52 protein-coding genes and 3 tRNA genes are annotated in these 52,947 nt (G+C 71.4%); 21 read left to right on the top strand and 34 right to left on the bottom strand.

Annotated elements, in window-relative coordinates; translation table 11 throughout:
* Positions 1-372: 372 nt before the first annotated feature.
* Both VGD70_RS14925 and VGD70_RS14920 read right to left on the bottom strand, forming a co-directional pair.
* A complete protein-coding gene (locus tag VGD70_RS14925; RefSeq protein WP_331082038.1) occupies positions 373-1,287 on the bottom strand; it encodes an AraC family transcriptional regulator in 915 nt (304 codons plus the stop codon).
* A 128-nt stretch (positions 1,288-1,415) separates the two neighbouring features.
* Entirely contained in the window at positions 1,416-2,630 is a 1,215-nt protein-coding gene (locus VGD70_RS14920; RefSeq protein ID WP_331082037.1) for a L,D-transpeptidase, read from the bottom strand.
* A 348-nt stretch (positions 2,631-2,978) separates the two neighbouring features.
* On the opposite strand from VGD70_RS14920, the gene VGD70_RS14915 reads away from it, so the two are divergent.
* A complete protein-coding gene (locus VGD70_RS14915) occupies positions 2,979-3,182 on the top strand; it encodes a cold-shock protein (protein ID WP_075127229.1) in 204 nt (67 codons plus the stop codon).
* 80 nt (positions 3,183-3,262) lie between these two features.
* Here VGD70_RS14915 and VGD70_RS14910 read toward each other — a convergent pair whose 3' ends face one another.
* Together VGD70_RS14910 and VGD70_RS14905 are read right to left on the bottom strand one after the other, a co-directional pair.
* Positions 3,263-3,601 (bottom strand): hypothetical protein, encoded by a 339-nt coding sequence (locus VGD70_RS14910; protein WP_331082036.1) that lies wholly within the window; start codon positions 3,599-3,601, stop codon positions 3,263-3,265.
* A gap of 631 nt (positions 3,602-4,232) precedes the next feature.
* Positions 4,233-4,445 (bottom strand): heavy-metal-associated domain-containing protein, encoded by a 213-nt coding sequence (locus tag VGD70_RS14905; protein WP_331082044.1) that lies wholly within the window; start codon positions 4,443-4,445, stop codon positions 4,233-4,235.
* Positions 4,446-4,838: 393 nt separating this feature from the next.
* Between VGD70_RS14905 and VGD70_RS14900 the strand changes: the two genes are divergently transcribed.
* Together VGD70_RS14900 and VGD70_RS14895 are read left to right on the top strand one after the other, a co-directional pair.
* Positions 4,839-5,087: a hypothetical protein gene (locus VGD70_RS14900; protein ID WP_331082035.1), complete on the top strand. Its 249-nt coding sequence runs from the start codon at positions 4,839-4,841 to the stop codon at positions 5,085-5,087.
* A gap of 108 nt (positions 5,088-5,195) precedes the next feature.
* Positions 5,196-5,271 (top strand) — tRNA-Glu (locus tag VGD70_RS14895).
* Positions 5,272-5,508: 237 nt separating this feature from the next.
* On the opposite strand, the gene VGD70_RS14890 is transcribed toward VGD70_RS14895, so the two are convergent.
* From VGD70_RS14890 to VGD70_RS14875, 4 genes are read right to left on the bottom strand one after another with little or no spacing between them, the layout of a single operon-like run.
* Positions 5,509-6,000, bottom strand: a complete 492-nt coding sequence (locus VGD70_RS14890; protein ID WP_331082034.1) for a hypothetical protein — start codon at positions 5,998-6,000, stop codon at positions 5,509-5,511.
* Between the two features lie 32 nt (positions 6,001-6,032).
* Positions 6,033-6,581, bottom strand: coding sequence for a DUF3558 family protein (locus tag VGD70_RS14885; protein WP_331082033.1), 549 nt, complete (start codon positions 6,579-6,581; stop codon positions 6,033-6,035).
* Between the two features lie 5 nt (positions 6,582-6,586).
* Complete coding sequence (locus VGD70_RS14880) at positions 6,587-6,970, bottom strand: hypothetical protein (protein WP_331082032.1); 384 nt, start codon at positions 6,968-6,970, stop codon at positions 6,587-6,589.
* Positions 6,971-6,981: 11 nt separating this feature from the next.
* Positions 6,982-8,109 (bottom strand): type VII secretion target, encoded by a 1,128-nt coding sequence (locus VGD70_RS14875; RefSeq protein ID WP_331082031.1) that lies wholly within the window; start codon positions 8,107-8,109, stop codon positions 6,982-6,984.
* 216 nt (positions 8,110-8,325) lie between these two features.
* Here VGD70_RS14875 and VGD70_RS14870 point away from each other — a divergent pair.
* The 13 genes from VGD70_RS14870 (at position 8,326) to VGD70_RS14810 (ending at position 20,874) form a co-directional block, all read left to right on the top strand.
* Positions 8,326-8,399: transfer RNA gene (locus VGD70_RS14870), tRNA-Asp, on the top strand.
* A gap of 231 nt (positions 8,400-8,630) precedes the next feature.
* A tRNA-Phe gene (locus VGD70_RS14865) sits at positions 8,631-8,704 on the top strand.
* Positions 8,705-9,164: 460 nt separating this feature from the next.
* On the top strand, positions 9,165-10,667 hold the full coding sequence (locus VGD70_RS14860) for a sugar transferase (RefSeq protein WP_331082030.1): 1,503 nt from the start codon (positions 9,165-9,167) through the stop codon (positions 10,665-10,667).
* The gene (locus VGD70_RS14855; protein WP_331082043.1) at positions 10,664-11,899 is read left to right on the top strand and encodes a class I SAM-dependent methyltransferase; all 1,236 of its coding nucleotides are present in this window, start codon (positions 10,664-10,666) and stop codon (positions 11,897-11,899) included. Before VGD70_RS14860 ends, VGD70_RS14855 begins: the two co-directional genes overlap by 4 nt.
* Positions 11,896-12,708: a glucose-1-phosphate cytidylyltransferase gene (locus tag VGD70_RS14850; RefSeq protein ID WP_331082029.1), complete on the top strand. Its 813-nt coding sequence runs from the start codon at positions 11,896-11,898 to the stop codon at positions 12,706-12,708. The genes VGD70_RS14855 and VGD70_RS14850 overlap by 4 nt, the downstream gene beginning before the upstream one ends.
* On the top strand, positions 12,705-13,352 hold the full coding sequence (locus VGD70_RS14845; protein WP_331082028.1) for a PIG-L deacetylase family protein: 648 nt from the start codon (positions 12,705-12,707) through the stop codon (positions 13,350-13,352). The genes VGD70_RS14850 and VGD70_RS14845 overlap by 4 nt, the downstream gene beginning before the upstream one ends.
* Positions 13,353-13,355: 3 nt before the next feature.
* Positions 13,356-14,378: an SDR family oxidoreductase gene (locus tag VGD70_RS14840; RefSeq protein ID WP_331082027.1), complete on the top strand. Its 1,023-nt coding sequence runs from the start codon at positions 13,356-13,358 to the stop codon at positions 14,376-14,378.
* The gene (locus VGD70_RS14835; RefSeq protein ID WP_331082026.1) at positions 14,378-15,637 is read left to right on the top strand and encodes a DUF4910 domain-containing protein; all 1,260 of its coding nucleotides are present in this window, start codon (positions 14,378-14,380) and stop codon (positions 15,635-15,637) included. Before VGD70_RS14840 ends, VGD70_RS14835 begins: the two co-directional genes overlap by 1 nt.
* A gap of 20 nt (positions 15,638-15,657) precedes the next feature.
* A complete protein-coding gene (locus VGD70_RS14830; protein WP_331082042.1) occupies positions 15,658-16,923 on the top strand; it encodes a hypothetical protein in 1,266 nt (421 codons plus the stop codon).
* Entirely contained in the window at positions 16,920-17,786 is an 867-nt protein-coding gene (locus VGD70_RS14825; RefSeq protein WP_331082025.1) for a glycosyltransferase family A protein, read from the top strand. Before VGD70_RS14830 ends, VGD70_RS14825 begins: the two co-directional genes overlap by 4 nt.
* Complete coding sequence (locus VGD70_RS14820) at positions 17,783-19,018, top strand: polysaccharide pyruvyl transferase family protein (RefSeq protein WP_331082024.1); 1,236 nt, start codon at positions 17,783-17,785, stop codon at positions 19,016-19,018. Before VGD70_RS14825 ends, VGD70_RS14820 begins: the two co-directional genes overlap by 4 nt.
* Position 19,019: 1 nt before the next feature.
* Positions 19,020-19,565: a dTDP-4-dehydrorhamnose 3,5-epimerase gene (locus tag VGD70_RS14815; protein WP_331082023.1), complete on the top strand. Its 546-nt coding sequence runs from the start codon at positions 19,020-19,022 to the stop codon at positions 19,563-19,565.
* Positions 19,566-19,569: 4 nt separating this feature from the next.
* Positions 19,570-20,874 carry a glutamate-1-semialdehyde 2,1-aminomutase gene (locus VGD70_RS14810; RefSeq protein WP_331082022.1) on the top strand — a complete coding sequence of 435 codons (1,305 nt, stop codon included), beginning with the start codon at positions 19,570-19,572 and terminating at the stop codon, positions 20,872-20,874.
* 3 nt (positions 20,875-20,877) lie between these two features.
* Here VGD70_RS14810 and VGD70_RS14805 read toward each other — a convergent pair whose 3' ends face one another.
* The 22 genes from VGD70_RS14805 to VGD70_RS14700 form a co-directional block, all read right to left on the bottom strand.
* Positions 20,878-21,174 carry a hypothetical protein gene (locus VGD70_RS14805; protein WP_331082021.1) on the bottom strand — a complete coding sequence of 99 codons (297 nt, stop codon included), beginning with the start codon at positions 21,172-21,174 and terminating at the stop codon, positions 20,878-20,880.
* Positions 21,175-21,205: 31 nt separating this feature from the next.
* A complete protein-coding gene (locus VGD70_RS14800; RefSeq protein ID WP_331082020.1) occupies positions 21,206-21,511 on the bottom strand; it encodes a hypothetical protein in 306 nt (101 codons plus the stop codon).
* Between the two features lie 39 nt (positions 21,512-21,550).
* On the bottom strand, positions 21,551-22,078 hold the full coding sequence (locus tag VGD70_RS14795) for a DUF6879 family protein (protein ID WP_331082019.1): 528 nt from the start codon (positions 22,076-22,078) through the stop codon (positions 21,551-21,553).
* Positions 22,079-22,096: 18 nt separating this feature from the next.
* Positions 22,097-22,960: a helix-turn-helix transcriptional regulator gene (locus tag VGD70_RS14790; RefSeq protein WP_331082018.1), complete on the bottom strand. Its 864-nt coding sequence runs from the start codon at positions 22,958-22,960 to the stop codon at positions 22,097-22,099.
* Entirely contained in the window at positions 22,938-23,453 is a 516-nt protein-coding gene (locus VGD70_RS14785; protein ID WP_331082017.1) for a DUF6879 family protein, read from the bottom strand. Before VGD70_RS14785 ends, VGD70_RS14790 begins: the two co-directional genes overlap by 23 nt.
* Positions 23,444-23,686 carry a hypothetical protein gene (locus tag VGD70_RS14780; protein ID WP_331082016.1) on the bottom strand — a complete coding sequence of 81 codons (243 nt, stop codon included), beginning with the start codon at positions 23,684-23,686 and terminating at the stop codon, positions 23,444-23,446. Before VGD70_RS14780 ends, VGD70_RS14785 begins: the two co-directional genes overlap by 10 nt.
* Positions 23,687-23,758: 72 nt before the next feature.
* Positions 23,759-24,415 carry a phosphatase PAP2 family protein gene (locus VGD70_RS14775; protein ID WP_331082015.1) on the bottom strand — a complete coding sequence of 219 codons (657 nt, stop codon included), beginning with the start codon at positions 24,413-24,415 and terminating at the stop codon, positions 23,759-23,761.
* Complete coding sequence (locus VGD70_RS14770) at positions 24,416-25,405, bottom strand: GHMP kinase (protein ID WP_331082014.1); 990 nt, start codon at positions 25,403-25,405, stop codon at positions 24,416-24,418.
* A complete protein-coding gene (locus VGD70_RS14765; protein WP_331082013.1) occupies positions 25,402-26,106 on the bottom strand; it encodes a nucleotidyltransferase family protein in 705 nt (234 codons plus the stop codon). Before VGD70_RS14765 ends, VGD70_RS14770 begins: the two co-directional genes overlap by 4 nt.
* The gene (locus tag VGD70_RS14760; protein WP_331082012.1) at positions 26,103-27,215 is read right to left on the bottom strand and encodes an NAD-dependent epimerase/dehydratase family protein; all 1,113 of its coding nucleotides are present in this window, start codon (positions 27,213-27,215) and stop codon (positions 26,103-26,105) included. Before VGD70_RS14760 ends, VGD70_RS14765 begins: the two co-directional genes overlap by 4 nt.
* Positions 27,212-28,369 (bottom strand): glycosyltransferase family 1 protein, encoded by a 1,158-nt coding sequence (locus VGD70_RS14755; protein ID WP_331082011.1) that lies wholly within the window; start codon positions 28,367-28,369, stop codon positions 27,212-27,214. The genes VGD70_RS14760 and VGD70_RS14755 overlap by 4 nt, the downstream gene beginning before the upstream one ends.
* A gap of 4 nt (positions 28,370-28,373) precedes the next feature.
* On the bottom strand, positions 28,374-29,579 hold the full coding sequence (locus VGD70_RS14750; protein ID WP_331082010.1) for an HAD-IIIA family hydrolase: 1,206 nt from the start codon (positions 29,577-29,579) through the stop codon (positions 28,374-28,376).
* Between the two features lie 76 nt (positions 29,580-29,655).
* A complete protein-coding gene (locus VGD70_RS14745; protein WP_414637968.1) occupies positions 29,656-30,903 on the bottom strand; it encodes an O-antigen ligase family protein in 1,248 nt (415 codons plus the stop codon).
* A complete protein-coding gene (locus VGD70_RS14740; RefSeq protein ID WP_331082009.1) occupies positions 30,897-31,760 on the bottom strand; it encodes a class I SAM-dependent methyltransferase in 864 nt (287 codons plus the stop codon). Before VGD70_RS14740 ends, VGD70_RS14745 begins: the two co-directional genes overlap by 7 nt.
* A 21-nt stretch (positions 31,761-31,781) precedes the next feature.
* The gene (locus tag VGD70_RS14735) at positions 31,782-33,320 is read right to left on the bottom strand and encodes a right-handed parallel beta-helix repeat-containing protein (RefSeq protein WP_331082008.1); all 1,539 of its coding nucleotides are present in this window, start codon (positions 33,318-33,320) and stop codon (positions 31,782-31,784) included.
* A gap of 20 nt (positions 33,321-33,340) precedes the next feature.
* Positions 33,341-35,263, bottom strand: coding sequence for an alginate lyase family protein (locus tag VGD70_RS14730; RefSeq protein WP_331082040.1), 1,923 nt, complete (start codon positions 35,261-35,263; stop codon positions 33,341-33,343).
* On the bottom strand, positions 35,263-37,494 hold the full coding sequence (locus VGD70_RS14725) for a bi-domain-containing oxidoreductase (protein ID WP_331082007.1): 2,232 nt from the start codon (positions 37,492-37,494) through the stop codon (positions 35,263-35,265). Before VGD70_RS14725 ends, VGD70_RS14730 begins: the two co-directional genes overlap by 1 nt.
* 81 nt (positions 37,495-37,575) lie before the next feature.
* On the bottom strand, positions 37,576-39,525 hold the full coding sequence (gene asnB / locus VGD70_RS14720; RefSeq protein WP_331082006.1) for an asparagine synthase (glutamine-hydrolyzing): 1,950 nt from the start codon (positions 39,523-39,525) through the stop codon (positions 37,576-37,578).
* A gap of 19 nt (positions 39,526-39,544) precedes the next feature.
* Positions 39,545-41,521: a Wzz/FepE/Etk N-terminal domain-containing protein gene (locus tag VGD70_RS14715; protein WP_331082005.1), complete on the bottom strand. Its 1,977-nt coding sequence runs from the start codon at positions 41,519-41,521 to the stop codon at positions 39,545-39,547.
* Positions 41,518-43,002, bottom strand: a complete 1,485-nt coding sequence (locus VGD70_RS14710) for an exopolysaccharide biosynthesis protein (protein ID WP_331082004.1) — start codon at positions 43,000-43,002, stop codon at positions 41,518-41,520. Before VGD70_RS14710 ends, VGD70_RS14715 begins: the two co-directional genes overlap by 4 nt.
* Positions 43,003-43,139: 137 nt before the next feature.
* On the bottom strand, positions 43,140-44,339 hold the full coding sequence (locus VGD70_RS14705; RefSeq protein ID WP_331082003.1) for a glycosyltransferase family 4 protein: 1,200 nt from the start codon (positions 44,337-44,339) through the stop codon (positions 43,140-43,142).
* Positions 44,329-45,645 (bottom strand): nucleotide sugar dehydrogenase, encoded by a 1,317-nt coding sequence (locus VGD70_RS14700; RefSeq protein WP_331082002.1) that lies wholly within the window; start codon positions 45,643-45,645, stop codon positions 44,329-44,331. Before VGD70_RS14700 ends, VGD70_RS14705 begins: the two co-directional genes overlap by 11 nt.
* A 318-nt stretch (positions 45,646-45,963) precedes the next feature.
* On the opposite strand from VGD70_RS14700, the gene VGD70_RS14695 reads away from it, so the two are divergent.
* Complete coding sequence (locus tag VGD70_RS14695) at positions 45,964-47,268, top strand: UDP-glucose/GDP-mannose dehydrogenase family protein (protein ID WP_331082001.1); 1,305 nt, start codon at positions 45,964-45,966, stop codon at positions 47,266-47,268.
* A 12-nt stretch (positions 47,269-47,280) separates the two neighbouring features.
* On the top strand, positions 47,281-47,562 hold the full coding sequence (locus VGD70_RS14690; RefSeq protein WP_331082000.1) for a hypothetical protein: 282 nt from the start codon (positions 47,281-47,283) through the stop codon (positions 47,560-47,562).
* Between the two features lie 144 nt (positions 47,563-47,706).
* Here the strand turns inward: VGD70_RS14690 and VGD70_RS14685 are convergent, their stop codons facing one another.
* Positions 47,707-48,534 (bottom strand): hypothetical protein, encoded by an 828-nt coding sequence (locus VGD70_RS14685; protein WP_331081999.1) that lies wholly within the window; start codon positions 48,532-48,534, stop codon positions 47,707-47,709.
* A 98-nt stretch (positions 48,535-48,632) separates the two neighbouring features.
* Here VGD70_RS14685 and VGD70_RS14680 point away from each other — a divergent pair, with 98 nt between their 5' ends.
* Positions 48,633-48,842: a helix-turn-helix domain-containing protein gene (locus tag VGD70_RS14680; protein WP_331081998.1), complete on the top strand. Its 210-nt coding sequence runs from the start codon at positions 48,633-48,635 to the stop codon at positions 48,840-48,842.
* 1 nt (position 48,843) lies between these two features.
* Positions 48,844-49,371 (top strand): Clp protease N-terminal domain-containing protein, encoded by a 528-nt coding sequence (locus VGD70_RS14675; RefSeq protein WP_331081997.1) that lies wholly within the window; start codon positions 48,844-48,846, stop codon positions 49,369-49,371.
* On the opposite strand, the gene VGD70_RS14670 is transcribed toward VGD70_RS14675, so the two are convergent.
* Together VGD70_RS14670 and VGD70_RS14665 are read right to left on the bottom strand one after the other, a co-directional pair.
* Positions 49,372-49,788 (bottom strand): DUF5655 domain-containing protein, encoded by a 417-nt coding sequence (locus VGD70_RS14670; protein ID WP_331081996.1) that lies wholly within the window; start codon positions 49,786-49,788, stop codon positions 49,372-49,374.
* Positions 49,785-50,414: a YczE/YyaS/YitT family protein gene (locus tag VGD70_RS14665; protein ID WP_414637967.1), complete on the bottom strand. Its 630-nt coding sequence runs from the start codon at positions 50,412-50,414 to the stop codon at positions 49,785-49,787. Before VGD70_RS14665 ends, VGD70_RS14670 begins: the two co-directional genes overlap by 4 nt.
* 61 nt (positions 50,415-50,475) lie before the next feature.
* On the opposite strand from VGD70_RS14665, the gene VGD70_RS14660 reads away from it, so the two are divergent.
* Positions 50,476-51,933, top strand: a complete 1,458-nt coding sequence (locus tag VGD70_RS14660) for a PLP-dependent aminotransferase family protein (RefSeq protein WP_331081995.1) — start codon at positions 50,476-50,478, stop codon at positions 51,931-51,933.
* Positions 51,934-52,304: 371 nt separating this feature from the next.
* Here VGD70_RS14660 and VGD70_RS14655 read toward each other — a convergent pair.
* Positions 52,305-52,947, bottom strand: a 643-nt coding sequence (locus VGD70_RS14655) for a hypothetical protein (RefSeq protein WP_414637966.1), incomplete at its 5' end; no start/stop codon positions are given.

The raw sequence follows: 52,947 nt of genomic DNA, 5'->3' as shown, positions 1-52,947 counted from the left end.
GGGCAAGCGGATGGCGGTGTTCACCCTCCACTCGACCACCGGCCGCGGCTGGCTGGAGCTGGCTACCGTCCTGGGCCAGCTCGTGTCCTCAGTGGACTTCGAGGTGGCGCCGAACGACCCCCGCATGCGGGTGGCCACCGGCTAGTGCTTCGTCAGCCGGGTGGGATCCCGCCCGGACAGGGCCAATGCACGGTCCATTGTGGACGCGGTGGCCTGACCCGGACCCGAGGGCCGCGCCGACCGCGGACATCGTCCGAGCTGGGCTACGCCGACCAGGCCCACTTCGTGCGCGACGTCAAGGAGATGTCGGCGAGTCGCCCACCTGGTACGCCTCGCGTTACTGACCGTGCGCGGGGGCGGCGGAGCGGACCATCAAACACCGGACAGGACCCGGTCCCGGTAGTCGCGCGGCGTCTCGCCGACCACCTTGCGGAACGTGCGCGAGAAGTGCGCCGCGTTCGCGAAACCGCACTGCCGGGAGATCTCGCCGATGCCCTTCACCGCGTGCGCAGGGTCGCCCAGCAGCTCCCTGGCGAGGTCGATGCGCAGCTGCCGGATCCGGCCGGACACCCCGTCGCCGTCGTCGAAGAGCTGGTAGAGCCGGCGGCGGGAGATGAACATCGCGTCGGCGATCCGGTCCGCGGACAGGGCCGGGTCGGCCAGGTTCTCCTTGATGTACTCCACCGCGTCGCGCCGCCGGGTCGCGATCGCGTCCGCCCGGTTGAGCTCGGTGCGCAACGCGCTGCGCAGCACCAGTTCGGCGAGCCCCGTGAGGTACGGCTTGATCCCGTGCTGGTCCAGCGACTCGGCCACCACCAGCAGGTGCGCGACGGCCGCCGCGAACAGCGTCTGCAGCGGCCGCTCCACCGGCACCGGGCGGAACAGCAGCGGCCGCAGCTCACCGAAGCTGATCGACAGCTTGCTCGTGGCCACGGTCAGCAGCACGGTCCCGTGCCGCCCCGCCGGCTGGGCCCGCAGCGAGCACTCCGGGAAGCTCAGGCTCACCCCGCCGGCCGGCAGGTAGCGCGGCAGCGAGGCCCGCATGACGAGCTGGATCTGGTCCGGCTCCGCCCTGGCCTTGGCGAGCGAGGGCTGGCGGATCGCGTCGATGGCGATCCGGGCCGCGCTGGCCCCGGACGCCCGGACGACGAGGTAGCCGGCCGCCACGTCGTCGTCGGGCTGGTCCTCGGCGCTGCCGGTCGCCTGCGCGCCGAGCACCGCGGACAGCGCGGCGAACCGGCGTTCCAGGTTGGCCGGGACCCGCCGGGGTTGCGCCCCACCGTGCATCGCCACTCCCGCCCTCGACGTCGCGGGGGATTATGCCCGCGACGGCCGGGCCGGGTAAGGCGGTTGGGTCAGGCGACCGTGTTGGGTTGTTCGCTTCGCCGCTACGCTCCGGCACTCCCGCTCACCGGTCAGGCGGCGGCGGACATCGCGATCCACTGGTCCCACGGGAGGGCCCAGTCGTAGTAGTCGCCGTCGGCCGCGTCGAGCTGCTTGTTGCTGCCGGAGACCTCGACCGGGTCGCCGACGAGCGCGCTGTCGAAGTAGGTCCTGGCGTTGGCCGGGGAGAGGTTGACGCAGCCGTGCGAGACGTTCTGCTTGCCCTGCGCCCACACCGACGGCCCGTACCCGTGGACGAACTCGCCGTTGTTGGAGATGCGCACCGCCCACGGGACGACGACGTCGAAGTAGTCGTACTTGGGGTTGGACATCGAGTACGACTCGTGCTTGGACATCACGACGTGGGTGCCGCTGTTGGTGACCCGGCCCGGGTCGGACTCGAGGCCCATGCTGGCGGGGAAGTCCTGGATGAGCTTGCCGTCGCGGAACACCTGCAGCCGGTGGGTCTGCGTGTTGGCCCTGACGACCTGGTTGCGGCCGATGGTGAAGTGCGAGGTCAGGTCGTCGTTGCCGTAGCTGCCCTCGCCGTAGGGCACGCCGTAGAGCTTGAGGTTGACGGTGACCTGGGTGCCGGCCGGCCAGTAGGCCTTGGGCCGCCAGTGCGCCCGGCGGTCGTCGAGCCAGGCCCAGGCACCCTCGACCGGCACGGACGTCTGCACGGTCATCGCGCGCTGGGCGGCGGCCTTGTCGGTGACGGGCCCGTCGAAGGTGACCGCGATCGGCATCGCGACGCCGTAGGTCTTGCCGTCGCCGGTGTTGATCGAGGTGCCGATCAGCGAGCCGGGGGTGACCGTGGTGAACGCGCCGGCGATCTGCGTCTGCTCGCCGTCCGCGCCGAGCGCGGTGCCGGCCCAGGTGTAGGTCTTGGCGTAGCCGAGCGGCTCGGCGACCGTCCAGGAGGTCTTGTCCGCCGCCAGGGTGCCCTTGACCTGCTTGCCGGTGGGGTTGGTGAGGGTGAGCGCCTCGATGGTGCCGTCGGCGACGGTGACCGCGACGGGCGCCACCGGGCTGACGTTCTGCGCGCCCGCGGCCGGCTGGAGCGCGATCTTGGCCGCCGGCTTGGGGGCCGCCTGGACCTTCGGGCTGCCGGCCGAGCCGCTGTCCGACCGCCCGTCACGGCCGGCGGAGCTGCACGCCGTGAGCCCCAGCGTCGCGACCACCCCGGCGGCGAGCAGCGCCAACCCGAGCGACCGTCTGCGACCTACTCCACCCCAACGAGCACCCATGCCATCCCCCTGTCGATACCCCAACGTCCGCACACCTCTTTCGACGCCTTTGGCCGGTGTGACGTTGGCTCGTTGGGATGTGACACAGATCACAAATGATCACCCCTGCTCAGCCTGCGTAGATCGTGTGTGGGGCGTAATCCTCCGTGTGCTGGTGGTAGTGCTCCGGCTCCTCTCCGCGATACGCTTTCTCGCGCAGGCCGTAGTTTCTGTGTTCGTGCTTTCCACGCTCGCGGAACGAAAACGCGGGCGTGCGGCTCTTTCGCTGAGGTTGGCGGAGGCAACGCCCGGGGGCTGCCGGGGTTGCACGGTGTAACCCCATGCTGATCCTGCGATGGAGGCAGGTAGATGGCACAGGGCACTGTGAAGTGGTTCAACTCCGAGAAGGGCTTCGGCTTCATCGCTGTCGATGACGGCGGTGCCGATGTCTTCGTGCACTACTCGGAGATCCAGGGCAAGGGCTTCCGCACCCTGGAGGAGAACCAGCGTGTCGAGTTCGAGGTCGGCCAAGGCACCAAGGGCCCCCAGGCCACGAACGTTCGTGCGCTCTAGTTCTCTCGGCGTGTGACTAAGGGCCCCGGTCGGTTGCGACCGGGGCCCTGCTGGTTGTCGTTGTCGGGGTTGCCTGGGGTCTAGCGGCGGTGGAGGTGCTGGGACTCCCATTCGAGGCGCTGGAGGACCCACTCCTGGGCGAGCGCCATCGGGGAGGTCTGGTGGTGGGCGGCGAGCTCGCGGAGCTGCTCGTTGGCCATCAGGGGGAGGCGCAGCTGGTAGACCTGCGCGCCGCCGAACCGGCGGCCGGACCCTGTGGACTCGGGGTCGCCCTCTGGGGAGAGCGCGGCGAGGTAGGACTCCAGCTCCTCGTCGGGCCGGTCGTCCTGCTGCTCCTGGCCCTCGGTGCGATGGCGCCCGGCGTTGGCGGCGTCGTTTGCCGCCTTGACAGTCGGTCGGCTACGTCCTGTGAAAAGCACATCGCGAGGGTAACGAACTGATTGCGGTCTACCAAGCGAGACAACCGGTTTTCACCGGTAAAGGTATAGGCACGCTCAGTAGTGGCGAGGAAAGCCCACCTCAGGTGGGCTGTGCCGCCCCAAGTGAGCGACCCCGAAGGCAAAAAAGAGCGAACAACGAACAGATCACACCCACCCAAATGTGGCTCCCGAAGACCCCCTGCGCCCCAAAGGGAAGCCGAGCGAGGACCAAGGAGCCCCGAAGGCGAAGCCGAGCGAGAGGTCGGCCGGGTACGAGCGCGGCGGCCGAGGGCCGATGTGCCCGAAGGCGAAGCCGAGGAGGGGCCGAGGGCGACGGCGAGCCGAGAAGCGCAGCGAAGGCGCAAGGCGACGAGCAGAGATGGAGAGGCCCCCGCGCCAGGGGGAGGAACGCGGGGGCCGGAGGGGATCTCCACAGGCGCTGACCGGGGGTGTGTCAGCGAAACGATTGTTGCACGCGCACGCGCATCAGGGGAGTAGGTAAGGGCGAAAAATTGAGAGAACTATTCACCTACTGTTGACCGTGGAGCGGAACTCTCCCACGGAATCCCGCGGCGGCGCGGCCGTGGGATCCGGAGCGGCCGGGAGCCGCGGAGGGAGCCTTCTGGAGCCGTCAGTCGGCCAGGGTGTGGCCGGCGTGGGCGAGGGCCGCCTCGACCCGGGGCCGGCTCAGCTCGCCGGCGCTCGCGACCGTCACGGCGCCGGTGGAGAGGTTCACGGCGACGTCCGTGACGTGGTCCAGTTCCGACAGTTCCTCGGTGACCGAGGCGGCGCAGTGGTCGCAGGTCATCCCGGTGACGTCGTACACGTTGTAGATCGTGTGCATGGGCACTACAGGTTTCCTCCTCTTCCTCTTCGCGAACTCCCCATCCCTTCGAGATCTTCGGAGTGCGACACGCCGCGCTTGAGGCATGCCGTGTCCCCCACATGGGTCTGCTTGTCCGATATGCCGTTACCGCAGGTCATCGCATAACCCGATGGGCGTGCCCCATCGGCGGGGTGTCGTTTCGGTGCGTATGCGGCGGGTGCGCAGTGACGATTGTGCGTCCGTTCGAGTGATCGCGGGTCCGTCACACGAACGGTCTCGCTCACCGGAGGGGTGCCGGGATCACCCCTGACTACTATCCGTGGGGTCCGGATTCACTCCTCGGGGGGCTGTGGACGGTGCCCTCGGTCTCATAGCCTTCCCGCCAACACCTGGATGGTCGGGGAGGCTGACATGAGCGGACCGGTCGAAGTACGTGACTTCCTGCTACAGCACGACACCCGTGACACCTCGCTCGCCTTCGGTGCGGGCGGCGTCCCCGCTCCGCGCTCGGGCGAGAGTTCGCGGGTCAGCGACGAGCAGGTGCGCCGCGCCCAGCTCGCCGTGGCCCGCGGCGCCAAGGACGTCGACGACTGCCGCGAGATGCTGGAGATGCTCGGCCTCGTGCCGGGCGACGACGGCGTCCCACCGGTCCGTCGGTAGCCGCTTCGGTGGCCCGGGTTTCCCGAGGTAGGACGGTTGCCGATACCCGCTTTGTCGGCGGGGCTCGCTGTGTCCTATGCTTTCCGTGCTCCGAAGCGGGCAACCCGGGCTCCCATCGTCTAGCGGCCTAGGACTCCGCCCTTTCAAGGCGGCAGCGCGGGTTCGAATCCCGTTGGGAGCACCATCTCACCAGGCGTCTTCCGCCTGAACGTGAACCTCGTGTCTTCCTTGCGCCGCTCGAGCCCTGGTGAACGGCGCGGCCATGGCGACATGGTCACTATCGCGTTCCCACATACAGACCAGATTTGGTCAACCACGGGTCCGGTTCGCCTGATGCGACAGGTCGGTGGCGACCTGGTGTGGGTGAGGGTCCACGTCGATCGCCTTCACCGGCACCCGCGACGCGGCCTCATGACCATGGTCAGTCTGGTGGGGGGATCCGCAACATCTTGCGCATCCAGCCGGTCGTGTTGATCCTCGCCCAGTAGTAGGTGAAGCGCGGCACGAAGCACAGGATGCCGATCGCGACCGCGAACAGCGGCACGACGAGCAGCGGGCCCCGGGTGATCTCGGAGACCGTCAGCGCGACACCGGTCTGCAGGGTCACCTCCTGGTCGCAGGTGATCGTGGCGTCGCCGGAGAAGTCGGGGGTCACGCGCTCGTGGACCGTGACGTCGAAGTCGCTTGCGGTCTGCTGGTCCTGGGGTGTGAGCCGGCAGTGGGCCACCAGGCTGTTGTCGCTACCGGCCCGCAGCGGAACGCGGTACAGGGCCATCGTCTCCCCGGCTGGCCAGGTCGCCTCGTCGCCCGGCCCGGCCGGCTGGCTGGTCGCGGACGCGATCAGCCCGGCGCCCACGATCAGCGCCAGGCCGGCCAGCCCGCCGGCCACCAGACCCCAGGCCGTGCGGCGCAAGGGCTTACGGGGCAAGGGCTTGCGGGGCTTGCTCAGGATCCCTCCCGCAGGGTGGTCAACGCCGTCGTCGCGATCTCGCTCGCGCGCCGGCACTCCGGCTCCTTCTCGTCATTGACCAGTAGCACGGCCTGCTCGGCCACGCCCACCATCAGCCGGCACTGGCCACCGGTGTCGAGCACCGCCGGGTATCGCTCGACCGTGCTCGGTGCCCAGGTCGCGCATGCCGCCGGAGCGCTGTCGCCGCGGCACTGCGCGACCAGGTCGGCGAGGCCCCGATCGGTCATGAGCTGCAGCTGGACCGTGGTCACCTTGTCCCCGGACGGGTGCAGCAGGCACTCGACCGTGCCGGCCAGCTCGTTGCGCTCGGTGTCCGGAAGGCCCAGCTCGGTGCGCTGCCCGGGCGTGAGCAACGCGCACGGGTCGGCGGCGAAGCGGCCCGGGTCGAGCGGGTCGGCGATCGCGGGGACCTGGTAGCCCGACGGCAGCCCGGACGCGGACGGGGGTTGGGTGACGGCCGGATCGCCGGCGGGCTCGTTCGCGCAGCCGGCGAGCAGCAGGACCAGCGCGGCCAGCGCCGCCACGGCCCTCACCTGCGTCGCCGGAGTACGCCCTGGAACGAGTCCTCGGCGTCCTCCACCTCGGCGCGTTCCCGCGTCCGCTGCTGCTCCTCGGCCACCTTCGCCCGCTCCTGGTCGAGCCCGCCCACCAGCGCGCCGCCGTCGAACTCGCGCGCCTTCTCCAGGCTCTCCTCGACCACCTCGGCGTAGGCGGAGTGCGTGGCGACCGTGTGCCAGGTCATCGAGCCGTCGGCGATACCGCCGCCGATCTCGCGGAGCATCGGGTCGTCGCTGGCCTTGAGCGTCTCCAGGAACATCCGCTCCAGCGCCTTCTCGTCGTTCGCCAGGTGCTCGTACGGGGTGCCCTTGGCCAGCTCGATGAGCTTGTCCAGGCTGGTCGGAAACTGAGTCATCGAAATCCTTGTCAGCGCGGGGTTTCCGGGTGGGGTGGCAGGCGGGGCATCGAGGCATGGCCGGACAGACCGCCGAAGTCGGTCTGGGCGGCCTTGACCACGCTCAGCGCGGTGTCGAGCTGGCCGATGAGCCCGAAGATCTCGCTGACACCGTCGACCACCCGCTTGATCTTCCAGGCGGCGAACAGCCCGGCCCCGATCGCGATCGGCGCACCGACGCCGGTGGAGGCGGCGCCCCCGCCGATACCGGCGGCGACGGCCGCCTCGATGGCCGCGTCGCCGATCTGGTTGAGGACGTTCACCACGGCGTCCCGGAGCGTGACCATCTCCTCGGACGCCGTCTTGTACTGCTTGCTCAGCTCGTCGAGCGGCCGCCACGCGTCGTTCAACGGCCGGCCGAGGTTCATCAGGTACAGCGCGCAGCCCTCGCCCGCGTGGCCCTTCCACACGTCCTCGGTGCTCTGCGAGGCCCAGTTGATGTTGATGGCCACCCGCCGGGACAGCTGGCCGAGACTCTCGAACACGTCGGCCGCGGCGCGGACCCCGGCCCAGTCGCCGACCCACGGCTTGACGATCTCGGCCTGCGGGTCGATCGGGTGGGCGATCCAGCCGAGCTGTGCGGCCAGCCAGGTGACCGACTCGATGGCGTTGCCGATGTGCACCATCGGGCTGAACGCGTCCCACCAGTTCGGCGTGCCGTCCAGCTCGCGGCTGTAGTCCTTCACGTCCGTCAGGTGCTCCTGCGGCTCGACCACGTCGCCGAAGCGGCCGGTGCCCTCCGGCGGCTCGATCGGCACGTAGTCGGTGTGCTCGCGGGCGTCGGTCAGCTCGGCCGCCGGGTAGGTCGCGTCGAGCTGTGCGGCGGAGGCCTGGTCGGTGCGCTCGTAGTAGCCGGCCGCGTCGGTGACCGCGGTGGACGTGGCCGCCAGCGCGCCGTCGGCGACCTCGCCGAGCCAGGTGTCGAGGGTGTGCACGACCGCGTCGTGGCTGTCGGTGATCCGGTTGATCACGCCCTCGCCGCTGATCTTGGAAACGCCCTCCTGCAGGTACTTCCGGCCGGCCCGGACGTCCTCCTGCGCTCGGTCGAGCAGGCCGGCGAGCTCGCGCAGCGCCGGCGGTTGGACACTGAACCCGGTCATGCTGGATAACCCCCCGATGACGGAACGTGACGCTCCGAACTTAGGGCAGCGGCCACGCGGCCGTGATCGAAGAGTCGGGCGGACACTCACTGTTTGCCTGTTGTTCACTCATGGGCAGGCCCGAAACCCCGGTCAGGACGGGAACGAGCGTCTGCTAGAGTTCCCCTCGTTCCGAGCGATGCTGGTGAATGCCGTTGGGAGCACGTACTACAGCAAGGCCCAGTGGCGCAGTTGGTTAGCGCGTCGCCCTGTCACGGCGAAGGTCGCGGGTTCGAGTCCCGTCTGGGTCGCGGAAGGCGGAAGCTCTAGGTGATCTCTGCCTGCGGAGGGCGCAGGCCCTTTTCGCTTCCTGGTGATGCTGGGGGGCCGAGCCCCCCAAACCCCCCACGGTGCGAGCTTCTCCGGACCCAGCGTTGGTGTGTTGGGTTTGGACCAGCTTCGGAGATCAGGGTCTCGGGTCTGGGTCAAGATCTTTGGTCTTGGTCTTTTCCTGGGTCTTTTCTAGGTCTTCCTGATCTTCTGGCCAGGTAGCTCAGTTGGTATGAGCGACCGCCTGAAAAGCGGTAGGTCGGCGGTTCGATCCCGCCCCTGGCCACTTCCGCGCCCCGGTGGACTTCGTCCTCCGGGGCGTTTTTTGTTGTGAGGCCGGCACTTCTCTTGATCCTCGTGGTCGCCGGGTGCGCTGAGGCCTCCTCCCTTCTGCCGCTCCTTGGCCTGGGCTGGGTCTTTTGGCTGTTTCTGTGGAGGCTTTGGTCTCTTTTGGATGGCCACGTTCGTGATTCGGTTGGGCGGTGGGTGGGTTGCGGAATGTGATCAACTCCCGGGTTCCTTCGGGGTCTGGGCTGGTTGTCGGGGTGGGGGTCCCTCTTCGGGGGGAGGTCGGTCTCACGTTCCGTGTAACAGTCGCCGTTCGTTCAGCGAATCTCTGAACGCGACCTCGGACTCGGCAGGGGCAAGCCGATTCGTTGGGTCGTAAGCGAATCGGACCGTTTCGGGCTCCCGGGGATGCCCTCAATCCCGTCGTGTGCGTGCGTGCGCGGCTGGGGGGGACCACAATGAGTGACCAGCAACTAGGCGCCCCGCGGCGACGATGGCGGGGCCTGTCCGTCAACCGAAACGGCTTCACCTCCCTGCCCGACGGCGAGCCGACCAGGCCTCCCGTCGCCGGCTGGGAACCGCGTTACCGCAGGTACGTCATCCTTTCCGACGTCCTGGTCACCTTCCTCACCGCGCTCGTCGTGGGCGGGCTGATCAGCGTCAGCGGGGCAGCGCTGTTCAAGGACCTCGTCATCGGCGGGCTGACCGTCGTCGTGGTCATCGTGTCGCTCGCCATGAACCGGGCCTGGAACCTCGTCGTGCTCGGGCAGGGCGCCGAGGAGTACGTGCGGCTCGGCCGGGGCATGTTCGCCGCCGCCGTCGCGCTCGGGCTGGCCGGGCTCGCGACCGGCGTCGTGTCCGCGCGGCCCTGGGTGTTCATCGTCATCCCGGTGACCGCGCTCGCCGCACTGCTGTCCCGCTACCTGCTGCGCCAGCTCCTGCACAAGGCCCGCTACAACGGCGAGTGCCTGCTGCCGGTCATGGTCGCCGGCGGCGTGGACTCCGTGCGCGACATGATCGCCCGCACCAAGGCCGCGCCGCACATCGGCTGGCAGGTCGCCGCGGTCTGCACCGTCGACGGCACCGGCACCTCCCGCGACGACGTCGACGGCGTCTCCGTCGTCGGCACGCTCGACGAGGTCGCCGCGCACGTGCGCCGTGGCGGCTACCGCATCGTCGCGATCACCGCCGACCCCTACTGGACCCCTCGCCGGCTCCAGCAGCTCGCCTGGAAGCTCGAGGGCTCCGGCGCCGAGATGGTCGTCGCGCCCACGCTCATGGAGGTCGCGGGACCCCGCCTGCACGTCAGCGGCGTACTCGGGATGCCCCTGCTGCGGGTCAGCGCGCCGGTGTTCACCGGCATGCGCCGCGCGGTCAAGGGCATGGTCGACCGGGTCGGCGCGTTCACGATCCTCGCGCTCGCCTCGCCGATGATGCTCCTCACCGCGCTCGCGATCATGCTCGACAGCCGCGGGCCGGTGTTCTACAAGCAGCGCCGGGTCGGCAAGTCCGGCAAGGAGTTCACGATCGTCAAGTTCCGCACGATGATCCGCGACGCCGACCGCCGCAAGGCCGAGCTCGCCCAGGCCAACGAGGGCTCGGGCGTGCTGTTCAAGATGCGCAAGGACCCGCGGATCACCCGGGTCGGCGCGATCCTGCGGCGCTACTCGATGGACGAGCTGCCGCAGCTGTTCAACGTGCTCTCCGGCGCCATGTCCCTCGTGGGACCGCGGCCGCCGCTGCCGGAGGAGAGCGCCCGCTACGAGCCGGACATGCGCCGCCGGCTGCTCGTCAAACCTGGGTTGACCGGATTGTGGCAGGTCAGCGGTCGAAGCGACCTGCCGTGGGAGGAGTCGGTCCGGTTGGACCTGCGCTACGTGGAGGACTGGTCACTCGCGCTCGACGCGATGATCCTGTGGAAGACCTTCCGAGCGGTGCTCGGCGGGCAGGGGGCGTACTGATGTCGTGCCGGCTGTGCGGATCAACCGAGCTCGTGAGCGTCGTCGACCTCGGGGCCACCCCGCCCTGCGAGCTGTTCCTCACCGCGGCGCAGGTCGACGAGCCGGAGCTGACCTACCCGCTGCACCTGCGCGTGTGCACCAGCTGCTGGCTCGCCCAGCTGCCGCCGCTGATCACGCCCGAGGACACCTTCACCGAGTACGCCTACTTCTCCTCCTACTCCACCTCCTGGGTCCAGCACGCGAAGACCTTCGTGCTCGACTCGGTGGTCCGCTTCGGGCTCGGCGTCGAGTCGTTCGTCGTCGAGGTGGCCAGCAACGACGGCTACCTCCTGCAGCACGTGGCCGCCGGCGGCATCCGCTGCCTCGGCATCGAGCCGTCGGTGAACGTCGGTGCCGCGGCGCGGGACAAGGGCGTTCCCACGGTCACCGAGTTCCTCGGTCCCGAGACCGGTGCCGCGGTCCGCGCCGAGCACGGGCCGGCCGACCTGGTGGTGGCCAACAACGTCTACGCGCACATCCCTGACGTCGTGGGCTTCACCAAGGGCCTGCGCGCGCTGGTGGCCGACGACGGCTGGGTGTCGATCGAGGTGCAGCACCTGCTGACGCTGTTCGAGCGCAACCAGTACGACACGATCTACCACGAGCACTTCCAGTACTACACGGTCGCGTCCGCGCAGCGCGCGCTCGCGAGCGGCGGGCTGGCGGTCGTGGACGTCGAGCTGCTCGACACGCACGGCGGCTCGATCCGGCTGTTCGCCCGCCCGGCGGAGATCGCCGGCGAGCCCAGCCAGCGGGTGCTCGACGTGCTCGCCCGGGAGAAGGCCGCGGGGCTGCACGAGCTCGCCGGCTACGCCGAGTTCGCCCGCCGGGTCGCCACCGTGCGCCGCGAGCTGCTCGCCTTCCTCACCCTCGCCGCGTCGCAGGGCGCGACCGTGGTCGGCTACGGCGCGCCCGGCAAGGGCAACACGCTGCTCAACCACTGCGGTATCCGGCCGGACCTGCTGGCGTACACAGTGGACAGAAATCCCTACAAGCACGGCAGGTTCACCCCGGGCACCCGGATCCCGATCCTGCCTCCGGAACGGATCGCCGAGGATCGGCCGGACTACGTGCTCGTGCTGCCCTGGAACCTGCGCGCCGAGCTCACCGAGCAACTGTCCTATGTGGGCGAATGGGGCGGGCGGCTCGTCTTCCCCATCCCGAGCCTGGAGATCGTCGAGGTAACGCCATGAAGGTCGTTCTGTTCTGCGGCGGGTACGGGATGCGCATGCGCAGCGGCACCGCCGACGACGTGCCCAAGCCGATGGCCATGGTGGGCCCGCGTCCGCTGATCTGGCACGTCATGCGCTACTACGCCCACTTCGGGCACACCGAGTTCGTGCTGTGCCTCGGCTACGGGGCGCACCACATCAAGAACTTCTTCCTCAACTACGAGGAGACCATCTCCAACGACTTCGTCCTGCGCAACGGCAAGGCCGAGCTGCTGGGCACCGACATCGCGGACTGGTCGATCTCGTTCATCCAGACCGGCATCGAGTCGGCCATCGGCGAGCGGCTGCGCCGGGTGCGCGACCACCTCGACGGCGACGAGATGTTCCTCGCCAACTACGCCGACGTGCTCACCGACGCGCCGCTGGACGTGATGGTCGAGCGGTTCGGCGCCGCCGACGCGGGCGCGTCGATGATGGTCGTGCCGCCGCAGTCGTCGTTCCACTGCGTGGAGATGGGCGAGGACAACAAGGTCGGCGCGATCACCGCGGTCAGCGATATGCCGCTGTGGGAGAACGGCGGCTACTTCGTGCTCCGCCAGGACGTCTTCGACCACATCCCCGAGGGCGGCGACCTGGTCGCGGACGGCTGCGCCGAGCTCGCCAAGCGCGGCCGGCTGCTCGCCTACCCCTACCGCGGGTTCTGGAAGCCGACCGACACGGTCAAGGAGCGGGTCGCGCTCGACGACGGCTACACCCACGGCGAGCGGCCGTGGGCGCTCTGGGAGAGCTCGCGGGACAACGACCAGCGGCTGCCGGCGAGGACCGCGTGATCCGGTTGGGGGGCGGCCGGATCGACCGCGTGGTCGCGCTCGGCGCGCACTGTGACGACATCGCGATCGGCGCCGGCGGGACGCTGCTCGCGATCTGCGCGGCCCGGCCGGGGGTCCGGGTCGACGCGCTCGTGCTATCCGGCGGTGGCAGCGAGCGCGACGACGAGGAACGAGCCGCGCTCGCTGCCTTCTGCCCCGGCGCCGACCTGCGCGTCACCGTGCTGAAGCTGCCCGACGGGCGGCTGCCGGCGCACTGGGACGAGGCCAAGTCCGCGCTCGAGGAGCTGCGCGGGCGCACCGACCCGGACCTGATCCTGGCGCCCCGCACCGGCGACGCGCACCAGGACCACCGCGGGCTCGCCCAGCTGGTGCCGACCGCGTTCCGCGGCCACCTCGTGCTGGGCTACGAGATCGTCAAGTGGGACGGCGACCTCGGCCGGCCCAACGCCTACCAGCCGATGTCGGCGGGCCTCGCCGAGAAAAAGGTGGAACTCCTGCAACGGCACTACCCCTCGCAGCGACACCGTCCGTGGTACGACCGGGAGGCCTTCCTCGGTCTGGCGCGGATCCGCGGGATCGAGTGCCAGGCCCAGTACGCCGAGGCCTTCCACGTCACCAAGTTGATTCTCGACCTGGAGGGCTGAGAGATGCGCGTCCTGCTGACGGGCCACAAGGGTTACCTGGGCACGGTGATGGCGCCGGTGCTCACGACCGCGGGACACGAGGTGGTGGGCCTGGACTCGGGCCTGTTCGCCGACTGCGTCCTGGGTGGGACGCCGCTCGACCCGCCGGGCCACGACGTCGACCTGCGGGACGTCACGCTCGCCCATGTGTCCGATGTGGACGCCGTGATCCACCTGGCGGCGCTGTCCAACGACCCGCTCGGCGCGCTGGCGCCCGAGCTGACCTACGACATCAACCACCGCGCCGCCGTCCGCCTCGCGCGGCTGGCCCGCGACGCCGGGGTCAAGCGGTTCCTCTACGCCTCGACCTGCTCGGTGTACGGCGCGTCCGGTGGCGACGGCCTGGTCGACGAGGACGCCCCGCTGCGCCCGGCGACCCCGTACGCGGAGTCCAAGGTCCTCGTCGAGGGCGACCTGCACGAGCTCGCCGACGACGACTTCACCCCGGTCTACCTGCGCAACGCCACCGCGTTCGGCTACTCGCCGCGGCTGCGCGCGGACATCGTGCTCAACAACCTGGTCGGCCACGCCTACCTGTCCGGCGAGGTGCTCGTGCTCTCCGACGGCACGCCGTGGCGGCCGCTGGTGCACGCCGCGGACATCGCCAAGGCGTTCCTCGCGGCACTCGAGGCGCCCCGGGAGGCCGTGCACGACAAGGCGTTCAACATCGGCACCGAGCGCAACAACGTCACCGTCGCCGAGATCGCCGCCGAGGTCGTCGAGGCCGTGCCCGGCTCGCGGCTGCGGATCACCGGCGAGGCCGGCGCCGACCCGCGCTCCTACCGGGTCGACTTCGCCAGGTTCCGCAAGGCCATCCCCGGGTTCGAGTGCGCGTGGACGGTCAAGGACGGCGCGCTCGAGCTGATCGAGGCCTACCAGCGGCACGGGCTGACCAACGACTCCTTCGAGCGGAAGTTCACCCGGCTCGCGTGGCTGCAGGACCGCGCCCGCGGTGGCGCGGTCGACGACACGCTGCGGCAGCACTGATGGACCCCGGTGCCGGGATGCATGCTCTGGTGCGGCGGCTCTACCCGCTGTGCCGGAGCATCACCGGCGACGGCGTGCGGGCCACGCTGGACATCATCGGCGAGCACCTCCCGCTGACCGTGCACGAGGTGCCGACCGGCACCGAGGTGCTCGACTGGACCGTGCCGCAGGAGTGGAACATCCGCGACGCCTACGTGGCGGACGCGACCGGCCGGCGGGTGGTCGACTTCCGGGAGTCGAGCCTGCACGTCGTCGGCTACAGCGTGCCGGTGCACACCACGATGCCGCTGGCCGACCTGCGCGCGCACCTGCACACGCTGCCCGGCCAGCCGTCCCTCGTGCCCTACCGGACCAGCTACTACGCGCCCACGTGGGGCTTCTGCCTCGCCCAGGACACCCTCGACGAGCTGCCCGACGGCGACTACGAGGTCTGGATCGACTCGACCCTCGCCGACGGGCACCTGACCTACGCCGAGCACGTCGTGCCGGGCCAGGTGACCGACGAGGTGATCGTGTCCTGCCACGTCTGCCACCCCGCGCTCGCCAACGACAACATGGCCGGCGTCGCGGTGGCCGTGCAGCTCGCGCTGGGCCTGGAGAACCCGTACTACACCTACCGGTTCATCTTCGCGCCCGGCACGATCGGCGCGATCACCTGGCTCGCCCGCAACGCCGAGCGGGTCGGGAAGGTCAGGCACGGCCTCGTGCTCGCGTGCGCGGGCGACCGGGGATCGCTGACGTACAAGCAGAGCCGGCGCGGCGACGCGGAGATCGACCGGGTGCTCGCGCACGTCCTGCGGGACCGCCCGCACGAGATCCGCCCGTTCTCCCCGTACGGCTACGACGAGCGGCAGTTCTGCTCGCCGGGCTACAACCTCGGCGTCGGCTGCCTCACCAGGACCCCGTACGCCGAGTACCCCGAGTACCACACCTCCGGCGACGACCCGGACCTCGTCGCACCGGAGGCCATGGCGGACACGCTCGAGGTCATCCGGGCCGCGGTCGCCGTGCTGGAGCGCAACAGGACCTACCTGAACCTGTTCCCCTACGGCGAGCCGCAGCTGGGCAGGCGCGGGCTCTACGACTCGCTCGGCGGGCGCAGCGACGCCAAGCAGGCCCAGCTCGCGATGCTGTGGGTGCTCAGCTACTCCGACGGCGAGCACAGCCTGCTGGACATCGCCGAGCGCGCCGGCCTCCCGTTCGACTCCGTCGCCGCCGCGGCGAGCGCGTTGCGCGCCGCCGGCCTGGTCAAGGAGTAGACGTGGCCGGCGTTCGGGGGATGGCGAGGCGGCTCACGTGGGGGCTCGCCGACCAGGCCGTGTCCAGCCTGACCAACTTCGCGGTGGGCATCTACGTGGCGCGCGAGCTCGGGGTCACCGCGTTCGGCATCTTCAGCCTCGCCTGGGTGACCTACGGCGTGGTCCTCAACATCTCCCGCGGCCTCGCCACCGACCCGCTCGTCGTGCGGTTCAGCGGCGTCGCCGTCTCGGTGTGGCGGCACGCGGTCACCCGCTCGGCCGGCACCGCGCTCGCCGTCGGGACCGCGGCCGGCGCCGGGAGCGCGGTCCTCGGCGTCGCGATCGGCGGCGCGCTGGGCTCCGCGTTCGTGGCGCTCGGCATCGTGCTGCCGCTGCTGCTGCTGCAGGACGCGTGGCGGTTCGCGTTCTTCGCCGCCGGGCAGGGCCGCCGGGCGTTCAGCAACGACCTGGTGTGGGCGCTGGCCATGATCCCGGCCATGATCCTCGCCGCGCAGCACGACACCGTGGTCGCGTTCCTGGTGGCGTGGGGCCTGTCCGCCGGCGTCGCGGCCGTGTTCGGCTGCCTGCAGGTCGGCACGCTGCCGCGGTGGAGTGGGGTGTCGTCGTGGCTGCGCGAGCAGAACGACCTCGGGCCGCGCTACCTCGTCGAGAACGTCAGCAACAGCGGCTCCTCGCAGATCCGGATGTACGGGCTGGGCGCGATCGCCGGGCTCGCCGACGTGGGCACGGTGCGCGGCGCCGAGCTGCTGATGGGCCCGTTCCTCGCGGTCCTCATGGGGCTGTCGTTCGTGGCGGTGCCCGAGGCGGCCCGGGTGCTGCGCCGCAACCCGCGCCGGCTGCCGGTGTTCTGCCTGGTGCTGGGCGGCGGCCAGGCCGCGGGCACGCTGCTGTGGGGCGTGGCGCTGCTCGTGCTGCTCAACGACCGGCTCGGCACCCTGCTGCTCGGCTCGGTCTGGGCCACGGCCTCGCTGCTGATCATCCCGGCCACGTTCAGCATCACCAACGCCAGCTTCATCACCGGCGCCGCCGCCGGGCTCCGCGCGCTCGGCGACGCCCGCCGCAGCATGCGCTGCCAGCTCGTCTCCTCCTTCGCCTACGTCGTCGGTGGGCTGGGTGGCGCGTTCCTGAACGGCGCGGTCGGGTCCGCCTGGGGGGTCGCGTCCGCGACCCTGTTCGGCGCGGTCGTGTGGTGGGTGCAGCTGCACGCCGGCCTGCGGGCCTACCGGCCGGCGCCGGTGGCCGAGCACGACCTTCCGGTACCTGTCGACGAATCGAGGACGACATGACCACGCCACGGCTGACGATCGGCCTTCCGGTCTACAACGGGGAGAACTACCTCGCGGAGTCGATCGACGCGCTGCTCGCGCAGACCTACTCCGACTTCGAGCTGGTCATCTCCGACAACGCGTCCACCGACGGCACCGAGGAGATCTGCCGCAAGTACGCCGAGGGCGACGACCGGGTCCGCTACGTCAAGCAGGCCAGGAACATCGGCGCCGCGCCGAACCACAACTTCGTGGTCGACGAGGCACGCGGCGAGCTGTTCAAATGGGCCTCGCACGACGACCTGTACGCCCCGGACCTCGTGGCGAGCTGCGTCGGCCTGCTGGACGCCAACCCCGACGCGGTGCTCGCGCACGCGTACATGGCCATCGTGGACGAGACGGGCGCGGTCACCCAGACCTACGACTACAGGCTCGCGACCGACTCCCCGTCGGCGCCGGTGCGGTTCCGCGACCTGCTGTTCACCGACGGCGGCGACGACATGTACGGCGTCATCCGCACCGACGTGATGCGCCGGATCGCGCCGCACGACAGCTACCACAACGCGGGCCGCAAGCTCGTCGCCGAGCTGGTCCTCTACGGCCGCTTCCTCCAGGTGCCCGAGGTGCTGTTCTTCCGCCGCGAGCACCCCGGCCGCGGCGACCGGCTGGGCTCGGTGCAGGCCGTGTGCCGCAACCTCGACCCGCGCCGGGCCGGGCACTCCACCGCGCGCCTGATGGGGGAGTACCTGACGAGCTACTTCACCGCGGTCGCCCGCGCGCCGCTGTCGGCCGCGGACCGGCGCCGCTGCTACGGCCTGCTGACCCGGTGGCTGTCCGACCGGACCGTCCTCAAGCCGGTGCACGTCCTGCGGCGGGCTTCATGAGCCGCCCGCCACGGGTCGGGCTGTTCGGCATCCTCGGGTCGGGCAACCTCGGCAACGACGGCTCGCTCGACGCGGTGGTCACCTTCCTGCGCGAGCGGTATCCCGGGGTGCGGCTGGACTTCATGTGCATGGGCCCGGAGACGATGACCGCCACCTACGGCGCCCCGGCCACCGCACTGCAGTGGTACGAGCCGCACGCCGGCACCGCCACCGGCGCGCACGCGGCGCTGCTGAAGATCGCCGGCAAGCTGCTCGACCCCTTCCGGACGCTGGCCTGGGTGCGCCGGCAGGACGTGGTGATCGTGCCCGGAATGGGTGTGCTGGAAGCCACGCTTCCCTTGCGCCCCTGGGCCTTCCCGTACTCGCTGTTCTGGCTCGCCGCCTGCGCGCGGCTGACCGGGGCGAAGGTCGCGCTCGTCAGCGTCGGCGCCAGCGTCGTCGGCAAGCGGCTCACCCGCGCGTTCATCACCCGGGCGGCCCGGCTCGCGCACTACCGGTCCTACCGGGACGCGCTGTCCCGGGACGCCATGCGGAAGATGGGCGTCGACGTGTCGGCCGACGAGATCTACCCCGACCTCGCGTTCGCGCTGCCGGTCCCACCGCCCGGGGCGCCCACCGGGGTGGTCGGCGTCGGCGTGATGGCCTACTACGGCGGCAACGACGACCGCGCGCGGGCCGACGAGCTGCACGACCGGTATGTCGCCGCGCTCACCGGGTTCGTGCGCCATCTGGTCGACAATGGACGGTCGGTGCGGCTGTTCACCGGCGACCGGGCCGACGCCCCGGTGGTCGAGGCGATCCTCGCCGACCTGCGCGCGCACCGGCCCGCGCTCGAGTCCGGCCGGGTGGTCGCCGCGCCGCTGACCACGCTGCACGACCTCATCGACCAGATGTCCACTGTGGACACCGTGGTCGCCACCCGGTACCACAACGTGCTGTGCGCGCTGAAGCTCGCGAAGCCCACGCTGTCGATCGGCTACGCGGCCAAGAACGACGTCCTCATGGCGGGCATGGGCCTCGCCGAGTTCTGCCAGCCGGCGAGCTCGGTCGACCTCGCCCGGCTGATCGCGCAGTTCGACGAGCTGGAGAGCCGGCGCGAGCCGCTCACCGCCACGCTCGTGGAGCGCAACCGGGCCACCCGCGAGCGGCTCGAGCACCAGTTCACCGCGCTGTCCGCGACGATCCCGGGCGGCCTCGCGCCCGCCCGGCCGGTCGCCGTCCGAGGGAGATGACGTGCAAGCCACCCCGGTGCCCGAGATCCGCGGCGCGTACCTGTTCGAGCCGACCCCGCACGCCGACGACCGTGGCTTCTTCTGCCGCACGTTCGACCGGGACGTCGTGGCCTCGGTGGGCATCGACCCCGACTCGTTCATCCAGGACTCGGTGTCCCGCTCGGGCCTCGGCGTGCTGCGCGGCTTGCACCTGCGGGCCGGCGCGGGCGAGGCCAAGCTCGTGCGCTGCTCCTACGGCATGGTGTTCGACGTCATCGTCGACCTGCGGCCCGCCTCGCCGACCTACCGCAACCAGGCGAACTTCCGGCTGACCGGGCAGACCCAGGTGACGCTGTACGTGCCGGCCGGCTGCGCGCACGGGTTCCAGGCGCTCACCGACCCCGCCGACGTGTCCTACCGGATCGACCGGGCGCACGACCCGGCCGAGGACGTCGCGATCGCGTTCGACGACCCCGAGCTCGCCATCCCGTGGCCGCTGCCGGCCGGGCTGATGTCCGAGCGGGACAGAAGGGCGCCCTCCCTCGCCGAGGCGCTGGAAAGGACCTGAGGCCATGGACTTCACCCGCTCGCGCGAGGCGAACAAGCGTCTGCACGACCTCGTCCCCGGCGGCGCGCACACCTACGCCAAGGGCGAGGACCAGTACCCGGAGGGCATGGCCCCGGTGATCTCGCACGGGCGCGGCGCGCACGTGTGGGACGTGGACGGCAACGAGTACCTCGAGTACGGCTCGGGCCTGCGCTCGGTGAGCCTCGGGCACGCGCACCCGCGGGTCGTCGAGGCGGTCCGCGCGCAGCTCTCGCTCGGCTCGAACTTCGTGCGGCCCAGCGTGCTCGAGGTCGACGCGGCCGCGCGGTTCCTGGCCACCGTGCCGACCGCGGAGATGGTCAAGTTCGCGAAGAACGGCTCGGACGTCACCACCGCCGCGGTCCGCCTCGCCCGCGCCGCGACCGGCCGCCCGCTGGTGGCGCTGTGCGGCGACCAGCCGTTCTTCTCCACCGACGACTGGTTCGTCGCCACCACCGGCATGCCGGCCGGCATCCCCGCGGAGACCACCGACCTGACGGTGACGTTCCCGTACGGCGACCTGGCCGCGGTCTCGGCCTTGCTCGCTGAGGGCCAGGTCGCCTGCCTGATCCTGGAGGCGGCCACCCGGACCGACCCGCCGCCCGGCTACCTCGAGGGCCTGCGCGAGCTGTGCACGCGGCACGGCGTCGTGCTGGTCTTCGACGAGATGATCACCGGGTTCCGCTGGTCCGAGGCCGGCGCGCAGGGCCTGTACGGGGTCACCCCGGACCTGTCGACGTTCGGCAAGGCGCTGGGCAACGGGTTCGCGGTGTCCGCGCTCGCCGGCCGGCGCGACCTGATGGAGCTGGGCGGGCTGCGGGACACGCGGGAGCGGGTGTTCCTGCTGTCCACCACGCACGGCGCGGAGACCCACGCGCTGGCCGCCGCGATGGCGGTGCTGGACACCTACGTCGCCGAGGGGATCGCCGCGCGGCTGCACGCGCTGGGCGCCCGCCTGGCCGCCGGCGTGCGGGCCGTCGCCGCCGACGCCGGTGTCGCCGACCACGTGGTGGTGCGCGGCCGGGACAGCAACCTGGTGTTCGGCACGCTGGATCCTTCGGGCAGGCCGTCGCAGGAGTACCGCACGCTGTTCCTGCGCCAGCTGATCACCGGCGGCGTGATCGGCCCGTCCTTCGTGGTCAGCAGCGCGCTGACCGACGCCGACATCGACCGGACGGTGGAGGTGGTGGCTCGCGCCTGCGCGGTGTACCGGGAGGCCCTGGACGCCGACGACCCGACGCCGTGGATGGGTGGCCGGCCGGTGAAGCCGGTGTTCCGCCGCTTCGCCTAAGGATCACACGCCGACCGAGCGGATGACGGTCTGCATCAGACGGTCGCACTGCTGGATGAACGCGAACCCTTGTTCGGCGTGGTCGCGCCAGCGCGCCAGCTCGGCGAGGAGCTCGTCACGCAGGGGCAGGCCGTGCTCGGCGAACAGCGCCGCGATGTCTTTCATGGAGTTGTCCAGCTGGAGCGGCATCGCGATCTGGGCGCCCCCGGGAATGCGCTGGTTGAGCGCGATGAGCTCGGCCACCAGCTTCTCTTCCTCGGTGAGCTCCGGTTCGTCGTCGTACAGTGGGTAAGCGGACATCTGTCCCCGATCTTCGGCGTGTTTTCGGCGCTCACGGGCTTTGGATCCCGAGCCGGTCGCGGAACTGGCGTAGCATCGCAAAAGCGGAGATCGGCGAGCGCGCCATGCATGGCTCGCAGGGCATTCCGACAGCGGCCGGCAGGATTTCGGCGGCGCCTGGGAAAATACGCACCCCGCAATACCCGACGAGGAACTCCGGCATCGAGTCCGAGTCCGGCACCGCCACGAGATGACAGACCCGCCGACTCTCGCCGACAACGGATCCATCAGGCTGGCGCGATTTCAACCGCACCACCATCAACGCCCGGTCCGCATCGGATTCGTGTCCACCAGTCACACTTCGACGGTAGAGAACGGAACCTGAGGTGGGCCAGTTCTAGTCGTGATCCCGCATGAAATGCTCAGCGGTCCATTCGCCGAACGGCACGGAATGCGACACCGCGATGTCCCGCCAGACCAGATACTGCGCCGAGTCCACCGGCTTCTGCCGGTCCATGAGCGTGCCGTCCGGCCGGAAGTTGAGTTGGACGACCGTGGTCTCGTCGTAGAGCCAGAAGTCTTGGATCGGCAGGTCGAGTTGCAGGTCCGTCAGATCGAGGATCCGAATGTCCTCACCAGCTTCGATGTTGCCGGGGATACCCCAGGCCAGCTGGAAGCGCTGGTAGTCGGTGAGTGGTCGCCGTACCGTGCGGACTCGGCCGATCGTCTTTCCCGCCGCTACCATTGCTCGAACTCGCCCATGCCATTGCTTGTTGTGGTCCGGCAGCTTCGGCTCCCCGGCTAGAAACCGGGCAAGGCCGGGTTGTTCTCTTGGCATGGTGTAGGTCGGTTGCGTCTCGAACCGCCATGCGGACCGCTTATAGTCGGTGAAACACCGGTCGAACTGTTGCCTATCTAGGAGCATCGCAACGCCTTCCTGGGTTCAGTCGCGATCCCGCATGAATTGCTGTGCCACCGACCGCAACAGGTCGCGGGCGTCCTCGTTCTTGACGGCGGGTTCCCAAAAGTGCTCGAACAGGTTCAGGTGATACGTGACATCCCGAGGGTCGCGCAGTGCGATCTCGCCGGAGAACAGTTCCACGAGCACGAGTCGGTCGTCGTAGACGACGAAGATGTTCAGCGGTGGCTCGTCGACCGGCGTGCCCTGCGGGATGATGGCCAGTTCCACATTGGTCAGCATCGAGACGTCGATCAGGTGGTGTAGCTGCGCGGCCATCACCGGTGGCTCGGCGCTTTGCCACCGGACCGCTTGCTCGGTGAGCAGGAAGTGGAATCGACGGGACTGGTCTCCCAGGGCTTCTTGGCTCGCCAGGCGTGCCGCGACGACGCGTTCGACGTCATAGTCCGGCTCGCCGTCGATCGTCGGGGTCAGCATCGCGCGGGCGTAGTCGGGGGTCTGGATGAGACCCGACGGGATGGCCGGAAGGAACTGCCGGATGGTGGTGGACGACTCGGCCAAGGCTTTCAGCTCGGATTGTCTCCGCCAGATTCCGATGCGTGCGTACGAACGCCACGAGGCATAGTCGATGTTTGCCGTGCGGGTGAGGGTTAGCAGTTCGCGGGCCACTTCGGTGGGAACTTCAAGGGCCTGCAACATACGCTCGACATCGATGACGCTGGGAAGGATCTTTCCTGACTCGATCCGGCTGATCTTGGACTGGGACATGGCAGCTCGGACGGCGAGCCGTTCCCCAGAAAGGCCCGCCGCCTTGCGTAGCTCCCGCAGTGTCTCGGCTAGATGCCGCCGGTCCTGCCCGCTGCCGTTAGGTTCCAGCGTTCCACTCACCGAACGGCATGGCATGCGACAGCGCGGTGTCCCGCCAGGTCAGGTACTGCTCCAGTTTCGGGTCCTCCAGCTTGTCCACGTTGATCAGCGTGCCATCCGGCCGGAAGTTGAGGTCGACGACCGTGGTCTCGTCGAAGAGCCAGAAGTCCTGGGTCGGCAGGTCGAGTTGCAGGTCCGTCAGATCGAGGATCCGAATGTCCTCACCAGCTTCGATGTTGCCGGGGATACCCCAGGCCAGTTGGTAGCGCTGGTAGTCGGTGAGCGGTCGTCGCACCGTTCGGACCCGGCCGATGCTCTTTCCCGCCGCGACAAGTGACCGAACATGCTCGTGCCACGTCTCGTTGTGGTCCGGCGGCTTCGGCTCCCCGGCAAGAAACCGGGAAAGGCTGGCCTGTTCGATCGGAATCGTGTACGTCGGTTGCGTCTCGAACCGCCACGCCGATCGCTCGTACCCGGTGAGTTGCAGAGTGAACTGCGCGCTGTCTAGGAGCACTGCAGGGCCTTCCTCAGCCGTTGAACCGTCTCCACGCTGCCGGCCGTGGCGAGCTCGGTCACCGCGCCCAGCACGACGTCTGGTGGTAGCTCGACCGCTGTTTCCCCGGCGCCCAAAACCAGGTTCTCAGCCTCGAGAACTCTGTTGCCTTGCACCACGACGGTCCCACGGTCGGAGATGTACACCGTGGGACAGGTGCCGAGATCACAACCCGATACCTTGCGTAGCTTCATGCAACATAGCGTCGATGATGTGGCTACTCACGGCAAGCGGGGCAGGGCCGCGAGTCGCGATCTCGCATAAGTTCATGCCGCGGGCACGGTGCGGCGGGACGTGCGCCAGGCGGCGGCCCGGTCGATGAGCCATGCCGTCGCCGGGACCACGGCCAGCGCGGTGCACCAGCCGCCGACGGTGTCGGTCGGGTAGTGGGCCACCAGGCCCGCCTGCGCCCACGCCGCGGCCGCGCCCACCACCAGGGCCACGGCCAGCATCAGTGCGAAGGCGGCGACCGGTCGCAGGCGGTGCCAGGCGAGCATCACCGCGATCATGGCCAGCGCGGTCGCCGACGCGGTGTGGCCGCTCGGGTAGGACAGGAAGTCGCCGTGGATGTGGCGGTTCACGAACGGTTTGATGGCGGTCGTCGCGGTGATCGTCAGGCCGGTGCCCAGCACCACGAGTACGGCCATCCGAGGTCGGCGCAGGAGCAGCGACACCGCCGTGAGCAGCACGACCAGCGAGGCCAGGCCCACCGGCTCGCCGGCGAAGTCGATGGTGAGCGCCAGCGGGCGGTACGCCGACGTCGAGCTCTCCAGCCAGGGCAGCAGCTTCGCGTCCAGCGGCCCGGCTGAACTCTCCCCGGCGAACCGGACGCCCAGCGCGACGACGACCACCGCGGCGAGCACCGCGAGGACGGCCAGGGGGCGGCGAAGAGCAGGCGGCAGGGTCGGCAGCGGGAGGCTCACTCAGCTCCAGATGTCGTGGTGGACGTTGAAGATGACCCGGGAGCCGACCGGCTCGAGCTTGATCGGCAGCTCCTTCATACCCGAGAGCTGCGCCCGCACGGCGCGCTGATGCTCGACGGGACACGTCACCAGCAGGAAGCCGCCGCCGCCCGCGCCGGTGACCTTGGCGCCGGACGCGCCTGCCCCGAGCGCGGCCTCGACCGCCTGGTCGATCTGCCCGTTGGACACGCCGGCCGCGAGCGCCCGCTTGGCCTGCCAGCTCTTGGCCAGCGCGATACCCAGCGAGCCCAGGTCGCCGGCCCGCAGGCCGCTCGCCGCCTCGCCGGCGAGGTCGCGCAGCTGGTGCAGCTGCGGGAGCCGGTCGGCGATGTTGGCGGTCTGCTCCTTGAGGATCGTGTCGGCGCTGCGGGTGATGCCGGTGAAGAACAGCAGCAGCTCGTCCTGCATCGCCCGGCGGTCGCCGGGGGTGAGCTGGATCTGGTCGACCACGGTCCGGTCGCCCGGGCCGAAGTGGATGTCGCAGAGCCCGCCGAACGCGGCCGCGTACTGGTCCTGCTTGCCGATGGGCTTGCGGCAGCGGTCGATCTCGATGGTGCACGCGCGCTCGGCGAGGTCCTCGGCGGAGAGCTGCTTGCCCTGGTAGGCGAACAACGCGTGCAGCAGCCCCACGGTGACCGACGACGACGAGCCGAGGCCCGAGCCCGCGGACGGGATGTCGGCGAGCGTGGTGATCTCCACGCCGCCGCGGATCCCGGCCATGTGCAACGCCTCGCGGACCAGCTCGTGCTCGAGGTCCTCGACCCGGGAGACGATCTCCTTCTTCGAGTAGTTGACGTAGATGTCGTCGTCGAAGCGCTGCTTGACGACCACGTACACGTACTTGTCGATGGCCGCGTTGAGCACCCGGCCGCCGTGCTCGCGGTAGTAGCTCGGCAGGTCGGTCCCGCCGCCCACCAGGCCGACCCGCAGCGGTGTCTGGGTGATGATCATGATGCGCGCCTGCCTTGCCACTCGTCCCGGGCACGGGCCAGCGCGGCCGGCGTGCCGATGTCGATGAAGTACGCGTCGTCCAGGGAGATCGCGCGGGCGCGGCCGACCAGCCGGGGCAGGAGGTCGTAGCCGATGTCCTTCGGGAGCGGGTCCTCGATGAGGTCGAGCACCCCCGGCGCGAACGCGTAGACGCCGGCGTTGGCGAGGTCGCCCGGCGGGGCGGTGGGCTTCTCCACGAAGCCGGTCACCGTGCCGTCCGGCCCCACCTCGACGATCCCGCACCGGGTCGGGTCGGGCGCGTGGAACAGGGTCAGCGTGGCGATCGCGCCGCCCGCCCGGTGCGCGTCGACGAGCGTCTCGAGGTCGAAGTCGGTGAGGTTGTCCGCGTTGACCGCGAGGAACATGTCCTCGCCCGAGACGAACTCGCGGTTCGCCACGAGCGTCCCGGCGCTGCCGAGGAGCCGCGGCTCGTGCACGACGCGCACGAGCGGCGCGCCGGACCGCGCGGCCACGTGCGAGCGGACGAGCGGGGCCAGGTGGTGGGTGTTGACCAGCACCTCGCGCACGCCGACGCCGGCGAGCGCGTCCAGCCAGATGTCGAGCAGCGTCCGGGATCCGATCCGCAGCAGGCACTTCGGCGTGCTGTCGGTGATCGGCCGCAGGCGGGTGCCGAGGCCGGCGGCGAGCAGGAAGGCCTTCACGTGGCTGCCTTGCGGACCACGCCGAGCGCGCGCATCTTGGCGTCGGCCGCGGCGAGGATCTCGTCGAGGCCCTCCATGCCCGCGAGCCACTCGGCGTACTCGGCCACCGAGTCCGCCGGCGTGCGCCGCGGTGCCCAGCCGAGCTGCTTGATGGCGTCGATGTCGGAGAGGATGTGCCGGGTGTCGCCGAAGCGGTACTCGCCGCTGACCCGGCCCGGCTCCCGCGAGCCGTACTGGCGGCGCACGACCTCGGCGAACTGCTCGGTGGTGTACGCGGTGCCGCCGCCGACGTTGAAGACGGTGCCGGCCGCGCGGTCGTCGGTGAGCACGAGCAGGTTGGCGTCCACCACGTCGTGGATGTTCACGTAGTCCCGGATCGCCAGGCCGTCCTCGTACAGGGTCGGCGCGCCGCCCAGCAGGTAGTGCAGGTTGAAGATCCGGCAGGCGCCGGAGTAGGCGTTGAAGACCGACTGCCGCGGGCCCTGCACGATGCTGTACCGCAGCGCGACGGTGGGGATGTCGTAGCGGCGGCCGAGGTTGATCGCCACCAGCTCCTCGGCGTACTTCGACATCCCGTAGGCGTTCTGCGGGTTGGCGATCCGCTCCGGCGTGGCCTGCAGCTCGAGCGGCCCGCCGCAGACCCGGCACGCGATGTCCCACCGGGACCGGGCGAGCGCGAACTCCGGCCGCATGTCGGGCGTCTGCTCGCCGTGCGTCGCGCACCGGTAGAGGCCCTCGCCCATCGCCGACTGCGAGGACGCGACGACCACCCGCCGCAGGTCCAGCCTCTCGGCGACGATGGTCTCGTACAGCAACGCGGTCGAGGTGACGTTGACGTCGGTGAAGGTGGAGAAGTCGGTCAGGTAGTCCTGGTAGGCGGCGAAGTGGTACACCGCGTCCACCCGGCGCAGCAGGTTGGCGAGCAGGTCGCGGTTGCGCACGTCGCCGACGAACAGGTCCACGCCCGGCGTCAGGTAGCTCGGCGTGCGGTCGCGGTGCACCGGCGCGGTCAAGCTGTCCAGCACCACCACGTCGTGGCCGAGCGACACCAGCCGGTCGCAGGTGTGCGAGCCGATGAACCCGGCGCCGCCGGTGACCAGGACCCTCATCGCCGTCCCTCCCGAGTGGACCGTCGCGAGTGGACGGCGCGGTAGACCTCCAGGGTGGCCTCGGCGGTGGCGGTCCAGGTGAACTCGCCCGCCCGCACCGGCCCGGCCGCGCGCAGCCGCGGGCCCTCGGCGCCGCAGGCCTCGACGATGGCGTCGGCGATCGACTCCGGGTCGTTCGGGTCGGCGAGCAGCGCCGCCCCGCCCGCGGTCTCGGGCATCGCGGTCGCGTTCGAGGTGACCACCGGGCACGCGGACGCCATCCCCTCGAGGATCGGCAGGCCGAAGGTCTCGTTGAACGACGGGTACACGAACACGTCGGCGCTGCGGTAGAAGTGCACGGTCTCCTCGAGCGGCACGCCGCCGACCCACACGATGTCCCCGGCCACGCCCAGGCTCTCGGCCAGCGTGCGCAGCTCGGCGGCGTACTCCTCGTCGCGCCCCGGCCCGACCACGACGAGCTGCCGGTCGCCGAGCTGGGCCTTGGCGGCGGCGAACGCGCGGATCAGCCCGCCGCAGTTCTTGTACCGCCACAGCGAGGACACGAACAGCACGAACGGCTTGGTGACGCCGTAGTCGCGGCGCACCCGCTCCCGCGCCTCGTCCCGGTCGCCCGGGTGGAAGAGCTCGTGGTCGACCGCCTCCGGGATCAGGTGCACCTTCGCCGGGTCCACCTCGAGGTAGCGGTGCAGCTCCGAGCGCAGGCTCTCCGAGTTGATGATGATCGCGTCGGCGGCCCGCGCGGTGTGCGGGTAGGCCAGCCGCCGGTAGACGCGCGCGGCGAGGCGCACCGACCCCGGCGCCGTGTACGCGTGCATGGTCTTGATGTGCACGACGAGCCCGGGAGCCGGCTTGACGATGGGCGCCATGAGCGTGGAGAACACGTCGATCCCCGACCGCGGCAGCCGCAGCGGGGAGTAGAGGTGCTCGCTCGCGGTGCGCAGCGGCGGCCGCTCGTTGGACCACGGGTAGGTGATGTAGTGGACGTTCGGCCCGTAGCCCTCGTGCATCGGCCGCAGCTTGGGGCTCACCAGCAGGTGCAGCTCCTCGCTGTCGGTGAGGCGCTTGGCCATCTCGGGGATCATGCGGGTCCAGAACCAGTGCGCACCGGAGGGGTTGTCGGGATCGTCGGTGAGCAGGTTGATGGCGACCCGCATGCGGTCAGAACGTGGTTGCTGCGACGGCATCTGGACTCATCCGTGACTGTCGGACGTACTGGGCGAGGAGGTGCATGCAGGCCTGGTGGGCGTCCTCGATGACGCCGTAGTTGCCCGAGTCGACGTGGACGGCGACCGCGGCGGCCCGCCGGGCCGCGCCACCGTCGAACCCGGTCAGCGCGATGGTCTGCATGCCGTGGGCCCGGGCCCACTCCAGCGCGCGCAGGATGTTGGGCGAGCGGCCCGAGGAGGACACCGCGATCAGCACGTCGCCCGGCCGCGCCTGGGACTGCAGCTGGTACTCGAAGACCGAGTCGTAGCTGAGGTCGTTGGCGATCGCGGTGAGCAGCTCGACGTTGGTGCTGAGGCTGACCACGCGCGGGGTGAGGTCGGTGCCGTTGCGGATGCCCTTCACGTGGTCGCACTGCAGGTGGTTCGCGATCGACGCGGAACCGCCGTTGCCGCAGGAGAAGACGACCGCGTCGCGGGTGTAGGCCTGGGTCAGCACGTCGGCGGCGCGCCGGATGTCGGCGAGGTCGACGGTGGCGAACGTGCGGGCGAGCTCGGCGACGTAGGCGCCGCCGTACGCGTCGGCCTCGTCGAAGCGGTGGGCGGGGAACTTCACCCGCTCGGCGCGCCGGCCGCCGGAGACCTCGGCGGCCTCGGCGAGGATGAACTCGGCGAGGATGAACTCGACGGCGCTCGCGAGGTCCGGGAACGACGTGACGTCCGGGTCCGGGCTGGTGGCGGGGCCGACGAACAGCGGCCGCGCGCCCACCGCGCGGGCCATGCCGAGGTCGGTTATCCGGTCGCCGACCACCCACGACACGGACAGGTCGAGGTCGAGGTTCTGGGCCGCGGCCAGCGCCATGCCGGGGCCGGGCTTGCGGTCGGCGCTGGTGCGCGCGAACGCCTCCACGGTGCCGTCCGGGTGGTACGGGCAGAACAGCCACAGGTCGACGTACGCGCCGTGCCGGGCGAGCTCGGCGATCATGTGCTTGTGGACCTGCTGGACGTCCTCGATGCCGTAGTGGCCCCGCGCGACGCCCGCCTGGTTGGTGACGACGGCGACCGGGATCCCCGCCGCGTTGAGCGCGGCGATGGCCTCGATCGAGCCGTCGATGAACTCGACCCGGTCGACCGAGCCGACGTAACCGTGGTCGACGATGATCGTGCCGTCCCGGTCGAGAAGAACACCTGCCTGGGTCACGGTTGGACCACCTCTCGCACTCCCCGTCTGAAGGTCGTCGGGATCGCGGTCGCCGTTACGATGCGGTGCGCCGCGGTCATCTTGGGATCCTTTGTGGACGGTCTAATTCGGATTCGGCCGGCGCGCGTCTGGTCAGCAGCGCGGCCGCGATCGCCAGGTGCAGCAGGTACGGGGAGGCGTCGCCGAGCCCGGACTCGGTGTAGGAGGACACCAGGCAGTACACGATCAGGAACACCGCGCACGCACGCGCCGGGGACGGTGGCCGCAGCGCGGCGATGACCACGAGGGTGAGCAGGAACAGCGCCACGAGCGCCACCCCGACCAGGCCCTGCTCGTAGTAGACCGACAGCCAGCTGCTGTCGATCGGCAGACCGTTGAAGGACTTGTTGGTCAGGCCGAGGCCGAACACCTCCTGCATCAGCGACCGCGGCTGGTCCAGCAGCGCGTTCCACGTCTTCTGCCGGCCGGTGAGGTTGGCGAAGTTCTCCGTGTCCTGGCCCCGCAGGACCCAGGTCTGGACGGCGGAGGCGAACCCGACCGCGACGACGCCGACGACGATCGTGCCCCAGGCGAACGCGCGCCGGGCGCGGGCGTTGGTGAGGAACAGCGACAGCCCGGCGACCAGGAGCCCGACGACGAGGCCGAGGGTGGCGGTCCTGGTGTGGCTCAGGAGCAGCAGCACGACCGCCGGCCCGGCGATGAGCGCGACGCTGCGCCCGTCGGTGAGCTTGCTCAGCCACAGCATCACCACCAGGCCCGCGACGATGGCCCCGTACTGGCCGACCTGCGGCGCGGTGAGCGGCCAGATCACGCCGACGAGCCGCCCGTCGTAGAGCGACGGCCGGGCGAGCCCGGGCGCGACGACGAGACCGACGGCCACCGTGGCGAGCACCGCGCCCAGGAAGCGGACGTGATGTCGCACGAACACCATGCCGTTGCCCCACCAGCGGGTGAGCAGCCACAGCGTGGTGACGAACAACGCGAACCGGAAGCTGCGGAACAGCGAGCCCAACCCGCCGGTGAGCTGGCCGCTGCTGGCGAAGCTGACCACGACGAGCACGGTCAGCATCAGCAGGTACGCGCTCGGCCGCAGCTGGACCCGCGGGTTGACCACGAGCGCGAGGACGAACGCGGCGCCCACCGCGCCCATCGTGATCATCTGGATCAGCGGCCGCGGGATGGGCAGGATCGTCTGCGGCCCCTGGGAACCGAGCGTGTTGACGAGCATCAGCACCCACGCGGCGCCGACGAGCTTGGGCACCCGCTCGGGCTCCGGGCGGGTGGACTCGGCCGGCGCCGCCGGCTGCTCGGTGACGCTCACGATCTGGCTCGCAGGCGCACCCACAGGTGCCAGCCGAGCCGGCTGCCGCTGCCCAGGCCGTGCACCGGCAGCGGCGGGGCGTGCAGGTAGCGCTGGTAGGACTCGAGCAGCTCGAAGTCGCGGAAGTCCCGGGCCACCTCGCGGTTGGAGTACACCCGGGCGAACGGGTTGAGCGGCCCGTCGGTGCTGCGGTGGGTGAAGTTGTCGAGCTTGAGGTACTCGCGCAGCCCCACCCGCTCGGCGTTGTCCAGGTGCTGGCGCAGCATCGGCGAGGAGCGGGCCAGCCTGGTGCGCCGCAGCGGGTAGGCCGCCGCGAGCGTCGCCCGGCGCACGAGCCGGATGCTCACCTGGTAGTTCAGCGAGGAGCGGGCATAGAGCATCGCGACGAGCGTGCCGCCGGGCTTGAGCACCCGGTGGATCTGCGCCTGCGCGCCGAGGATGTCCGGGATGTGGTGCAGCACGCCGTGGCTGAACACGACGTCGAACGTGTTGTCCGGCCAGGGGATGTCCAGCGCGCTGCCCTGGCGCAGGCCGTCGTGCGGCAGGTCGCGGATGGTCAGCCGGGCCCGGACCCGGTCCACCGACTCGCTCGTGAGGTCGAGGCCGGACCAGCGGGCGCCGCGGCGGATCAGCTGCTCGGACTCCGCGCCCTGGCCGAGCCCGATCTCGAGCACCTTCTTGTCCCGCCAGTCCGTGCGGTCCAGGCAGGCGGGGATGTGGCCCTCCTGCCGGTAGCGCCACGCGTCGTAGGAGGCGAAGAAGCTCTCGTAGTCGTCGGCGAACGCGCCGTGCAGGCCGCCGACGATGTGGTCGCCGCACGGGTGCGCGTTCCAGAACGACTGGACGTCGGTCTCGTTCATGCTGCTCCTTGTCGCCACCGCTCACCCGCCTGCGAGGGTGAAGGTGCTGTCCTGGTCCTGGTTGTACGGGTCGTCCTGCCAGTCGGCCGAGTCCAGCGTCGTCTGGGTGTCGAACGGCATGAACTTCCACGGTCCTAAGTAGACGTTGGCGTGCCAGTGGTTGTCCTGCTCGAAGGTGATCGCGTTCTGGATCACGTCGTCGAGGTAGGGCGACCAGTCCGGGTAGGTGCCGACGTTGGAGATGACCGCCATCCGCGCGCACATCGGGGACGTGCAGCCCATCGCCTTCGGGTCGAACGCGAACCGGTTGTCGTGGATGTCCACCCGCTGGGTGCGCCACCGGCAGTCGTCGTAGAGGGGCTTGTCCGCGATGGCCGGCTGGGCGCACTTCGAGGTCTTGTCCACCACCCGGGTGCAGATGCCGGTGGAGGTGTTGGCCGCGCTGTTGCAGAAGCGGTCCGCGTTCTCCCACAACGTGATCCCCGACCAGTTGTCCTCGAGGTTGTTGCCGGAGATCTCGATCTTGTCGGTGCGAGCCTTGACCCTCGGCTCGCCGCCGGCCTCGGAGATGTAGATCGACGCGGACGGGAAGGGGTCGCCCCGGCTCGCGAAGTCCTTGCCCTCCACCCAGTTGTTGCGCCGCAGCGTGTTGTCCCTGATGACCGCGTTGTAGCTGGTCTCGTAGAAGATCGCCGAGGCGTCGTTGTCCTCGATGAGGTTGCCCTCGATGACGAAGTCGTTGTTGTTGGTGTCGGCCCACAGGCCCGCCCCGCGGTTGTCGTGCACCCAGTTGCCGCGGACGTCGGCCCCGTTGACGTGCCAGAACTTGACCCCGCCGGTGCAGCCGCAGCCCTCGACCTTGGTCTCCCAGTCGTCGGTGTTGTTGCCGACGATCTCGTTGCCCTCGACGACCAGGCCGGTGATCGTGTCGCCGTCCTTGTAGGCGTTCATCCCGTACTGGCCGTTGTCGCGCACGCAGTTGCCGCGCACCTGCTGGCGGGCGCCGGCCATCATGCCCGCGCCGCCGTTCTCCTCGATCGTGTTGTCCTCGATGACCCAGCCGTCCCCGGAGTCGTGGTTGACCACGCCCTCGTTGGCGGGCGGCACGAAGCCGCGGATGGTGAGGCCCCTGATCGTCACGTTCGACGAGGTGAACACGAACGCGTAGCGGTTCTTGCCGCGGCCGTCGAGGGTCGCGCCGGGGGCGCCGAGGTAGGTGTCGCCGTCCTTGGGGGCCACCGAGCCGTACTCGTCCTCGGTGAGCGTGTGCTTGCCGGGCGACAGCCAGAACGTGCTGCCGGCCGGGCTCGCCTCGGTCTTGGTGGCGAGGTCGTTGTCGACGCCGGGGTCGACCGTGATCGCGCCCGCGGGCGCGGCCTTCGGGCCGGGTTTGGTGTGCCCGCACACGGCGGCCACCGCGCCGGTCGGTGCCTTGCTGGTGAACCCGTTGAGGTCGGTCGCGCCGTTGCCCGCCGGGGTGGAGGTGCACGCGAACAGCAACGGCGACAGTGCGCACAGCAACACCGCGCGCCGGGCGCGGGTCCATTGCCGAGTGTCCACAGTAGAACCTCCAGGTACCGCTAACGATCGAAGCGAAGCAGGGTGAGCAGGGTGTCGCCGCCTCGGACGGGACCGCTGCCGAGCACCGTCCAGGCGGGCTCGCGGCGGCCGAAGCCGGGCGAGTACCACCCCAGCGGAGGGCTGGTCTCGCCGCGGTGCGCGGACCAGTCCAGGCGCGCGGGAAGCTGGAGCGTGGCCGTGTGGCCGGGCCAGCTCAGGTGTGCCGTGCTGCCGGCCAGTTCGACCTCGATCTCGGGGCCCAGGTGGAACGCGAGCCGGCCGGCGTGCTCGCCGTGCCCGTGCACCTCGTCGGTCACCCGCAGCTCGCGGGCCCGGCCGTCGAGGTCCACCGAGCGCCGGTGCGTCGCGCCGTAGCCGTCGTGCTCGGCGCTCCACCGCGCGGCCCGCGCGAGGATCACCTCGGTGTGCGCGTGGCGGGTCCACAGGAACGGCCCGCCGCTCGTGGACTGGTCCTTGCCGTCCAGCTCGAGCGTGTTGTGCCCGAGCGTGGACCGGAAGTACGAGCGCCACCGCGGCTGCCCGTGGTAGCAGTAGGTGCCGGGGTCGGCGAGGACGTCCACGCCGTCGTGCCGGACCTCCAGCGACAGCGCGTCGGCGTGTGCGTGCGCGGCGATCGACAGGAACCCGTGCGGGCCGCCGTCGCAGCGGCACCAGATCTCGCCGGTGTCGTCGGTGGCACGCAGGATCGTGAGCCCGGCGTCGGCGAGGTGCCCCGGGCGCTGCGCCGGCCGGACCGCGGTCACGTCGAGGCGGCCGGCGAGGGCGGCGAGCAGCGGGGTGCGGACGTCGGTCCCGGTGACTCCTGGCCACCAGTCGAGGCGGCCGAACACCGCGTCGCCGGTGGCGAGCAGCGAGGCCCAGCGGTGCGTGCCGGCACCGTCGAGCACCAGCCCGTGGCCGTCGTCGGCGTCGCCCTGGCGCGGCGGGTGCAGCGTGGTGTCGACGATCGCGGCCAGCGCGTCGCACATGCCCAGCAGCACCAGCCAGGTCGACTCGGGCACCGCCACCCCGGCCGCCCGCGCCTCGAGCGCGCCCGCGAGCCCCAGCTCCAGGACCAGGCCGTGGTACTCGGTGGCCAGCTCGCGGTTGAGCCCGGAGCCGAACGTGTTGCGCCGCAGCTGCTCGTCGAGCAGGCGCATGGCGCCGGCCCGCCAGCCGGTGGACTGCGGGAACCACGGGAACGCGCTCGCGGCCGCGAGCTGGCCCGCGGCCTCGGCGATCACGTGGTTGTTCGCCGACGAGCCGCGGCTTTCGAACGCGGCGAGCCAGCGCTGGTGGTGCCAGATCTGCGCCAGCGCCTCGGGGTTGTCCTCGAACAGCCCGGGCGCCTCCGCCCAGCCGTCGAGCAGCCGGCGCACCCACACCCACGACAGCAGCCGGATGCCCAGCTCGATCCCGCTGACCCAGTGCACGCCGCGCATCGGCGGGTTCGCCGCCCACCACGACCGCAGGTGCTCGGCGACCCTCGTGGCGTACCGCTCGTCGCCGGTCAGCGCGTACGCCGCGGCCAGCACGGTCAGGTGCTGGTGGCGCGACGGCTCCCAGATCTGCTTGATGTCGCCGACCGCGTCCTCGCTGCGGTAGGCGATGTCGAACGAGTAGACGTCCTCTGGTGCGCGCCGGCCGGTGCGCGGGTCGGCCGACCAGTCCGGCGCCACCAGGTCCTCGCGGGCCACGCCGAAGAACTCGGCCCGGCCCTCCAGGTACCGGTCGGCCGTCTCGACGAGCCGCTTCACCGCGTCCGCCGGCACCTCCGGCAGCGCGGGCACCTGGGCGAACTCCCGGCGCGGCAGCCAGGTCGCGGTCGCCGGGTCGGTGAGCTCCTTGCGCCAGCGGCGCTTGCGCAGCACGTCCCCCGCGCGGCCGGCGACCTCGTGCGGTCCCATCCGGGACAGCCTGCGCAGATACCAGCCGGGCGACATCATCTCGGTACGCCGTTCGACGCAGAGCCGTTCGTGGCCGGAGCGGCCGCCGGCAGCTCCAGCCGCACCGGCGCGCCGGTGTTCAGGCTGGTCTGCACGGCCAGCGTCGCGAGCGTGGTCGCGACGAGCGAGTCGACCGGGACCGGCATCGGGCCGCCGCCGGCCACTGCGGCGAGGAAGGCGTCCAGCTCGGCGCGCTGCCCCTTGTCCCGCCCGCGCGGCAGCCGCGGGGTGGCCCAGCGCTTGCGGGCGAACACCGACGCGCGCACGAAGTCGTCCAGCCGCAGCACCTTCTTGTCCGCGACGAGGTCGAGCGTCTCCTTCGGGAAGCCGGGCGCGCCGGTGGTGGCGTAGGTGATCGTGGCGGTCGAGCCGTCCGGGTAGCGCAGCACGATCTGCAGGTCGTCCTGGCCGGGGGTGGCTGCCGCGTAGACCGACGTGGGGTCGCCGTCGAGCAGCCAGCTGACCGTGTCGACGAAGTGGCCGCCCTCGCCGGCGAACCGGGAGCCCTCGCTGCCGGCCTGGTTGTACCAGGAGCCGTGGTCGAGCTTGCCCGCGTTGACCAGGTAGCGCACCGACGCCGGGCCGACCCGGGTGCCGAACTGGTGCTTGGCCTGGCGCAGCAGCGGCGCGAACCGGCGGTTGAAGCCGACCTGCAGCCGGTCGTTGCCGGACTCGGCGATGGCGTCCAGCACGACGCCCACCTCGGCCTCGGACAGCGCCAGCGGCTTCTCGACGAACACGGCCTTGCCGGCCCGCAGGGCCCGCGCGGTCAGCTCGGCGTGCGAGCTGTGCCGGGTCACCACGAACACCGCGTCGATGTCGTCGTTGTCCAGCACCGAGTCCAGGTCCGTCGACGCCGCGGCGAAGCCGAACTTGCGCCGCGCGTTCGCCGCCGACAGCGCCGTGGTGGTGACGACGTGGCGCAGCGCGACGTCCTCGCGCTCCACCAGGTGCGGCAGCAGCATCGACGAGGCGTAGTTGCCAGCGCCGACGAAGCCCACCCGCACCGGCCCGACGCGGCGCTGCCACTTCGCGCGGGGCACCGAGCCGTCGGCGGCGACGGGAACCGTGAGCACGACGGGCTCGGCGGCGGCGTCCGGGCCGGCGTCCGGGTAGCGGAACAGCACCGCGACGGCCTTCAGCTCGCCACCGCCCAGCGCCGCGTAGGTCCCGGTGGCGTCGGCGAAGTCGGCCACGTGCGAGATCAGCGGCTCGACGTCGACCAGGCCGCGGGCGGCGAGGTCGAGGAAGCACTCCAGGTTGCGGCGCTCGGTCCAGCGCACGTAGCCGATCGGGTAGTCCCGGCCCTCCAGCTCGTAGGACGGGTCGTAGCGGCCGGGGCCGTAGGAGCGGGAGAACCGGACGTCAAGCTCCTTCTCGTAGTAGGCGTTCCACGGCAGGTTCAGCGAGCACTTGCCGATGTCGACGACCGTGCCGCGGTCCCGGGACAGCTTCGCGGCCAGCTCCACCGGCTCGTTCGTGCTGCCGCCCGCCGCCAGGTACACCTGGTCGACGCCGTGCCCGCCGGTGATCTCGCCGACCGCCGCGTCCACCACGCCCGAGCCGGGATGCGCGCACACCAGCGCGCCGAGCCGCTCGGCCAGCTCGCAGCGGCCGGGGTCGGGGTCCACGCCGAGCACCCGCACGCCGGAGGCCGCCAGCAGCTGCACGACCAGCTGGCCGATGAGCCCGAGGCCGATGACCAGGGCGACGTCGCCGAGCTGCGGCTCGCCGCGCCGCACCCCCTGCATGGCGATCGAGCCGACCGTCGCGAACGCCGCGTGTCGCGGGTCGACGCCGTCGGGCACCCGGGCGTAGAGGTTCTTCGGCACCCAGTTCAGCTCGGCGTGCAGCGCGTGCTCGTTGCCCGCGCAGGCCACGAGGTCGCCCACCGCGACGTCGTCGATCCCGGCGCCGACCTCCACCACGACACCGCAGAGCGAGTAGCCGAGCGGGGTGTAGGAGTCGAGCTTGCTGGTGACCTTGCGGTAGGTGGCGGCCAGGCCGTTGGTGGCCACGCTCTGCATCACCTTCGCCACCTGGTCCGGCCGCGCCTTCGCCTTGCCCACCAACGACTTGCCGGCCTCGGACACCTTCATCAGCTCGGTGCCGGTGGAGATCAGCGAGAACGCGGTGCGCACCAGCACGCCGCCGGGCTTGCCCGCGGGCACCGGGACGTCGAGCAGGGTCAGCTCCCCGCTCTTGTAGTTCTGCACTACCTGCTTCATTTCCGCCTCTCCGGAACTAAGACCTTTGGTCGCGTCGTGCGGCGATCGTCCTGGCGGCCACGTACCTGTGGCCGGCGTGCGTCACGTTCCCCCGAGGCTCGGTTTGGCGAGGGCTCGCTCCGGCGCGTTCGCGGTCGCGCCGCGGTACCAGTGCTCCAGCGTCAGCACGTGCCACAGGTGCTTGGAGCGGTCCTGCTGGCCGGCGGCGTCCTCGTCGACGAGGCGCTGCAGGGCCTCCCGTCGCAGCAGGCCCGACCGCACCAGCAGGCCCTCGTTGACGACCTCGCGCACCAGCGGGGCGAGGTCGCGGCTCATCCAGGCCCGCAGCGGCGCGCTGAACAGGCCCTTGGGCCGGTAGACGATCTCCTTCGGCAGGATCGACCTGGCGGCCTCCTTGAGCGCCGCCTTCCCCTGCCGGCCGGCGATCTTGGCCTTGCCCGGGATGCGGAACGCGGCCTTGACCACCTCGACGTCCACGAACGGCACCCGCACCTCGGTGGACGCGGCCATGCTCGAGCGGTCGGTGTAGGCGAGGTTGAGCCCGGGCAGGAACAACCGCGCGTCGGCCAGGCACATCCGGTTCACGTGGTCGGCCAGGGCGTTGTCGTTGTAGGTGTCCGCGTGCTCGGTCAGCACGTCGTCCACAGTGGACGCGAGGTCCGGGTTGACGAGGCTCAGCAGCTCGCCGCGGTCGTACATGGTGTAGCTGCGCCGGAACGCGGTCTCCTCGGGCAGCTCGGCGAAGGACAGGAACCGCTTGGCGAAGCGCACCGACCGGTAGCCGCGGCGCGCGGTGGCCACCGGCAGCCGGTCCACGACCGTCTCGAGTGGACGGCGCAGCAGGCCCGGCACCCGCTGGTAGCGCAGCGCCAGCAGGTTCGCGAGATGCTTGCGGTAGCCGGCGAACAGCTCGTCGGCACCCATCCCGGACAGCATCACCTTCACGCCGGCCTCGCGGGCCGCGGTGCAGATGAGGTAGGTGTTGATGGCCGCGGGGTCGCCGATCGGCTCGTCGAGGTGGTAGGTCATCTTCGGCAGCAGGTCCAGCACCCGCGGCGCGATCTCGATCTCGTGCAGGTCCACGCCGAACTTCTCGGCCACCACCCGGGCATAGCGCAGGTCGTCCGGCATCGCCTCGAACTTGGCGTCCTCGGCGCGGAAACCGATGGTGTAGGCGGAGATCCCGGGCTGGTAGCGGGCGGCGAGCGCGGTGAGGTAGCTGGAGTCGAGGCCGCCGGAGAGGAACGTGGCGACCGGGACGTCGGCGAGCAGGTGCTTGCGGGTCGACTCGGCGATCACCGCGTCGAGGTCCAGCGGCGGCAGGTGCTGCGCCTCCTCGGCGACCTTCTTGATGTCCCAGTAGGTGCCGCGCCGGCTGGTGCCGTCCGGGCGCAGCCGCAGCCACGTGCCCGGCGCCAGCTTCTCGGCCTCGCGGAACGCGCACCGCTGGTCGGGGACCCAGTAGTAGAGCAGCGACGCGACGAGCGCGCCGTCGTCGACCCGCAGCTGACCACCCAGCTCGGCGGCCAGCGCCTTGAGCTCGGAGGCGAACACGACGGACCCGCCGCGGCGCACGAGGAACAGCGGCTTGATGCCGAGCTGGTCGCGGACCAGGGTCAGCTCGCCGGTGCGCTCGTCGAACATGCCGAACGCGAACATGCCGCGCAGCCTCGGCAGGCTGTCGGTGCCCCAGCGCCGCCACGCCTCCAGCACGACCTCGGTGTCGGACGTGCCGCGGAACCGCACGCCGGCCGCCTCGAGCTCGGCGCGCAGCTCCGGGGCGTTGTAGAGCTCGCCGTTGTAGGTGATGGCGAGCCCGTCGGAGACCATCGGCTGGGCTCCGGTCTCCGACAGGTCGATGATCGACAGGCGTCTGTGTCCCAAGTGGACCTCGCCGCCCGTCGTGTGGCCGCCGGCCCGGTGCGTGTAGCGGCCGGACCCGTCCGGGCCGCGGTGCGCGAGCGTCTCGGTGAGCCGGTCGGTCAGCGGACCGCCGTCCGGCCAGAGATACGCGCCTGCGATGCCGCACATGAGTTTCCTTCGGCCCCTCTCAGCCCTTGTTCCTGCGGCGCAGGAGCTCTTCGACGTCCTCGGGCCGCACCGGCGCGAACCGCTTGGTGGGCAGGTCGTGCACCGACTGCTCGCCGGTGGTGCTCGTGCTGGTGTTGGCGACCGGCGTGGGCTCCGGGGCCGGTGTGCTCACGGCGGGGGCCGTCGTGGTGCCGTTCCGGGTGCCGTGCCCGTTCCTCAGGTGCGGCTGGACGGGCGCGAACCGCTTGGTGGGCAGGTCCGCGGTGCCGTTGGTGCCGTTGGTGTCGTCGGCCCGGGTGCCCACCGGCACCACCACCGGCACGACCACCGGCACGGCGTCGGGCACGAGGCTCGGCAGGGCGGGCGGCGGGGCGCTCGTCCCACTGGTGCCGTTGACGCTGGTCCCGTTGGCGCTGGTGCCGTTGACGCTGGTCCCGTTCGTCACCTGGCTGCCGTTGACCGCGGGCACGTGGCCCGCGCGGCCGCGCAGAGCGGTGTGGAGGCCGTCCCAGAGGGTGCCGTCGGAGCGGTCCCGGGGGTCGGGGTCGACCAGCACGACGCCGATGATCGGGATGCGGGCGTCGGCGAGCTGGCGGGCCACGGTGTGCAGCCACGCGGTGTTGGCGAACCCGGTGCGGACGACGAGCAGCGTCTCCCCGCCCAGGTGGGTGAGGTCGGTCCACGCGGTGCCCGGCGCGACCGAGCCGATGCCGACGCGGGCCTCGCCCGCGACGACCGGCGAGGTGTCGTCGGCGCCGATGATCCGGATGGGCCGGTCGGCCCGGCCGATGACCTCTTCCAGCCGGCGCCCGGGCAGGTCGTCGGCGACCACCCGGCCGGCCGGGTCCTCGACGATGACGACCTCGCGGTCGTTGGCCAGCTCGCTGGCGACGTCGAGGGTGAGCGCGGCGGCCATGCGCCTGGAGCCCAGCTCGAGCACCGACACCGAGCCGGTGCCGGCGCGGACCAGCCGCACGAGCGTCGCGGCCACCCGCCTGCGTTCCTGGACGACCTTCGAGCCGCGCCACAGCCTGGCGAGCCCGCGGTGCGGGACCGGCAGCTGTGCGACCACCGAGGCGCCGAGGTTCGTGGCGACGTCCGCGCGCATCACCGGCCGGTCCCGCACGACGCCGGTGACCATGGCGGTCGTGATGCCGGCGGCGAGCGCCAGGCCGAAGCCGATCGCGGCGTTGGTGGCGCCGGTCATGAGCAGCGAGCTCTTCACCGGCCGCGGCGCGTCGACGATCTGGGTGCCCGCCTTGACCCGCGGCGCGCCGATGCCGGCCTGCTCCGCGCGGTTGGTCAGGTCGGTGATCTTCGAGGTGAGCTCGGCCCGGCGGGCGTAGAGCGACTCGGTCTCGGTGGCGCTGACGCCGCCGTTGGGCGGCCCGTCGGGCACGCCGTCGCCGTCCTTGTCCTCGAGCGCCGCGGCGATCTTGGCGGCCGCGGTGTTGATCGCGGCGTTGACCTTGTTCAGCTCGTCCTGGGTCCGGCCGCGCTGGGTGATCAGCGCCTTGGCGTCGGCCGCGGCCGCGTCCTGGGTGCGCCGCACGTGGTCGTCGATGAACGCGTCGGCGAGGGCCTGGGCGCGCTTGACCGCGTCCTGCGTGCTCGTGCCCTTGACCTGGATCTCCATCATGTTGTTGGTGAGGCCGGTGCCCTCGTAGGACTTGAGGAAGTTCTCGGCGCTCTCGTGGACGCCGAGCTTCTTCAGCGCCTCACCCGCGATCCGGGTGGTGTGCAGCACGGCGACGTCGGTGCGCATGAGCGTGCCGGAGTCGGACGGCTGGTCGTTCTCGTGGACGACCATCAGCTGGGTGACCGCGGTCGGCGCGGGCGGCAGGAACACCGCCACCAGCCCGCCGGCGATCAGGCCGAGCAGGCCGAAGGAGAGCCACACGCGGCGCTTGCGGCGGACGGCCACCATGATCCGCGTGATGTCGAGCAGCGGCTCGGCCGACGCGGACCTCGGGACGGTCGTGGTCTTGTCGCTCACGGCATACCCGCCATCGCGTCGTCGGTGCTGGGCACCGCGGGAGAAGGCGGCGCGGCCGGCTTGGCCGGTGCCGGGCTGGACCGGTGCACGAGCACCGCCCCGAGCACCTGGTGCCCGGCGTCGGCGCAGGCCTGGCTCAGCCCGACGAGCTCCCACGCGGTCCGGGTGCCGGCGGAGGTCACCAGCACCACCCCGGTCACGTCGTCGACGTCGGGCACGGTCGGCATGGCGGGCGAGACCTCGACCAGCTCCAGGACCGTGCGGTGGCGTGGTGGCCGGGGGTCGAAGGTGGACCAGATCACCGGTCGCGGGCCGGCGAGGTCGAGCTGGGCGACGGCCTCGGCGAACGCGGGGACGTCGGTCACCACCTCGACCGGCTCGTTGACGCTGGCGGTGATCGCGAGCCGGGCGACACCGGCGATGGCCTCGGGGTCGTCGTCGGCGACGAGGACGATCGCGTGCGTCGGCGGGCCCGAGCCACGCCGCAGCCTGCTCGCGAGCCTTCGGTAGCGGGTGGTCTGGTCGCGCTCGCTCTCGGCCACCGGCAGCTGCTCGACGAGCCAGGGCTCGTCCTGCTGCAGGAGCCGGCGCAGCAGCACGCGCCAGCGCGGCCGGTGCTCGGTGCGGACCTCGACCCGGTGCTCGTGCGGCACGGTGACGGTGCCCAGCACCGCCGTGCCGAGCGCGGAGCCGACCTCGGCGTCGGTGTGCAGCCGCTTGTCCGAGCGGGCGGCGAAGAGGTGGCCGAACACGCCGATCAGGACGGCCAGCAGGGCGCCGCCGACCACGAGCTGGAGCAACGTCGGGGAGGCCTCGCCGGCCGGCCGCTCGGCCGGGCCCATCACGACCAGGCCAGTGCGGTTGGACGAGCTCTCCGACTCGTTGAGCGCGATCATCGCCTCGTTGAGCGAGCTGCGCACCGCCTCGAGCTGGGTGCGCGCCTGCACGCTCTCGACGCCGGTGCCGTTGGCGGCGCTGTGCAGCTGGGTGATCAGGTCGTTGGTCGCCTTGATCTGGTCGCGCAGGGCGTCCTGCTGCTCCTGCTGGACCTGCGCGGAGGCGCCCGCGGTGTCGTGCGCGAGCTGGGTGGAGAACGCCACGTACTCGTGGGCCATCCGGTCGGCGAGCTGCTGGGCCCGCTCGGGGGTGTCCGCGTCGGCGGTGATGGCGATGACGTTGCCGTCGGCCACCGCGGCGGTCACCGAGCTCTCCAGGTCAGCCCCGGTGCCGCCCCAGCGCAGCGCCTCGGCTGCGTTGTCGAGCACGACCGAGCTGGTCGCGACCCGAGCCTCGGTCTGCAGCTCGTCGGACTGCCTGCTGCCCTGGAGAAGGACGTTGGCGGAGGTCTCGTAGCCGGGCGAGAGCACGAGCGAGGCGCCGGCCCCGGCGACGGCGCCGAGGATCGCGAAGACCAGCAGTAAGCGCCATCGCCTACGGAAGACCTGTCCGACCATGGACAGCCGCACCGTGTCGTCGTTCACAGCGGGGGCCCCCTTTCGAGGTACGTCGGCCCGTGTCGACGCTTGACATGGGGTCGGTCCGCACGAATCCCGTCGCCGTGGAATCGGCTTCGGTTACAGAAACTCGGTGACTCTTAGTAAATTGCGAACGAGAACCTTCACACTCGGTCATTGAGTGCCGCTGCGTAGGCACGCAGTAACGCCGCGCTGGAGTGCGCCCACGAGAGCTCGCCCTCCACGCGTGCCTTGCCCAGCTCGCCCATCCGGGCCCGCTCGGCCGGATCGTCGAGCAACTGGGCGGTGAGCTTGGCGAACTCGGACACGTCGTTGGCCTGTGCGTAGAGCGCCGCGCCGGCGGCGGAGACCCGGGCCTCGCGCAGCTCGAAGGACACCATCGGCTTGCCCATCGCCATGTACTCCATGACCTTGTTCATGGTCGACACGTCGTTGAGCGGGTTCTTCGGGTCCGGCGAGAGGCACACGTCCGCGGTGGACAGGTAGCGCACCAGGTCCGCGTCCGGGATCCGGCCGGTGAACTCGACCTGGTCGGCCAGGCCCAGCTCGGCGGCCAGCACGACCATCTCGTCGAAGGTGTCGCCCGCGCCGACGAACACCGCGTGCCAGTCGGTGCGGCCCTGCTCGTCGCGGAGCGCGGCCAGCGAGCGCAGCGCGTAGTCCACGCCGTCCTGCGGGCCCATCACGCCGAGGTAGCAGAGCAGGTGTCGCTTGCCCCGCTTGAGCTCCGGCTCGGCCGGGACCTGCCGGAACCGCTCGACCGCGGGCGCGCTGCGGACGACGAACACCTTCTCCGGCGCCATGCCCCCACGCGTCAGCGCGACCTCGCGGTAGCTCTCGTTCGTGGAGATCACGACGTCGGCGGCGCGGTAGGTGGACCGCTCGAGCCGGCACACCGCGCGGTAGAGGAGGTCCTGGCCGCGGTCGAACCGGGACAGGTACAGCTCCGGCACGAGGTCGTGCTGGTCGAAGACGAACCGCGCGCCCTGCCGCTTGAGCCTGCGGGCCACGAGGAACAGCAGGTCCGGCGGGTTGCACGCGTGGACGACGTCGATCCGGCCGGCGTCCTTGACGATCCCGCGCGCCAGCCGGAAGGTGTGCCGGACCGCCGAGCCGTACTCCTTGAGGTAGCCGGCGGGGCCGCCGGTCGCCGCCCGCAGCGGGTAGCGGTGGATCCGCACCCCGTCGAGCTCGACGTACGGCTCGGTGTCCCGCTTAGTCCCTTGTGGACAGATGACGTGCACCTCCCACCCCGCGTCGCGCAGCGTGGTGGACTCCTGCCACACCCTGCGGTCGAACGGGACGGACAGGTTCTCGACGAGGATCAGCGCTCTACCAGGCAAGGCCCACGTACCCCGGCTCGGCCCGGCGCGCCTCGGCGTCGGGGATGCGGACGAGATCGACGACCTGCTTGGCACCGTCGTGTGGCAGCGCGGCCAGCAGGGCCGGGTCCTTGCAGCCGACCAGGATCACCTCGGCGTGCTCGAGGACCTCCTCGACCGAGGAGCTGAGCAGCGAGCCGAGGTGGGGCAGCTTGGCCTCGATGAACTCCCGGTTCGCGCCGAGCAGCCGGGACAGGCTCACGTTGGCGTCGTAGATGCGCAGGTCGTAGCCCTTGCCCAGGAGCCGCTCGGCGAGCTCGACCAGCGGGCTCTCGCGCAGGTCGTCGGTGCCGGGCTTGAACGACAGGCCGAACAGGCCAACTTTGCGCCTGCCGGTGCGGGCGACGAGCTCGAAGGCCCGGCGCAGGTGCTCCTCGTTGGAGGCCAGCACGTGGGACAGGATCGGCACCGACACGTCCGCCCGGTGTGCGGCGTGGACGAGGCCGCGCAGGTCCTTCGGCAGGCACGAACCGCCGAACGCGAACCCTGGCCGCAGGTAGGCGGGGCTGACGTTGAGCTTGCGGTCGGCGAGGAAGACGTCCATGACCTTGTGCGAGTCCAGGCCGAGCGCCGCGCAGATCGAGCCGAGCTCGTTGGCGAAGCCGACCTTCAGCGCGTGGAAGGAGTTGTCCGCGTACTTCGTGATCTCGGCGACCGGGATCGGCACCCGGAACACCTCGCCCGGCAGACCTTCGTACAGCGCCGCCACGACGTCGCCGCTCGCGGTGTCCAGCTCGCCGATGACGGTCTTGGGCGGCTCGAAGAAGTCCTTGACGCTCGTGCCCTCGCGAAGGAACTCGGGGTTCACCGCGACGCCGAAGTCGACGCCCGCGGTCTTTCCGGAGGACTTCTCCAGGATCGGCACGAGCAGCTCCAGGCAGGTGCCCGGAAGCATCGTGCTGCGGAAGACGATCGTGTGCCGGTGGCTCACGTCCGCGAGCGCGGTGCCGATCTCCTCGGCCACCCGCTCCAGGTAGGCGGTGGACAGGCTGCCGTTGGGCGCGGACGGGGTGCCCACGCAGATCAGCGACACCTCGGTGGCCGCGATGGCGGCGGCGACGTCGATGGTCGCGCGCAGCGCACCGCTGGCCACGACCTCGGCGGTCAGCTCGCCGATGCGCTCCTCGACCACCGGGGCGTTGCCGCCGGCGATGAGGTCGATCTTGGTCGGGTTGACGTCGACGCCGACGACCTCGTTGCCGCGGGCGGCGAGGCAGGCGGCCGACACGCACCCGACGTACCCGAGGCCAAAGACACTGATCTTCATGCGCTCACCGGTTTCCGGGCAGCACGAAACAGGCGTGATGTCACCACGCTGCATCCTCCGTCGGAGTGTGATCTCGGAACCTGAACCCCGGTCCCCGAACCGGACTGTCGTGCGGTGACATCCATTCCGCACCTGACTCGTTCAGTAGGTCGGCCGACCACCGCGAGCCGTTACGAGGAGTGGCCGGAAAGTTGACGGTCCCTCGTGAGGGCCGATCTGATGATCACTAACCGTGACCACGGCTGGGGCGTGGGGCGGTGCGTGTCAAGCCGCCATGTAGGTTTCGTCAGGACTTGCACGCACAGAGGGGAGTGCCCGGTGTTCGTACGACGGATCGGCGTGATCGGCACGGGTTATGTCGGGCTCACCACCGGCGCCTGTCTGGCCTCGCTCGGCCACCACGTGGTCTGCGCGGACGTGGACGCGGAGAAGGTCAAGCGGCTCTGCGAGGGTGAGGTCGACATCCTCGAGCCGGGGCTGGCCGAGCTGGTGCAGGAAGGCATCGCCGCCGGCCGCCTGTCGTTCGTGCTGGGCGCGTCGGCCGCGGTCGAGGGCTGCGAGGTCGTGTTCCTGTGCGTGCCGACCCCCATGGGCGTCGGCGGGGTGGCCGACCTGTCCGTGGTCGAGTCGGTCATCGAGGAGGTCGGCACGCTGCTGCCGGCCAACAGCGTCGTGGTCAACAAGTCGACCGTGCCGGTCGGCACCGCGCTGCGCACCGCCGAGCTGCTCGGCCGCGCGGACGTCGCGGTCGTGTCGAACCCCGAGTTCCTCCGCGAGGGCTCCGCGGTGCACGACTTCCTGAACCCGGACCGGATCGTCGTCGGCTGCGACCAGCAGGACGCGGCCGAGCGGGTGGCGGCGCTCTACGCCCGGCTGGGCGCGCCGACCGTGCTCACCGACGCGGCGAGCGCCGAGCTGGTCAAGTACGCGGCGAACTGCTTCCTCGCGATGAAGCTGTCCTACGTCAACGCGATCGCCGAGCTGTGCGACCGCCTCGGCGCGGACATCTCCGACGTCACCGAGGGCATGGGCTACGACAAGCGCATCGGCCAGGCGTTCCTCCAGCCGGGCCCGGGCTGGGGTGGCTCGTGCCTGCCGAAGGACACCTCGGCGATGCTGCAGCTGGCCGACGCGGCGGACTTCGAGTTCCGGCTGATCCGCGCCACCATCGACACGAACAACCGGCAGCGCCAGCGGATGGTCGAGAAGGTCCGCATGGCCGTGTCCGGCAAGCGCGGAGGCTCGCTGTCGAAGGTGAAGCTCGGCCTGCTGGGCCTGACGTTCAAGGCGGGCACCGACGACCTGCGTGACTCGCCCGCCCTCGCGGTGGCCGCGCTCCTGCGCCAGGCCGGTGCGACGCTGGTGGCCTACGACCCGGCGCTGCGCTCGGGCGAGGTCCGCGCGGACCTGGACGGCATCACCCTCGTCGACGACCCGTACGTCGCCGCGGAGGGGGTCGAGGCGCTGGTCGTGCTCACCGAGTGGCCGGACTTCCGGTCGCTGGACTGGACGAAGCTCGCCGACGTGGTCGGCCGCCCGATAGTGGTCGACACCCGCAACCTCCTCGACCCGGACGTGGTCCGCCGCGCCGGGTTCCAGTGGGAGGGCCTCGGCCGCCGCTGAGGCGCCCGGCTCGTGACCGAGCGCCCGCCGCGTTACCGCGACTACCTGGCCACGCCGGCGGGTGGTCCGGTGACACCCGGACCGGACCCGGGGTTTCGCGACTCGGTGGTGGTCATGCGGCTTCGCGACGGTTCGTGGCACGCGGTCTGGCAGGGCCGGTCGTCGGTACTGGCCGAGTTCGACGGGTCCGAGCAGGACGCGGTCGACTGGGCCCGCCGGCGCTCGCCGCGCTGCTGGGTGTACTCGGTCGCGCTGGACGACGTCGTGCCGCTCGAGCCGGAGGACCCCGCCTAAGGCCTGTCTCGTAGATCATCGGGTGAAGTCCTGCGCCGACCACCGGAACCTCAGGGGACCGTGACGGCACCCAGCCACCATCCACCTCGATACCCGCACCATTCGCCGGGACGCAACGCACACTGTCAATCCCGGGGAGGCGGACTAGTCGGTTGTGAAGTCGATGACGGCCAGGGCCTGGTCGTCGTGGGGTTTGGGGCGGGGCCAGCGGGTGCCGTGCGGGTCGGCCTCCTCCGCCTGGCGGACGGCGTCGAGCACGGCGTCGGCGCCGCGGTCGGTGGCCAGGGCGAGGACCGCGGACCAGTCGGGGAAGATCCGGTAGTCGTCGACCCCGCAGGACACGCCGTCGCTCGCCAGCAGGACCTGGCGGACCTCGGCCCGTGGCCAGCTGGCGCGGCGCGCCTCGTAGGCCGCGTCCGGGTCGGCCTCGGCCACCCAGAAGCCGCCGTCGGTGTTGCGCAGCCTGCCGACCGCGGTGGCCGACGTGCGCAGCGCGGCCAGGTGGTCGTCGCCGTAGCCCGCGCCGTCGCGCAGCCGTTCCCGGTAGCTGCCGGGGCGGGGCAGGCTCGCGATCCGGTCGTCGGCGAGCACCTGCGGGCCGTCGTCGGTGACCGCGACGATCGGGCTGTCCGCGAGCACCAGGCCCTCGACCGTGGACGCATTCCAGCGCAGCACGGCCACCGTGCTCGACGGCGAGTCGCCCGGCGTGAGCCCGGTCTCCCGCGCGAGCGCGCGGATGGACGCGGCGAGCAGGTCGGCGAGGTCGGCGTCCGGGTAGCCCGTGAGCCTGCCGGTGAGCTGGCCGGCCAGCCTGCTCGCGTACCAGCCGCCGCTCGGCAGCTCGGGTCGCAGCGACGTGGCGCCGTCCAGCAGCACGACGGCGTTCGGCAGCACCGCGACGACGTCCTCGCTCGGCCGGACCTTGCCGTCCAGCCCGACGCCCGCGCGCTCGGCGACCTCGACGGTCGGCATCAGGCCGCCGGCCGGTACTTGATCATGGTTCCCAGGGTACCCAGAGATCATGTCAACCTGGGTTGACATTTTTTCCAATGTCAACGTAGGTTGACAGCATGAGTGAGGCGACGCAGCTGGCGAGCGCGGCCGGCGACCGGGATCCGCGGGTGGGCCTGCGGGCGGTCACCGCCCTGCGCACGCTGCTCGAACGGCTGGAAGCGGTACAGGTCCGCAACGCGCGGGCGAAGGGCTGGTCGTGGCAGGAGATCGCGGCCGAGCTCGGCGTCAGCCGGCAGGCGGTGCACAAGAAGCACGGGAGGTCCTGACATGTTCGAACGGTTCACGACGACCACGCGGCTCGTGGTGGTCGACGCGGTGCGCGAGGCCCAGCGCGAGCGGGCGCCGCGGATCACCGACGAGCACCTGCTGCTCGCGCTCCTCGCGCACGGCCGTGCGGCCGGCCTCCTGGGGGCGGCTGGGCTCACCCGCGAGGTCCTGACCGGCGCGTTCGCCGCCGCCCGCCGCCGCGCCGGCCTCACCGACGCCGAGACCGAGGCGCTGCGCTCGCTCGGCATCGACGTCGACGCGGTGGTCGAGCGGATCGAGCAGGAGCACGGCGAGGGTGCGCTGGCGTCCCCGCGCGGCGACCGGCACGGGCGGATCCCGTTCGCGGGCAACGCGAAGGCGCTGCTCGCGAACACCCTCCAGCAGGCGAGGGAACGCCGCGACCGGCAGATCGGCGACGAGCACCTGCTGCTCGCCCTGGCCGCCGGCGCGGGGATCGCCGCCCAGGTGCTCGCCGCACACGGCCTGTCCTACGCCGAGGTCCGGGCCAAGCTCGCCGAAGCGAGCTAGCTACAGCGGGGTCGACAGGTAGGCGTCGGTGAGCCAGTCGCGGACCTGGTCGTCGACGTCGTCCGGGGTGTGCAGCTTGGTCTGGTGGTAGACGCGGCTGCCGGAGATGGTGATGCGGCGGGTGATCCGCGGGTCCGCGACCGAGCGGGACAGGTTGAACGACAGCACCTCCCACCGGGTCATCGGCCGGAGCTCGGCGAAGGTCCGCGACCGCTTGAAGAACAGGCCGACCGACACCGGCTCGAGGTGGACCGGGCCGAGCGTGGCCAGATGCGCCCACACCGCCTCGAAGATCGGCCGCTCGAACGGCGGCCCGGTGGCGAAGTAGTCCTCGAGCGGCATCGCGGGCGCGCACTCGTGTGACTGGTTGCGCCGTCCGAACCGCCGGTCGCACTCCGGGCACGTCCACACGGTCACCGCTCGATTGTGCCCCGCCAGGTCACCAGCGGCAGGAACGCCTGGGCGAGCGGGCCGATCGCTAGCGCGTAGACCACGGTGCCGATGCCGACGGTCCCGCCGAGCAGCCAGCCGGTGGCCAGCACGGTCACCTCGATCGCGGTCCGCACCACGCGGATGGACAGCCGGGTGCGGGCCGCGAAGCCGGTCATCAGGCCGTCGCGCGGGCCGGGGCCCAGGCGCACGCCGATGTAGGCGGCGGTGGCCAGGCCGTTGAGGACCACGCCGGCCACCATGAACCCGATCCGCACGGCCAGCGCCGAGGGCGGGCCGACCACCGCCAGCGTCAGGTCCACCGCCACCGCGATCACCAGGATGTTCGCCACCGTGCCGACGCCCGGCCGCTGCCGCAGCGGGATCCAGCACAGCAGCACCAGCAGGCCGACGAGCGCGGTCACCGTCCCGAACGTGAGCCCGGTCCGCCGCGACAGCGCCTCGTGCAGCACGTCCCACGGGTCCAGGCCCAGGCCGCCGCGGACCATCAGGCCCATGCTCGCGCCGTAGAGCACGAGGCCGCCGACGAGCTGCGGGAGCCGGCGCAGCGGGCGGGTCGTCACCGAAACCGTCTGTAGGTCAATCTTCGCCACGTGGCCATCCTCAGGCCGGAAGTGCTCGCACATCAATGACCAATCTGAAAGAATTGGTCACATGAGCGCCGTTGTCCCAGTGGGTGGACGGGTGAACGCCCGCAGATTGGCTCAGATGCTCGGCACGTGGCGGCGGCACGGCTCCCGGCACGGCGCCGCCGACCTCGCCGCGGGCATCCGGATGCTCGTGCTCGACGGCCGGCTGCCCGCCGGCACCGGCCTGCCGCCCGAGCGCGAGCTGGCCACCGCGCTGGACGTCAGCCGCACGATGGTGGCCTCGGCGTGGGAGCGGCTGCGCGCCGACGGCCTCGTGGCCAGCCGGCGCGGCGCCGGCTCCTGGACCGCGATGCCCCGCGGCGCCACGGGCGGCGGCGTCATCGCCGACGCCGACCCGCCGAGCGCGATCATCGACCTCGCCCGCGCGGTGCCGGCCGCGATCCCCGGGATGGCCGTGGCGGCCGAGGCCGTGCTGCCCCGGCTCGCCGGCGAGCTCGCCGGGCACGGTTACTACGAGCACGGCATGCCCGAGCTCCGCGCCCGCATCGCCGAGCGGTACACCGAGCGCGGCCTGCCCACGAGCCCCGACGAGGTGCTCGTGACCAACGGCGCGCACCACGGGTTCGCGTTGGCGTTGCGGCTGCTGGTCGGGCCGGGCGACCGGGTGCTGATCGAGCAGCCGACCTACCCCAACGCGATCGAGGCGGTCCGCGCCGCGCACGCCGTGCCGGTGCCGGTGGCGATGACCGACGGCGGCTGGGACCTCGACGGCGTCGAGGCCACCCTGCGCCAGGCCGGGCCGCGGCTCGCCTACCTGGTCGTCGACTTCCAGAACCCCACGGGCTTCCGGCTCGACGAGGCCGGCCGGGCCCGGCTCGGCAGCGCCCTGCGCCGGGCGAGGACGCCCGTTGTCGTGGACGAGACGCAGGTCGAGCTGGACTTCACCGGCGCCGCCGCGCCGCCGCCGCTCGGCGCGTTCGCCGGTGACCTGGTGCTCGCCACCGGCTCGGCCGGCAAGTCGCACTGGGGCGGGCTGCGGATCGGCTGGGTGCGCGCGGCCGCGGAGCTGGTCGACCGGCTCGTCGCGGCCCGGCGCGGGCTCGACCTCGGCTCGCCGGTGTTCGAGCAGCTCGTGTTCGCCGAGTTGCTGGGCGCACCGCCGGCGCACCTCGCCGACCGCCGCGCGCTGCTCGCCGCGCAGCGGGACGCGCTCGTCGACGCGGTGCGGGCCGAGTGCCCGGACTGGTCGTTCCGGGTGCCCGACGGCGGGCTGTCGCTGTGGTGCCGGCTGCCCGCGCCGGTGAGCACCCGGATCGCGGCGGTGGCCCAGAACTTCGGGGTGCGGGTGGCGCCCGGCTCGTTCTTCGCCCCGCACGGCGGGCTGGAGCGATGGCTGCGGTTGCCGTACACCCAACCGGCTGACGTGCTGCGGGAGGCGGCCCGCCGGCTGGCGCTCGCGGCTGCCTCGGTGGCTGAAAGTCGTGCCCCGATGGCGGACAACGGGTTGATTCCCGTCACGTGACTAGCGCCGCAGACGGTATACAGGGTAAAAAGCAGTGCGCTGGATGGCCTAGTCCAATGCGGCCATCCAGCGCACTGTTCGCCTCTGGATTGCTCGGCAGGGGCGGCCGGCACAGCCCCTCGTTGTGCCGACCGGTCGAGCTGCCAGAGGGGGAGCCCCGGCGCCGCGGGGGCATCGCGGCGCCGGGGCCAGGCCCCGACCTGACCGGGCGCGGTCGGCAGGTCGGGTGGCTCTGTTGTGTAGGTGTGGTCGTGATCGGTCTCGCGGCGGTGTGCCGGGACGCGATCGGGCCAGTGGGTTGGGCCGGGTGGCCTACGCGACTGGTGAGTCCGGGCGGATCAGGGCAGACGGGTCCAGCGGAGCCAGGTCGATCAATCGGGCGAGATGGCGGGCAGCCCGGCGACCCGGCCGGTGGCGTCCGCCGCGCGGCTGCGGGTGGTGAACCCTGCGGCCGACGGCCGGAGCGTGGCCTGCGCGGTGAGCATCCCGTGGGTGCCACGCGCGCCGCCGGAGTTGTCGTGTGCGGACGACACGGAGGTTCCGCCCGGCGCCACGGGGGCGGCGGGGGCCTTGACCGGCTGATCGGGGCCGGGCTTGTCGGCGTGCTCGGCGGTTCGGTCGGTGGCTCGGTCGGCGGCACTGCCGGGCCGGCTGGACGTGGTCCGCGGGGTCACGGCGCCCTCCGCCGCGCGCGGAGTGTGCTCCGGCGCGATGCCGATGGTCGCCGGTAATGCCGGGGTGGCCGGCGGGACGGCCGGGACCGGGACGACCCCGGTACGTGGGGTGCCGGTGACGTCGGCCGGCGCACCGAGGCCGGGCAGCAGGTCGGGCAGCAGGTCGGGCAGCGAGCCACCCATGGGCGGCAGGACGATCGGCGCCAGGAACGACGAGTGGTCGAGCACGGTGGCGGCGACGTTGACGACCACGTGGGTGAGCCCGTTGAGCGTGCTGGTGACGGTGCCGAGGAGGCCGCCGAGCAGCCCGCTCGACTGCGGCCCGGTCACCGGCTCCGGC

It is taken from the genome of Actinophytocola sp. (assembly GCF_036402745.1).
Lineage (GTDB): Bacteria > Actinomycetota > Actinomycetes > Mycobacteriales > Pseudonocardiaceae > Actinophytocola.
This window is presented reverse-complemented; position numbering and strand designations above follow the sequence as displayed.

Bases quoted from the DNA above. Each gene is read 5' to 3' on its own strand.
- VGD70_RS14925 (WP_331082038.1), bottom strand. From the start codon at position 1,287: ATGCACGGTGGGGCGCAACCCCGGCGGGTCCCGGCCAACCTGGAACGC.
- VGD70_RS14920 (WP_331082037.1), bottom strand. From the start codon at position 2,630: ATGGGTGCTCGTTGGGGTGGAGTAGGTCGCAGACGGTCGCTCGGGTTG.
- VGD70_RS14915 (WP_075127229.1), top strand. From the start codon at position 2,979: ATGGCACAGGGCACTGTGAAGTGGTTCAACTCCGAGAAGGGCTTCGGC.
- VGD70_RS14905 (WP_331082044.1), bottom strand. From the start codon at position 4,445: ATGCACACGATCTACAACGTGTACGACGTCACCGGGATGACCTGCGAC.
- VGD70_RS14900 (WP_331082035.1), top strand. From the start codon at position 4,839: ATGAGCGGACCGGTCGAAGTACGTGACTTCCTGCTACAGCACGACACC.
- VGD70_RS14880 (WP_331082032.1), bottom strand. From the start codon at position 6,970: ATGACTCAGTTTCCGACCAGCCTGGACAAGCTCATCGAGCTGGCCAAG.
- VGD70_RS14875 (WP_331082031.1), bottom strand. From the start codon at position 8,109: ATGACCGGGTTCAGTGTCCAACCGCCGGCGCTGCGCGAGCTCGCCGGC.
- VGD70_RS14860 (WP_331082030.1), top strand. From the start codon at position 9,165: ATGAGTGACCAGCAACTAGGCGCCCCGCGGCGACGATGGCGGGGCCTG.
- VGD70_RS14850 (WP_331082029.1), top strand. From the start codon at position 11,896: ATGAAGGTCGTTCTGTTCTGCGGCGGGTACGGGATGCGCATGCGCAGC.
- VGD70_RS14840 (WP_331082027.1), top strand. From the start codon at position 13,356: ATGCGCGTCCTGCTGACGGGCCACAAGGGTTACCTGGGCACGGTGATG.
- VGD70_RS14835 (WP_331082026.1), top strand. From the start codon at position 14,378: ATGGACCCCGGTGCCGGGATGCATGCTCTGGTGCGGCGGCTCTACCCG.
- VGD70_RS14830 (WP_331082042.1), top strand. From the start codon at position 15,658: ATGGCGAGGCGGCTCACGTGGGGGCTCGCCGACCAGGCCGTGTCCAGC.
- VGD70_RS14825 (WP_331082025.1), top strand. From the start codon at position 16,920: ATGACCACGCCACGGCTGACGATCGGCCTTCCGGTCTACAACGGGGAG.
- VGD70_RS14820 (WP_331082024.1), top strand. From the start codon at position 17,783: ATGAGCCGCCCGCCACGGGTCGGGCTGTTCGGCATCCTCGGGTCGGGC.
- VGD70_RS14810 (WP_331082022.1), top strand. From the start codon at position 19,570: ATGGACTTCACCCGCTCGCGCGAGGCGAACAAGCGTCTGCACGACCTC.
- VGD70_RS14805 (WP_331082021.1), bottom strand. From the start codon at position 21,174: ATGTCCGCTTACCCACTGTACGACGACGAACCGGAGCTCACCGAGGAA.
- VGD70_RS14795 (WP_331082019.1), bottom strand. From the start codon at position 22,078: ATGCTCCTAGATAGGCAACAGTTCGACCGGTGTTTCACCGACTATAAG.
- VGD70_RS14780 (WP_331082016.1), bottom strand. From the start codon at position 23,686: ATGAAGCTACGCAAGGTATCGGGTTGTGATCTCGGCACCTGTCCCACG.
- VGD70_RS14770 (WP_331082014.1), bottom strand. From the start codon at position 25,405: ATGATCATCACCCAGACACCGCTGCGGGTCGGCCTGGTGGGCGGCGGG.
- VGD70_RS14760 (WP_331082012.1), bottom strand. From the start codon at position 27,215: ATGAGGGTCCTGGTCACCGGCGGCGCCGGGTTCATCGGCTCGCACACC.
- VGD70_RS14755 (WP_331082011.1), bottom strand. From the start codon at position 28,369: ATGCGGGTCGCCATCAACCTGCTCACCGACGATCCCGACAACCCCTCC.
- VGD70_RS14740 (WP_331082009.1), bottom strand. From the start codon at position 31,760: ATGAACGAGACCGACGTCCAGTCGTTCTGGAACGCGCACCCGTGCGGC.
- VGD70_RS14730 (WP_331082040.1), bottom strand. From the start codon at position 35,263: ATGTCGCCCGGCTGGTATCTGCGCAGGCTGTCCCGGATGGGACCGCAC.
- VGD70_RS14725 (WP_331082007.1), bottom strand. From the start codon at position 37,494: ATGAAGCAGGTAGTGCAGAACTACAAGAGCGGGGAGCTGACCCTGCTC.
- asnB (WP_331082006.1), bottom strand. From the start codon at position 39,525: ATGTGCGGCATCGCAGGCGCGTATCTCTGGCCGGACGGCGGTCCGCTG.
- VGD70_RS14700 (WP_331082002.1), bottom strand. From the start codon at position 45,645: ATGAAGATCAGTGTCTTTGGCCTCGGGTACGTCGGGTGCGTGTCGGCC.
- VGD70_RS14685 (WP_331081999.1), bottom strand. From the start codon at position 48,534: ATGCCGACCGTCGAGGTCGCCGAGCGCGCGGGCGTCGGGCTGGACGGC.
- VGD70_RS14680 (WP_331081998.1), top strand. From the start codon at position 48,633: ATGAGTGAGGCGACGCAGCTGGCGAGCGCGGCCGGCGACCGGGATCCG.
- VGD70_RS14675 (WP_331081997.1), top strand. From the start codon at position 48,844: ATGTTCGAACGGTTCACGACGACCACGCGGCTCGTGGTGGTCGACGCG.
- VGD70_RS14660 (WP_331081995.1), top strand. From the start codon at position 50,476: ATGAGCGCCGTTGTCCCAGTGGGTGGACGGGTGAACGCCCGCAGATTG.